The sequence below is a fragment of the Umezawaea sp. genome, assembly GCF_057122925.1.
In genome coordinates, this window is sequence record NZ_DBNGPQ010000107.1 from 1 (window position 1) to 44,045 (window position 44,045).

Below are 44,045 nucleotides of genomic sequence, written 5' to 3' on the forward strand. Positions count from 1 at the left end.
TCGGTTGAGCACGGTGGTGCGGATGGATCGGTTGGTGGTGCTGGATCGGGGTCGGGTGGTGGAGCAGGGGACCCATGCGGAGTTGTTGGCGGTGGGTGGGGTGTACGCGAAGCTGTGGCGCCACCAGTCCGGCGGGTTCCTCGACGAGGAGGAGGCCGACGAGCCCCTGCCCGACGACGACAGGGGAGCGGTGGGCGCGAAGTGAACCCGCCCCCGTCGAGGGCGCCCGCGCCGCGCGCGCACCTCGCGGAGGCGCCCGCGCCCTGACGGGTCACCGCGGGCGCACGGCGTCCACGACGAGGTCGAGGAGTCTGCCGGTCCGCTCGGGGTCGCCGCCGACCGTGGTGGACAGGAAGACGCCGAGGAGCATCGCGGTGACGTCCTCGGGGTCGACGTCGGCGCGGAGGGCTCCCGTCCGCGCGCCCTCGGCCAGGATGGCGGCGATGGCGGCGGTGACGCGCTCCCGCGTGGCCGGGGTCGCCGTGCGCCCCGACTGCCAGCCCGCGCGGAGCGTGGTGATCATCCCCCGCTTGGTGTCGACGAACGCCGCGTAGCGGTCCAGCCACGCCCGCAGGGCGACCTCGGGCGGGTGCGCGGCCAGCAGGGCGGGTGCGCTGGTGGCGACGGCGTCGAGTTCGGCGGCGTAGACGGCCTCGACGAGCGCCTCGCGGGTGGGGAAGTGCCGGTAGAGCGTGCCGATGCCGACACCGGCGTCACGGGCGATGGTCTCCAGCGGGACGGTGTCGTCGGCCGCCGTGAAGGCGTTCCGCGCGGCGGTGAGGAGCCTCTCGCGGTTGCGCGCCGCGTCCGAGCGGGGTCTGCGGGCGCTCGGGTCGGGTGCAGACAAAACGGAGGCACCTCCGGTAGCGTTGTGGTGAAACGGAGGAGCCTCCGTCTTGGCGATCATCGCACGAGGACAGGATTCCCATGCCTTCACCCGTCACCACCCGCCCCGGCGGCCCCGGCCCGCTCGCGGGCCGCACCGTCTCCCGCGTCGGCTACGGGGCGATGCAGCTGCACCACGGCGCCGACCGCGCGACGGGGGTCGCGGTGCTGCGGCGCGTGGTCGAGCTCGGCGTCGACCACATCGACACCGCCCACTTCTACGGCCCCGCCAACGAGCTGATCCGCGAGGCGGTCCGGCCCGAGGACGACGTGCTGATCGCGAGCAAGGTCGGCGCCGACCCCGACCCCGGCGCCCCCGTCCCGCTCCGCCTCGCGCAGCGGCCCGAGCAGCTGCGGGCGAGCGTCGAGGCCAACCTCGTCGGCCTCGGCCTCGACCGGATCCCGCTGGTGAACCTGCGCCGCACCGACGCCGGACCCGGCCTGCGCGCCGAGGGCGACCAGGTGGTCGACCTCGACGACCAGCTCGCGACCATGGTCGCCCTGCGCGACGAGGGCAAGATCGGCGCCATCGGGCTCAGCGGCGTCTCGTCGGACACCCTGCGCCGGGCGATCCCGGCGGGCGTCGCCTGCGTGCAGAACGCCTACAGCCTCGTGTCGCGCGACGACGAGGACCTCCTCGCCCTGTGCGCCGCCGAGGGCATCGCCTGGGTGCCGTTCTTCCCGCTCGGCGGCGGTCTCCCCGGCCTGCCGAAGGTGACCGAGCAGCGGGCCGTCCTGGCCGTGGCGGAGTCCCTGGGCCGCACCCCCGCCCAGGTCGGCCTCGCGTGGCTGCTCCACCACGCCCCGAACGTGCTGCTCATCCCCGGCACGTCGAACGTCCGGCACCTGGAGGCCAACGTCGACGCGGGCGCGGTCGTGCTGGACGACGAGGCGCTCGCCGCGCTCGACGCGGTCCCGACGCGGTCGGCGAACCTCGACCTCGGATGACCTGGTCGGCCGTCGCGGGCGCGACCGATCGGGCGAGGGCGAACGAGCTTTTTGACCTTAAATCTGATGAAATGTCCGATATGAGCCTTTTTGATGCTTTCAAGGAAAAAGCCGCCGAGCTCTTCGGCGGCGCCGGAGACAAGGTCACCGAGCTGACCGGGATCGAGGTGCCCGGCGCCGAGGCCGTGGACCAGTTCGGCCAGTCCGCCGACCAGGTCGCGCAGACGGCCGGTGGGTTCGTCGAGGGCGCGGGCGAGGCCGGGCAGAACCTGGCGGGCACCGCGCAGGACTTCGGCACCACCGCCACCGACGCGGCCGGCGGCTTCATCGACCCCCACACCCAGAGGTGATGTGCCTCCCCTGATCTCGCCGTAGCACAGGGGTTCCCGCCCTCGCCCGTGGTCGACACCGGTGGTCGGTGTCGACCGGGGGCGACGGAGGTCCGCGGCGGCGCGGTCCGACGGATCAGCACACCCGGACGCCGGTGGCGGGCAGCACGGTGCCCGGCGCGCGCCGGGGTTGGCCGCGACGACCCGGTCGACCACCGCCCGGACCGTCGGACCGGGTTCCGCCCGCGCGGTCGCGGACGTCAGCGGCAGCGCCGCGCGGACGGCGGCCGGCGGGGCCAGTGCTCTCGCGGTCCCTCCGCGGTCAACCCCGGACCGACCGGATCGCCACGCCCGCGGGCAGCAGGACCGACGACCCGCCGGGGACGCAGAACTGCTGCCCGGTCCCGCCGACACCCGTGGCCGCGCAGGCGTCGTCGTCCGGCACCTGGTCGTTCACGATCACCCTGACGCTCTGGAAACCGGTCAGGTCCTGCCACACCTCGTCCCGCACGACGATCACCTGGCCGGAGCCGTCCGGGTTCGCGCAGAAGCACGCCGCGCCCACCGCGCACCACGGCGCGGCGCTCGCCGGTGCGGCGCCGACCACCGCGCCGACCGCCGGTGTTCTCCCCGTGGTTCCTCCCCCGTCCGGTCGGCCGGATCGCCGACCCCCCATGCGTACCGGAGGGTTGTTGTTCACCGTCGGGTCGAGCGCGGTTGACGAACAACGCGTGGACGAACGTGTGGTTGGGTGAGCACCACTGTGCGGAACACGTCGAGGGATGGTGATGCGGTGCTATCGGGTGATGTGCTTGCGGCGGCCGAGAGCGCGCCGCCGGTGGAGTCGGTCGAGGTGGTCGCGCGCGACCTGGCGAAGCGGTTCGACGCCTTCTACGTGTCGTTCCTGCTCGTGGACCTCGTCGACGAGCACCTGGTGCGGCTGACCTCGACCACGCACCCCGCGGGGGCCGGTGCGGAAAGCGTCGACCCGCGGGACGGCTCCTACGACGAGGTGCTGCGCACCCAGCTGCCGTGGCACCAGCCGGAGGACGACGGGGTGCGGGTGGTGCTGCCGGTGACCAACCGCGGCGACTGCATCGGCGTGCTGGAGGTGACCGTTCCCTCCCTCGACGAGGACGTGCTGGGGCAGCTCGGCGAGGCCGCGCACGCACTGGCCTACGTCATCGTCACCGACCGCCGCTTCACCGACCTCTACCACTCCGGTCGCCGCACCAGGATGATGAGCCTGGCCGCGGAGATCCAGCACCAGCTGCTGCCCACGGCGTCCTGCTGCGAGGCGGCGCAGTTCACCGTCGCGGGAGCGCTGGTGCCCGCCCACGACATCGGCGGGGACACCTACGACTACGCCCTGGACCGCGACTCCCTGCACGTGTCGATGACCGACGCCGTCGGCCACGACGTGAGCTCGGCGCTGACCGCGACCCTGCTGGTGGGCGCGCTGCGCAAGGCCCGCCGGGACGGCAGCGACCTGGCCGAGCAGGCGCGGCAGGCCAACCACGCGCTGATGGACCACCGGCGGGGGTCGCTCGCGACCGGAGTGCTGCTGCGCGTGGACCTGCGTGCCGGAGCGGTGGAGCTGGTCAACGCGGGCCACCCGCCGCCGCTGCTGCTGCGCGACGGCGTGGTCGAGCCGCTGGAGCTGAAGATCGACCTGCTGTTCGGCGTCGCCCCGCACGACTACCGCGTGCAGCGGCTGGACCTGCGTCCCGGCGACCGGCTGGTGCTGCTCACCGACGGCATGTTCGAGCGCGACGCGGAAGCCGTCGACCTGCTCGCGCTGCTCCGCGACACGCAGGACCTGCACCCCAGGGAGGTGGTGCGGGTGGTGACGAGGGCCGTGCGGCGCGCCTGCCGCGACCGCCTGGAGGACGACGCCACCGTGCTCTGCCTGGACTGGCACGGAGCGGGCCACACCGAGCGCCAGGCCGACAACGGCGCCGACACGGACACCGCCTCGCCCGCCTCGCCCGTCTAGCGCCGCCACCGTCCGGCGGACGGTGGCGTGTGTGGCGGTCGGGGTCCGGTGACGCGAACGCGCCTCCCGCACCGCGGGCCGACGACCCGGTCCACGGTGGCGATCCGGTGCGCGACCGGGATCGTGGTGCGGACGCTCCCCGGTGGTGCGGGCGGGACCGTCCTTCCGGGAGCGACCAGGTGGTTTCCACCGACGCGGGTGGATCACCCGATCGATACCGTGGCGCTGCTCCCCGGTCGGCCGGACAACCGCCGACCTCGACGAGAAGGGCCCCACCACATGGCTGATCCGACCGACCTCGACCTGCCGGACAACTGGGGGCGGTGGGGGGCCGACGACGAGCTCGGCACGCTCAACCTGATCACCGACGAGGTGCGGGCGAGGGCCGCCGCGGAGGTGCGGCTCGGTCGGTGGGTGTCGCTCGCGCAGCCGATCACGCCGAACCCGATGGTGAGCGGCCCGTTCGCGCCCACGACGGTGGAGGTGTCCCCGGTTCAGCAGATGGTGTCGCACACCGGGATGGGGGTGGCGGCGGATCTGGTGCTGGTGACGAACCACCACGTGCGGTCGACGCACATCGACGCGCTGGCGCACTGGTCCCGCGACGACCTGGTCTACCCCGGCAAGCCCAGGGAGCAGGCCGTGACGCCCGGCGGTGTCGTGCACGGGTCGACGGGGGCGTTCGCCGCCGGGATCGTGACGCGGGGCGTCCTGCTCGACCTGGCCGCGGACGGGCCGCTCGCCCCCGGCCACGCGGTGACGTCGGAGGACTTCGAGCGGGCCGAGCGGCGCCAGGGCGTCGAGGTGGGCGAGGGCGACGCGCTGGTGGTGCGGCTGGGGTGGTCGAGCGTCCCGGTGCCGGGGACGCCGACACCGGGGATCAGCCTCGACGCGGTGCGCTGGATGCACCGCCGAGGGGTCTCGCTCTGCGCCGCCGACCGCGGTGACGCGCACCCGCCGCTCGACCCGGACGGGCCGTCGCCGCTGCACGGGGTCGGCCTCGGCCGGATGGCGATGCCGCTGGTGGACGCGGCCGAGCTGGACGACCTCGCCGAGCTGTGCGCGGAGCTGGGGCGCCACAGCTTCCTGCTCACCGTCGCCCCGCCGCGCGTCCACGGCCTGACCGGCGTGCCGGTCAACCCCGTCGCCCTGTTCTGACCTGGTGCGGGCGGGTCACGACCCGGCGAGGCCCGCCCGCCAGGCCCACGACGCGATCTCGACGCGGTTGCGCGCGCCGAGCTTGCCCAGCACCGAGGTCAGGTGCGTCTTCACGGTGGACAGCGACATGTGCAGGGCGACGGCGATCTCCTGGTTCGTGAGCCCGCGCGCCACCTCGCGCACCACGTCCTGCTCCCGTGCCGTGAGCCTGTTCCGGTCCGCGCTCTCACCCCGACGGGTGAACTGCCGCAGCAGCCGCAGCGTCACCTGCGGCGAGATCAGCGCATTGCCCTGCGCCGCCGCCCGCACGGCCTCCACGAGCAGTTCGGGCCCCGCGTCCTTGGTCAGGAACCCGCTGGCCCCGTGCTGCAACGCCGTGTGCACGTACTCGTCCAGGTCGAAGGTCGTCACCACGACGACCTTCGACGTCGGCGCGAGCCGCTTCGTCACCTCCAGGCCGTCGAGACCCGGCATCCGGATGTCCACCAGGCACACGTCCGGCCGCAGCTCGCGCGCGGTCGTGACGGCCGCGACCCCGTCGGCCACGTCGGCGACGACGGAGATGTCCGGCCGCCTCTCCAGGATCAGCCGGAACCCCGTGCGCACCATCTCCTGGTCGTCGGCGATCAGGACCGAGATCACGCGTGCCCTTCCCACGGAAGTTCGGCGACGACCCGCCAGCCGTTCCCGTCCGGACCGGCGGAGAACAGGCCGCCCAGGATGCCCACCCGTTCCCGCATGCCGACGAGACCGTAACCCGCCGACCGCGCCGACCCCGGCCTGCCGTCGTCGGTCACGACCACGCGCACCGCCGTGGGCGTCCGGGACAGCTCCACGTCGACGGCGGTCGGCTCGACGGCGTGCTTGTGCGCGTTGGTCAGCGACTCCTGCACCAGCCGCAGCACGGAGCGGCCCAGCTCGGGCGGCAGGTCCGGCGGGAGGTCGATGCGCAGCCTGGTGGGCAGCCCCTGGTCGCGGGCGCGCTCGACGGCGGCCAGGACGTCGGCGCCGAGGTCGGTCGTCGCCACCTCCGCCTCGCCCTCGCGCAGCGTGCCCACGAGCCTGCGCATCGCGCCCACCGCCTCAGTCCCGCTGCCGATGATGCCGGGCAGCAGCCGGTGCGCCGCCCCTGGGTCCTCCTCCGCCACGTCCAGGGCGGCCTGCGCCTGCACCAGCATCCCGGTCACGTGGTGCGCGACGACGTCGTGCAGCTCGCGGGCCAGCGCGATGCGCTCCTCCCGCTGCGCGTCGGACACCGAGGAGGACAGCAGGCGCTCCCGCTCGGCGTCCCGCGCCCGGAAGTACCGGCCCGTCCCGATCGCGACCACGCCCAGCAGCAGCGAGCCCGCGACGTTCGACTCGGTCCAGGAGAAGCCCGTGCGCACCACGGCCGCGTGCGTGCTCACCACGACGAGCACACCCACGCTCACGCCCGCCGCCCTCGGGGTCGCGCACCGCACGACGGCGGCCACGATCGCCATGCACGCCGCCGTCTCGGCCAGCGACAGCGGGCTCAGCAGCCGTTCCAGGCGCGACCCGTCCTCGTCCACGGCGAGCGAGGTCAGCACGACGGACGTGGCCGCGACCGCCGTCGACACCGCCGGGAACCGGTGGGCGGCGAGCGCGGCCGCGCACGCGGGCACGGTCAGCAACCAGACCCAGACGTCGGGGCCGCGGACGGGCAGGAGCCAGGTCAGCTCGACCACCAGCAGCGCGCCGAGCGCGAGCGCGGTAGGCCACTGCCTGCGGAGTCCGTCCATGGTGGAGACGCTACTGATCCGGTTCACCTCCCACCTCGGTCACTTGACCGATCCGAAGTGGCGACGTGACCGAGGTGGGGACCGGCGGCGGCTCGACAGCATTCACGGCATGGCTGCGGTGTCGAGGGTTCGTGGGTCGGTCGGGGTCCGTCCGGTGTGGAGGCGTGCGCGTGCGCCGCGGGACGGAGGGGTCGCGTGAGGCTCGCGATCACCCTGTTCCGCGGCGACCGCGGCGCGCGGGTCTCGGCCGTGCTCGTCGCGCTCGGCGTGGCGGTGGGGGTGCTGCTGGTCCTCTGGCTGGTCACCGCTCCGACCGCCCTGCGGGCGCGGGAGGACCGCGTCGCGTGGCGCGGCGCGAGCCCCGAGGGGCCGCTGACGGTCGCGGCCACCCGCGACGAGTTCCGCGGCAAGCTGGTCGAGCGCTTCGACGTCGCGTCGGACGACCCGGCCGGGGTCGCCGTGGCGCGGGGGATCCCGCGCCTGCCCGGCCCCGGTGAGGTGGTGCTCTCGCCCGCGCTGGCCGACCTGGTCGGCGCGGTGCCCCCGGCGAGGCTCGGCGACCGCTTCCCCGGCGCCGTCGTGGGCCTGCTGGACGAGCGGGCGCTGGGGTTCCCGGACGAGCTGGTCGCGATCGTCGGCCACCCGCCGGGCGCGGTCGACGGCGTCCGCGCGAGCGACCTGCTCGGGCCGCGCGTGCGCGTGGCCGACACCGCCGGGATGCTGCACCTGCTCACCAGGATCGGCCTGGTGGTGCTCGTGGTGCCCTGCCTGGTGCTCGTCGGGTCGGTCGGGCGGCTCACGTCCGCCAAGCGGGAACGCAGGCTCACGGCCCTGCGGCTGGTGGGCGCCACACCGCGCCAGGCCGCCGCGGTGGTCGCGGTGGAGATCGCGGCCGGGGCCGTCGCGGGCAGCCTGCTCGGCGTCGCGCTGGCCTGGCCGTCGAGCCACCTCGTCGCGCGGGTCCCGTGGGGAGGCGGCACCTGGTTCCCCGACGACTTCACCCCCGACCCGCTCGTGGCCGCGGTGGTGGCGGTGTGCGCGCCGCTGCTCGTCGTGGGCGCCGCGCTGGTCGGCCACCGGAGGGTCCTCACCCGTCCGCCGGGCGCGGTGGAGGTCCGCGGCGTCCGGTGGCGGCGAACGCCGGTCCTGGTCGGGGCGTTCGCGCTGTTCACCGTCGGCCTCGTGGTCGCCCGCGAGGTCGGCGGGCCGAACCGCTTCGAGGTGGTGCTGGCGGGCGTCGCCGGGGTCGCGCTGGCACTGGTGTTCACCGGACCGGTGCTGACGTCGCTGGTGGGCTGGCTCTTCGTCGGGCGCTGGCGCCGACCGGCGACGCTGCTCGCCGGACGGCGGCTCCTCGGCGACCCGGTCGCGGCCTTCCGCGGCACGGCGGGCGTGGTCGTCGCCGTGTTCACCGGGGCGCTGGCGCTGACCATGGTGCCGACGCTGGAGCGGCAGGTCATCGTCGACGACGGGACGTGGGCGCCGGACGCCGTCGTCGCGCACGACGTCACCGACCCCCGGCGGATCGACGCGCTGCGCACGGCGACGACCGCGCCCGTCGTGCCCCTGGTCGACGGACTGCTGGACTCCGGCGGCCGGTCGTACCCCGCGGTGGTCGCCCGGTGCGCCGACGTCGCGGCCGTCCTCACCGGGCTCACCTGCGAACCCGGACCGGCGGTGTACGCGCCGCACCCGCTGGACACCGTCCGTCCACTTCGGATCTCCAGCCGCCAGGCGCGGCCGAGGGTCGCCCTGCCGGACGGCGTCGGGGTCCGCCTCCACCACGGCGGCTCCCACGTCGTCGTCGACCCGGAACTCGTCCCGACCCTGGCCGCCCGGCCGAACGGCGTCGCGGTGCTGACCACACCGGAGAACCGCGAGGCGGTCCACACCGCGCTCGTCAGGGCCGTTCCGGGATCGCCGCTGCGGAACTCCGCCGAGTCCGACACCCTCGCCACCACGATGCTCGCCGACCTCCACCGGGCGGTGCTGATCGGCCTGGTGGTCGCCGCGCTGCTGGGCGGCTCCGGCGCGGCGGTGAGCGCCGTGGGCTCGGTGGTCGAGCGGCGCCGGACGTTCAGCGTGCTGATGGCGGCGGGCACACCCGCGCGAGTGCTGCGCACGGTGCTGCGGCGCGAGGTCGTGCTGCCGGTGGTCGTGGCCACGCTCGCGGCCTGCGCGGCGGGTGTCGCCGTGGGGCACGGGCTGCTGACGGTCGCACCGGGCGTCCCGGACGACGCGGGCACGACGGTGACGCCGTGGATCGCCGCCCCGGCCGCCGCCGGGTTCTTCGTCTCGCTGGCCGCCGCCGCGGCGTGCGGGCGGGCGCTGCGCACCATCACCCCGACGACCCACCAGGAGGACCAGGCATGACGCGCACGACATCGACCCGCCCGCGCGGGACGGGGGCCGCCTGATGGGCTCCGGGAAGCTGCGCTCGGCGCTGGTCATCGGCGGCCAGGGCATCCGCGCCCGCAAGCTGCGCACGTTCCTGTCCATGATCAGCCTGTTCCTCGGGGTGCTCGCGGTGCTGACGGTGCAGGCGGGCTCCGAGATCGCCGAACGCGCGATGCTCTCCGGCGTCGAGCTGTCGCGGGGCAGGGACGGCACGCTCTGGATGAGCGTGCCCGACGAGCCGTCCGCGCTCACCGTGGTCGAGCGGACCCTGTCGGGCAGGTCCGACGGGGTGGCCTCGATCGGCATGAACGCGGTCATCGGCGAACCCGGTGTGCGCCCGATCAACGACGGCGCGGTGCCGTTCGACCACGCGCGGGCGGGTGGTCCGTCGGACGGCTCCGGCGAGCCGGACGGCCAGGCGATCGAGGTGAAGCTCGAAGCCCTCACCGGGGACGTCCGCGGGTTCCGGCCGTTCCGCCCGGTGTCGGGGGAGTGGCTGGACTTCGCCTCGGCACCGGCGCTGGCCCCGAGGGTCGTGCTGAACGAGGAGGCCGCGGTCGGCCTGCGGCGGTACCGGGTCCCCGGCGAGATGGCGCTGCCCGGTGCCGCGTTCCACGTGACGCCGCAGGTGGTCGGGGTGGTCGCGGACGGCAACCCGCAGCCCGCGGTCTACGTGCGCCTGGACGAGGTGGGGGCGTGGCTGCCGACCGCCGGTCCGTCCCGCGAGGGCTCCCGCGTCCAGGTGCTGCTGTCACCCGCCGCACCGGAACTCGTGCGGACGCTGCGCGCCCGCCTGGTGGCCGTCGGCGTGGCCGAGGACGGGTTGACGGCGTACCCGGTCAACTCGCGGGAGGACATGGAGAACCAGCTCTCGCTGATGCGGTTGATCTTCCTGGGGATGGCGGCGCTGGTGCTGCTGATCGGCGTCGCGGGCATCCTCAACGTCGGACTGGCCACCGTCGGCGAGCGCGTCGAGGAACTGGCCCTGCGCCGCGCCCTCGGCACGTCGCGCCTGCTGCTGGCGGGCATCGTGCTGGCGGAGACCCTCCTGGTCGGCCTGCTGACCGCGGCGGCGGCGATCGGGACCGGGGCAGCCGGGGTGGAGGTGGGGTCGGCCCTGTTCGGGTCGAGCTACCCGGCCCTCCAGGACATCTCGTTCCCGTGGCAGGCGGGGGTCGCCGGGGTGGTGGCGGGGGTGGTCGCCGGGGTGCTCGGTGGACTGGTGCCCGCGATCCGTGCCGCCCGCATCCCGATCGCGGCGGTCATGCGGGCCTGAGCGGTCCCGTGCCGCGCACGGCGGTGAGGATGGGTTCGGCGTGCTCGGGCGCGCAGATCAGCAGGTCCGGCAGGTACGGATCGGCCTGGTTGTAGGTCAACGGCGTTCCGTCGACCCGCGAGGTGTGCAGCCCGGCCGCCGCGGCGACGCCCACCGGCGCGGCGGAGTCCCACTCCCACTGGCCGCCCGCGTGCAGGTAGGCGTCGGCCTCGCCGCGCAGCACGGCCAGGGTCTTGGCGCCCGCCGAGCCCATGCCGACGAGGTCCGCGTCGAGCGCGGCGGCGACGGCGGGGGCGAACCACGGCGGTCGGCTCCCGCTCACCAGGATCCGCGGTCGCGCGGCCGTCCGGCGCACCGCCACCGCGGTCCCGCTCGCGCACACCACGTCCAGCGCGGGCTGCGCGACGGCGGCGGAGGTGATGCCGCGCCCCCGCTGCCACAGCGCCACGTGCACCGCCCAGTCGGTGTGACCGAGGAGCCCGTACTCGCGCGTGCCGTCGAGCGGGTCGATGATCCAGACGCGGTCCTCGGCCAGCCGCCGCGGGTCGTCGGCGCCCTCCTCGGACAGCACGGCGTCGTGCGGACGGGCGTCGGCCAGCGCCCGCACCAGGAACCGGTGCGACAGCAGGTCTCCCCGTCTGCCCAGCTCCGCACCGCGCAGACCGCCGCGCCGCAACCCGGTCAGCAGCCGCCCCGACTCCTCGGCCAACACCGCCGAAAGCCCGCCGTCGCACAAGACCATGGTCGAAACTTCCCCCCGCCCCGCACCACCAAACCGGCTCGCGGCGCGCATTCATTCCACCCCTGTGGTAATTCGAGGCTCAAACCGCGAATTCGTCGCATCCGATTGCTCTGAAGGTGCCACCGGCATTCGTAAAAATGTCTCAAATTTTGTGCCCGTGCAATGGGGAGTTTGCTCGGAGTTGGCCGGGGTACTGCCGTTGAACGGAGACGGCGACGGGCGACCTGAGGGGGAGCGATGCTGTTGCGTCCATCCATTCGCGATTCTTTTGCGATGTGCGAGCGGGTTCTCCCGCCGCTTTCCGCGACCCGGTCACCCGATTCCGGACGCGTCCGCTGAACCAGTCCTCACACCGGGAGTGAAGGAGCATCATGGCGCCTGACCACGCCGCCCCGCCGCTGCCCCGCTCGTCGCCGGGCGCGGTGCCGCCGCGCACGGTACCCGCCGACCCGGTGGGGCTCCTCGGCTCCAAGGCCGAGACCCTGGAGAACCTCGCCCCGCTGGTGCGCACGGCGCGGGTGCTGCCCCTGCTGCACTTCCGGGTCGACGAGTGGAGCGCCGACCGGGACCGCGTCCTCGACCGGGTCGAGGACCGCCCCTGGGGACACCGCCCGCTGATCGTGCGCAGCAGCACCAGGCGGGAGGACGACCCCCGCACCCTGATGCCGGGCAGCTACCTGTCGGTGGCCGGGGTCACCGGCCGCGCCGCCCTGCGCACGGCGGTCGACGCCGTGATCGACTCCTACCGCGCCCGCGTCGACGTGCTGCCCGAGCACGAGCTGGGCGACCAGCTCGTGCTCGTCCAGCCCCTCGTCCGCGACGTGACGATGAGCGGGGTGGTCTTCACCTGCGACCCGAACACCGGTTCCCCCTACCTCGTCGTCAACTACGAGGAGGACGGCGACCCGGCGGCGGTGACCGGTGGCGGTCGCGCGCGGCTGCGGACGTTCTACTCCTGGAAGTCCGCCGACACCTCCCGCGTCGACCCGCGGCTGCGCCGTCTCGTGCTGCTGTCCCACGAGCTGGAGGAGCTGCTGGGGCGCACCGGTCTCGACGTCGAGTTCGCCTTCGACCACGACGGGGAGCTGTACCTGCTCCAGGTGCGCCCGCTCGTCGTGGAGCCGCTGACCGACGACGGCGCGCTGGAGGAGGCGCTGGCCGCCGTCGCCGCGAAGGTCCGCACGGCGAGCCAGCCGCACCCGCACCTGTGCGGACAGCGGACCGTGTTCGGCGTGATGCCGGACTGGAACCCGGCGGAGATCGTCGGCACCCGCCCCCGTCCGCTGGCCGCGTCGCTGTACCAGCGCCTGATCACCGACGGGCAGTGGGCGGCCCAGCGGGCGCGCTACGGCTACCGGGACGTCCGCGGCTTCCCGCTGATGCTCGACTTCCGCGGGCTGCCCTACGTCGACGTGCGCGCGAGCTGCAACTCGCTCGTCCCCGCGTCGCTGGACGACCGGGTCGCGGAACGGTTGGTGGACCACTACATCGACCGGCTCGTGGACAACCCCGAGCTGCACGACAAGATCGAGTTCGACGTCGTCTTCTCCTGCTACTCCTTCACCGTCCGGGAGCGGCTGGCCGACCAGGCCGGGCACCTGTTCGGCGCGGGGGAGCGCGACGACGTCGTCGTGGCGCTGCGCACCCTGACCAACGACCTCATGGACCCGGAGTTCCCGGCGCGGCAGGAGGACCTGGCGGCCATCACCTCGTTGCGCGCCAAGCTGAACGAGGTGCGGCAGTCCGACCTCGACCTGCCGAGCCAGGTCTACTGGCTGCTGGAGGACTGCCGCCGGTTCGGCACGCTCGCGTTCGCGGGCTTCGCCAGGCTCGGCTTCATCGCCACCGAGATGCTGCGGTCGCTCGTCGGGATCGGCGTGCTGACCGAGCAGGACGTCGCCCGGCTCATGGCCTCGCTGGACACGGTGACCAACAGGATGCTGAGCGACCGCACGGCGCTGTCGCGCGAGGAGTTCCTGCACCGGTACGGGTTCCTCCGCCCCGGCACCTACGACATCCGGTCCCCGCGCTACGACGAGGACCCCGACGGCTACTTCGACTGGCCCGACCGGCGGACGCGCGCCGTGGACCCGCCGCCGTTCCGGCTGCCCGCGAGCACGATGCGCCTGGTCGACGGGCTGCTCCGCCAGCACCGGCTGGAACTGGACGCCCACGGGCTGCTGGCGTTCGTGGTCACCAGCATCGAGCAGCGCGAGAACTCCAAGTTCGAGTTCACCCGGCACCTGAGCGAGGCGCTCTCGCTCCTCGCGCGGCTGGGCCGCGAGGCGGGCGTCGACGTCGACGACATGTCCTGCACGACGATCACGTGCGTCGACGAGCTGTACCGCGGCGCGGCGAGCCCGGAGGAGGTGCTGCGCCGGAGCGCCGACGCGGGGCGGCAGCAGTACGGGCTGACCCGTCGCCTCGTGCTGCCCCCGGTCATCGCCTGCCCCGAGGACGTCACGTCGTTCCACCTGCCCACCAGCGAACCCAACTACGTCACCCAGGGCACCGCAACCGGTCCCGTCGCGTTGATCTCGTCGCGGCCGGCCGACGTCAAGGGCAAGATCCTGATGCTGCCCAGCGGCGACCCCGGCTACGACTGGATCTTCGCCGAGGGCGTGGCGGGGTTCATCACCCGCTTCGGCGGCGCCAACTCCCACATGGCCATCCGCGCGCACCAGCTCGGCATCCCGGCGGTCATCGGCGCGGGCCAGGTGCTCTACGACCGGTGGTCCACCGCCCGGCGGCTCACCGTCGACTGCCTGAACCGCAGGGTGGAGGTGCTGCCATGACGTGCGTCGCCGTCACGTCCCGCGTGGTGGTCGACCCGGAGCGCGGCACCCGCCACGACGCCGTCGACCAGCGGTGGTGGTCCTTCCTGGCGGACTGCGGGCTGCTGCCCGTCCCGGTGCCCAACGACCCCGCCCGCGCGGCCGGGGTGCTCCGCGCGCTCCCGGTGGGCGGTGTCCTCCTGACCGGCGGCAACGACCTCGTCGAACTCGGCGGTGACGCCCCCGAGCGGGACCGCACCGAGACGGCGCTGCTGGACGCGGCGCTGCGCGCCGGTCTCCCCGTGGTCGGGGTGTGCCGGGGGATGCAGCTGCTCCTGCGCCGCTTCGGGGTGCCGCTGACGCGGGTGAGCGGGCACGTGGCGCCCCGGCAGACCGTGCTGGCGGACGGCCGGGAGCGGGTGGTGAACAGCTACCACCACTGGGCGGCGGTCGGGTCGAGGCCGCCGCTGCGGGTGTGGGCGACCGGTCCCGGTGGCGTCGTCAAGGGCGTGCGGCACGAGACGGAACCGGTGCTGGGCGTCATGTGGCACCCGGAACGCCTGCCGACCGCGCTCGCCGAGCCGGACCGGGAGCTGTTCCGCTCGCAGTTCGGCGGTGGGCGATGAGGGGGGTGATCCTCGCGGCGGGCCGGGGCAGCAGGCTGCGCCACCTCACCGACGACCGGCCGAAGTGCCTGGTGCCGCTGGCGGGCCGTCCCCTGCTGGCGTGGCAGCGGGCGGCGCTGACCGCGGCCGGGGTGACCGACCTGGCGATCGTGGCGGGCTACCGCGCCGACGACCTCACCGGGCTGGGGCTGCCGGTGTTCCCCGCCCACCGGTGGGCCGAGACCGCCATGGTGCGCTCGCTGCTCGCCGCGTCGGAGTGGCTGGCCGGCGGGCCGTTCGTCGTCTCCTACGGCGACATCGTCTACTCCGCGGCGACGGTGCGCGGCCTCGTCGCCGCGCCGGGGGACCTGGCCATAGCCCACGACCCCCACTGGCTCCAGCTCTGGGAACGGCGGTTCGCCGACCCGCTCGACGACGCGGAGACCTTCCGGCTGGCCCCCGACGGGGCGCTGGAGCGGATCGGTGCCCGGCCGAGCACGGTCGCCGAGGTGCAGGGGCAGTACCTGGGGCTGCTGCGGTTCACCCCGGAGGCGTGGGCGGCGACCCTGGCGCTGCTGGACGGGCTGCCCGCGCGGCGGGTCGACGAGCTGGACGTGACGAGCCTGCTGCAAGCGCTGCTCGACGCCGGGGAGCGGATCGAGACCGTCCCCTGCCACGAGGCGTGGGGCGAGGTGGACAGCCCCGGCGACCTCGACGTCTGCGAGGACCTCGTGCGGCGGGGCCGGTTGGTGTTCGGCGACGGGCAGGAGGTGCTCGGGTGATCGTCTGGTTGATCGGTCTGTCGGGTGCGGGCAAGACCACCGTGGGCACGCGCCTGGCCGCGCGGCTGCGCGAGGAGTCGGCCAACCTCGTCTACCTCGACGGCGACCTGCTGCGCGAGGTGTGGGGCGGCGCGCTGTCCCACGACGTGGCGGGCCGCGAGGTCAACGCCGAGCGGATCAGCCGCCTGTGCCGGATGCTCGACCGGCAGGGCGTGCACGTGGTGGCCGCCGTGCTGTCGATCTTCCCGCGGTGGCGCGCGTGGAACCGCGAGAACCTCTCGGACTACTTCGAGGTGTTCCTCGACGTGCCGATGGACGTGGTGGTCGAGCGCGACACCAGGGGCCTGTACCGGGCGGCCCTCGACGGCGAGCAGTCCGACGTGGTGGGCGTGGACATCCCGTTCCCCCGCCCCGAGGACCCGGACCTCGTGCTGGACAGCTCCGGCCGCGACGGCACCCCGGACGAGCTGGTCGAGCGGATCGTGGCCGCCCTGACCGCGCGGGTGACGACGTGACGGCCGCCGGGCGGCTGGCCGCCGCGGCGGCCGGGTACCTCGCGGCGGAGCTGGCCGTCCACGCGCTGGTGCGGGCGCTGCGGCCGGACTTCCCCTGGCTCGTGTCGCGGCGCGACCTGGCACCGGAGATCCCCGCGGCACTGGTCGAGCGGCACGCCGCGAGGTCGTTCGACCCCGAGCTGGGGTGGTGCAGGCGCGCAGGGGAGCACGGCACCGAGACCACCGACCGGGGCACGACGAGCTGGGCCGTGGACGAGCGCGGACGCAGGCGCGACCCCCGCCTCGACGGCGGTGCCGCCGTGGCCTGCTTCGGCGACTCCTACACGTTCTGCCGCCTCGTGGACGACGACGAGACGTGGCCGCACCTGCTGTCGCGGGCGCTCGGCGTCGGCGTGGCGAACTACGGGGTCGGCAACTACGGCCTCGACCAGGCCCTGCTGCGCCTCGAACGCGAGCTGCCGACCCTGGAGGCCGACGTCGTGGTCATGGGCGTCGTGCCGGAGACCGTCGCACGGGTGCACTCGTACTGGAAGCACTACTTCGAGTACGGCAACGTGCTCGCGTTCAAGCCGCGGTTCACCCTGGGGCCCGACGGCCTGGTGCCGCACCCGAGCGCGGTCGACGACCCCGGCGGGTACGCCACCTACCGCGAGCGACTTCCGGAGATCACCCGGCTGGATCCCTTCCACGCCACCAAGTTCCGCCGCGACCTGCTGGACTTCCCCTACCTGCCCAGGCTGCTGCGCCGCGCGCGGCGGCACCTCCCGGTGCTGGCGCACCTGCTGACCGGGATCGGTCGCGGACCCGAACGGCGGGAGCGGGCGGTCCGCGCGGCGTTCGGCGTGGTGCTGCGGGACAACGCGCGCTGGACGGCGCGGCTCTGCGCGGACCCGGACGCCCGCCGCCTGCTGCGCGCGCTGGTGGAGCGGTTCGCCGCCCGGTGCCGCGCGGCGGGCAAGCACCCGGTCCTGCTCGTCGTGCCGCAGCCGGTGGACCTGGAGCGGCCCGACGGCGGCACAGCCCACGAGGAGGTGTTCGCGGGCCTGCGCTCGACGCTGCCCGTCGTGGACGTCACCGAGCGGTTCCGCCGGGACCCGCGGTGGCGGGAGCTGTTCACCCTGGGCCGGTTGGGGCCGCACTGCGGGCCGCGCGGCAACGCCGTGGTCGCCGACGCGCTGCGTCCCGTCGTCGCCCCGCTGCTGAGCGGCTCGACCGCCACGACCACGTCCACGAGGGGGTGACGCGCCTGGACCGTTCCGCCGAGCACGAACTCCACCAGCGTCCGCTGAGACCCCGCTGTGCGGCAGTGGCCGCGTCCGACCCAGAGGAGGACCGCATGCGCGCGAAAGTCCGGGACACCGAGTTGTACTTCGACGTGGAGGGCGCGGGACTCGTGCCGGACGGCGTCGACATGCGCGAGAAGCCGGTGCTGTTCGCGCTGCACGGCGGCCCCGGCGGCGACCACAGCGGCTTCAAGCCCGCGTTCTCCGCGCTCGCCGACAAGGCGCAGATCGTCTACGTCGACCACCGCGGGAGCGGGCGGTCCGCGCGAGGGCCGAGGGAGACCTACACGCTGGAGAACAACGTCGAGGACGTCGAGGCGCTGAGGCGGTACCTGGGCCTGGAGAAGATCGGCCTGCTCGGCGTCTCCTACGGCGGGATGGTCGCGCTGTCCTACGCGACGCGCTACGACCACAACCTGTCGCACCTGATCGCCGTGATCACCGCACCCGACCACCGGTTCATCAGCCGCGCCAAGGAGTTGCTCGCCGAGCGCGGTACGCCGGAGCAGCGCGAGGCCGCGGAGAAGCTGTGGGCGGGCGCGTTCCGGGACGAGGAGGAGCTCCGCGAGTACTTCGAGGTCCTCGGACCGGTGTACTCGCGCACGTTCGACCTCGCGAAGGAGCGCGAACGGCGGTGCGTCTACTCGCCGGAGGCGCTCAACGAGGGCTACGCGGGATTCCTCCGCACCTACGACGTCACCGGCGACCTGCACCGGATCACCGCCCCCACGCTGGTGATCGGGGGACGGCACGACTGGATCTGCGCCCCGGAGTTCTCCGAGGAGATCGCGCGGAGCATCCGGGGGGCCGAACTCCGGATCTTCGAGAACAGCGGCCACACCGTCTACACCGACGAGCACGAGGCCTTCGTGGACGTGGTGCGCGGGTGGCTGACCTACACCCCCGCCGCCACCTGAGCGACCCACCGACTTCCGCACGTCTGCCACAGGAAGGTGTGAATCGACCATGACATCCGCCAACAAGCCGCTGGAGTGGGACTACACCAAGCTCGCGGCGACCTACACGCAGCGGCCCCCGTACGCGCCGCGCGCCGTGGACCGGATCGTCGAGCTGGCCGGACGGCCCGCTCCCCGCGTCGCCGACATCGGCGCGGGCAACGCCCACCTCACCGTCGACCTGCTCGCGCGCGGCTGCGTGGTCGACGCGGTCGAGCCGAACGACGCGATGCGCGAGATCGGCGTCGAGCGGACGAGGGGCGGCGAGGTCACCTGGCACGTCGGCATCGGCGAGGACACCGGGCTCGCCTCCGCCGCCTACGACATCGTCACCTTCGGCTCGTCGTTCGCCACGACCGACCGGCCGCTCGCGCTCCGCGAGACGGCCCGCATCCTGCGGCCCGGCGGGTGGTTCGTCTGCGTCTGGAACCACCGCGACCTGGAGGACCCGCTCCAGGCGGAGATCGAGGGCCTGATCCGGGCCAGGATCCCGGACTACGGCTACGGCGCGCGGCGCGAGGACCAGGCGCCGGTGATCGAGGAGAGCGGCCTGTACGGGACGCCGACCGTGCTGCGCGAGCCGGTGCTGCACCGGGTCCCGGTCGCGGACTGGCTGGCGGCCTGGCGGTCGCACGGCATCCTGGAGCGCCAGGCGGGCGAGCAGTTCGACGCGATCCTCGCCGACATCGACCGGCACGTCGAGGCGCTCGGCGTCGACGAGATCGACGTCCCGTACGTGACGGTCGGGTGGATCGCCGCCGTGCGCGACGCGGGGGAGCGGCGATGACGGTGCTCCCCGACCACGACCTGGCCCTCGGTCGGGTGAGCGAGCTGTACCGGCGCAACGTGACCCGCCTCGGGCGGCAGGACGTCGTCGTCGCGAGCCACGGCGGGTCGGGCCAGTCCCTCATCGGGAACGTCCTGTTCGAACTCGGCCTCAACTACGTCGACGCCTACACCGAGGTGCTGCACGAGGACGGGCGGGCCGAGGTGGCGGCCGACCACGTGGCCTACCGCCGCCACCTCGCCGCGCAGCACGACAAGGACGAGACCGGCGACGGCCGTCCCGTGGCGCTGTGGCCCCGCTTCGTCAAGACCCACCACCCGCCGGTCGTGTTCGGCGAGGCCGACGTCGGCGGTGTGTGGGTGCTCGTGCGCGACCCGCGCGACGCGATCTACGCCAGCTACCAGTGGCGGCGGCGGTTCGCCGAGGAGGAGTGGGACCGCGTGCCGGACACCTTCGCCGGGTGGCTGCGCGGTCCCGGCGACTTCAGCCCCGGCCCGGTGGACGACTGGCCCGCCTTCTACGCGTCGTGGGCGGAACGGGCCGAGCGCGCCGACCACGTCCACGTCCTGCGGTTCGAGGACCTCAAGCGGCGACCGGTGGAGGTGGTGTCGACGGCGCTGCGCGAACTCGGCGTCGAGGCCTCCGAGGCCGAGGTCGTGCGTGCCGTCGGCGCCAGTTCGTTCGCGCGGATGCGGGAGCACGAGGACCGGGTGGCCGCGGCCCACCCGGAGCACGACGACCAGCGCAGGGTCGTCCGCGAGGGCAAGACCGACGGGTGGAAGGACTGGATGACACCGGAACTGGCGAGGTTCTTCTCGGGCGGGGAGCTGCGGGACGTCGCCCGGCGGTACGGCTACGACCTGACGACGTCCGCATGACGGGGGAGGTGGGGACGCGGGCACCGGGTGGCGGCCGGACCACCGGGCCGGCGGTCCGGCCGTGGCCGGTGGCCGTCCTGCTCGGCAGCGCCTCCCTGCTGGTCCTGTTCGACAGCCTGGCGGTCGCGACGGCGCTGCCCTCGATCGGCTCCGAGTTCGACCTGGCACCGGGCGCCCTCCAGTGGGTGCTCAGCCTGTACTCGCTGAGCATCGGGGCGCTGCTGGTCCTGGGCGGGCGGGTCTGCGACCTGTGGGGGCGTCGCCGGACGCTGGTGGCGAGCCTGGCGCTGTGCACCGTCGCCGGGCTCGTCGCCGGACTGGCCCCCGGCCTGCCGCTGCTGCTCGTCGGACGCGTGCTCCAGGGCGTGGCCGCGGCGTTCGCGATCCCGGCGGCGCTGGCCACGGCGGGCTCGGTGTTCACCGCGGAGCCCTGGAAGAGCCGGGTGTTCTCGGTGATCGCCTTCGCGGCGTGGGTGGCCGGGCTGGCCGGTGCGATGCTGGGCGGGCTGATCACGGTCCAGCTCGGGTGGCGGTGGATCTTCCTGGTGACCGTGCCGGTCGGGGCGGCGGCCGTCGGCGCGGCACTGGTGTTCCTGCCCCGCGACGAGCCGCGCCGCGGGGCCGCGGGCAGGCTCGACGTCCTCGGCGCCGTCGTGGTCACCGCCGGGCTGGTCACCCTGCTGCTGGGCATGGAGGAACTCGGGCGCGGCGACCACACCGGCCGCGCCGCGCTCGTCGTGTGCCTGGGCCTGGTCCTGCTCGCCTCCCTGGTGCTCGTCGAGCGCCGCGCGTCCCACCCCCTCATCACCCCGCGCCTGGTGCGCTCGCGCCGGATGGTGGGCGGCTGCCTGGCCTTCGGCGCGTACTGCGCCGGCTACACGGCCGTGATCGTCGTCGGCAGCCTGCGCCTCCAGCAGGAGCACGGGCTGTCGGCGGCGGGTGCCGGTCTCGCCCTGTCACCGGTGCTGGTCAGCGGGATCGTCAGCTCGCTGCTGACCCCGGTGGTCCTGCGCAGGCACGGCACCCGTCTCGTCCTGGTCGTGTCCATGCTGCTGTGCGCCTCGGCGCTCGCGATGATCGCGATCAGCGGCTCGGACGGGGTGACGGCGATGCTGCCGTGGCTGGTGCTGTGGGGGATCTCCTCGGGCCCGATCTACGTCGCGCTCACCCGCGAGTGCGTCGGCGACGCCGAGGAGGCCGACCGCGGCACGGCGTCGGCCCTGCTGGAGTCCATGAGCCACGTCGGCGGTGGCCTCGCCGCGTCCGGCTACCTGATCCTGCTCGGTGCCGGGGCGGGCTTCCGGGCCACCGAACTGGTCGGCGCGTTCGCGGTGGCCGCCGGAGCCGCGGTCGCGCTCGGGGTGCTGCCGCGCCGGGGCTCACCGCGGTGATGCCGCCGCGGGCGGGACCGCTTCGCCGGTCCCGCCCGCGGCGCCGTCACCCGACCTCGGCCAGGAAGGGCAGGAGCACGTCGGCCACCTCGTCGGGGACTTCCTCGGCGAGGTCGTGCCCGGCGTCGAAGACGTGGCCGACGACGTCGTGGGCGAGCAGGCGCATCTGGGATTCGTTGCGGTCGCCGATGAAGGCGGAGCCACCGAGCGCCAGGACGGGGATGTCCAGTTTCCGCTCGGCGGCCTGCCGGTTCTGCTCGGCGTCGACGAGGATCGCGCGGTAGATCGAGAGCATGGCGCGGATGCCACCGGGGGTGGAGTAGCAGCGCACGTACTCGTCGACCGCGTCCGGGCCCGCGCTGTCCGGACGGGCGCGCTCGAACTTGATCATGTACGTGATCAGCTCGCGCTCGTGCCCGGCGATCAGCGCCTCGGGCACGTCGGGCTGGAAGTAGAAGCCCAGGTGCCACAGGTGCAGTCCGCTCGCGACGTTCTCGGGGGTGAGCGCGACGTGCTCCTCGAAGCCGAACCCCGGCATCAGCGCCTCGGCGAACACGAGGGCGTCGACGTGGTCGCGGTGGCGGGCGGCGAGCTGGTAGCCGATCACCGCCCCCCAGTCCTCGCCGACCGCGGTGTAGCTCCGGTGTCCCAGGTGGGCCATCAGCTCGGCGACGTCGTCGCCCATGGTCGCGGAGTCGTAGCCGTCCGCCGGGCGGGCGGAGTCGCCGAGGCCGCGGAGGTCCGGCACGACGACGGTGTGGTGGGGCGTCAGCTTCGGCAGGAGGTGCCGCCAGTGGTAGCCGGTCTTGGGCACGCCGTGCAGCAGCACGACGGCGGGCCCGGACCCGGCCGTGCGGTAGTGCAGGCTCGTGCCGTTGACGGTCGCCCTGCCCGTGCGGACGGGTGCTCCGTCGTGGTCGAACATCATGTCTCCCAACCTTCCTGGCGACGATCGTTCTCTGGATCGACCGATGCGGTGTGAGGGCGTGGCGCACCGGTCGAGTGGGGAGCGTGGCGCATCAGTCGAGGGCCGCCAGCGCGACCTCCACGAGGGGTTCGAGCGCCGCGGTGTCCGGCGTGACCTTCGAGGAGATGAGCAGTCCGTTGAGGAAGGTGACGAGGAAGGCGGCGAGCGTGCGGGGGTCGTGCCGCGCCGCGATCTCGCCGCGCTCGGCCGCGACCCGCAGCACCTCGGCGAGCGCGTCCCGGCTGGCGTCCTGCACGTCCCGCACGGTGCGCCGGGTCGTCGGGTCCTCCGGCAGGCGCTCGCAGGCGGCGTTGACCACCAGGCAGCCCCGACCGCCGTCGGCCACGGCGATCCGGATGCGCTCGACCAGCATCGTGCGGATCGCCGACCGGGCGTCCACCCCCTTCTCCAGGTCGGCCAGCGCGGCGGCCGCGCGGGTGGTGCGGTAGTGCTCCAGCGCGGCCCGGTACAGACCGTCCTTGTCGCCGAACGCGGCGTAGAGCGACCCCTGCCCGATCCCCAGGTGCCGCGTCAGGTCCCGCACCGAGGTCGCCTCGTAGCCGCGCAGCCAGAACAGGTCCATCGCCCGGCTCACCACGGCCTCGGTGTCGAACTCGCGGGTCCTCGCCATGGCCTCACCGTACGTTATCTGGATCGTACGATCAAGAATGGGCCTCAGTCGACGACCAGGCAGTCCAGGTTCCCGCCGCTCGCACCGGTGGCGGTGGCGCGGACCGTGATCGCGCTCCCCGCCGGGAGCGCGGCGGTCAGCCGGGCGGTGGCCCACGTCGTCCAGGCTCCCGTGGGGGCGAAGGGCAGCGTGCCGACGACCGTGCCGCCGACCGAGACCCGCAACGGCCGGTCGGTGGTACCGCCGTTGGCGTACCGGAAGCCGAGCGCGCGGGTCCCGGCCGAGGGCACGGCGATCGTCCACTCCACGAAGTCGTCGGTGGCGCCGGTGAAGTCGACGTAGCCGTTGCCCGTGTACCCGGCGTGCCGCGACCCGATCACCGCACCGCCGAGGGCGGCGTCCTCGGCCCCGTGCACGGTCCTGCCCGACGGCGTCGGGAACGCGGTTCCGCTCGGTTCCACGACCGCCGCGGCACCACCGCCGGTCACCACGGCGATCGTGGGCGTCACGACCGAGAGGACCTTCCTCGCGGGGTCCCAGACCTGGCCGCTGCCGTTGAGCACGGCCGCCGCCTCGCCGGTGAACGCGGGCAGCGCGGCGCCGCCGCGCACGCGCATCCCCACGGGCGCTGCCAGGCCGTGGAAGCGGACCACGTAGCGGCGCTCGGTCGGCGCGCCCCGGTAGGTGCCCACCGGGTGGTCGACCACGACCCGCCTCGCCGAGTCGGTGTAGGTCAGCGCGGTGGTGCTCGCCGCGGAGCCGACGCGGAACTCCTCGGTCACGCCGTCGTCCTCGTGCACGGCGAACGACCCGTCCCCGCCCGCGTAGACGTCCACCTCCAGGTGGGTCCGGTCGAGGAAAGCGGTGCTCTGCGCGTACCGGTACCGGGGCAGGACGCTCCCCGCCCTGACGTACATGACGATCTCGCCGGTCCGGGTGGTGTGGGCCTTGTCCGCCGTGTCGGAGCCCGCGGTCCTGGCGTCGGACCAGAAGTCGTACCAGGTCGTGCCCGCGGGCAGCCACACGTTCTGGACCGCGCCGTCCACGTCGGTGGTGACGGGCATGACGAGGATCGACGGACCCCACATGTACTGGAGGTCGTGGGAGTAGGCGTTGCCGTTGTGCTGGTGGTCGATCACCATCGCCCTGGCCATCGGCATCCCGGTCGCGTGCGCGGCGTGGGCGATGGAGTAGACGTAGGGCAGCAGCGTGTAGCGCACCCGGCTGTACTTCAGGAAGTCGGCCTGCACCGCGGCGCCCTGGTCGATGGGCCAGCGGGACGCGGCCCGCCCCAGCACCGCGGTGTCGCCCGTCGAGTGCGGCCGCCAGATCGGGGACGTGCTGGCCCAGGCCGCCACCCAGTTGCGGTACAGCGCGTCGGACAGCACGCCGCCGAAGAAGCCGCCCGCGTCGATGTTGGAGTACGGGAAGCCGCCGAGGCCCGCGTTCTGCATGCCCCGGATCTGCTCCCGCATCTCCGAGTAGGTCGAGTCGATGTCGCCGGTCCAGAGGTGGCCGTAGCGCTGCTGGCCCGCGGTGGCGCCTCGGGTGAACGTCCAGGGGCGCTTGGCGGTGCCGACGTAGCGGTCCCAGCCCTCCTGGCCGACGCCCTTCTGGAAGTGCAGGAAGTACGCGTTGCGCAGCTCGGCCCAGCGCTGGCCGTTGGCGGCGAGCGCGTTGTGCGGGATGGGTCCCATCTCGTCCGGCTCGTCCAGCCACAGCGCGTCGCCGGGGAAGCCCAGCGCCGGGTCGAGCGCCTTGGTCCAGAAGACGCGCCACACCCACGCGCGGGTCGCCGGGTTGCTCCAGTCCGGGACCGCGTCGTTGTCGCTCACGCCGGTCAGGTCGGCCGGGGCGAAGCTGTAGCCCGGTGGGGGACCGGGGATCCAGCCCGCCATCTCGTTGGAGTTGTTGCGGTTGTAGTCCAGCGTGGTGAGCACGCCGTTCTCGGTGGCCCAGCGCTTGAAGCCCGCGGGATCGGGCCACCGCACCGGGCTGAACTCGAACCAGGACCCGCTCCAGTTCCCGGAGCCCGCGCGCCAGCGGTTGTCGTGCACCTGCACGTCCAGGGGGAAGCCCGCGTCGCGCAGCGCGGTGATCCTGGTGGTCCACCAGTTCTGGTCGCTGACGCTCGGGAAGTTCTTGTCCGACAGCTGCAACCCGAAGACGCCGATCCGCGGGAAGCGCGGCCTGCCGGTCAGGCGGGTGTAGCGGTCGAGGAGGGCGGCGAACCCAGGGCCCTCGATGACGAAGAAGTCGATCTGCGGTCGGACGCCGGACGTGTCGTGGCCGTCGGCGGAGAACTCGTACCTGCCGCTCGCGCCGAAGCTGAACGTCGTGTCGAAGGTGGTGTTGACGAAGACCGCGTACCCCCTGGACGACAGGTAGAGCGGCACGATCGCGGGCGCCTGGTCCGAGTGGTCGCCGCGCGCGCCGTAGTTGTGCGACACGACCTCCCCGGTCCGGTCGACCCCAGGGGCCCGTCCGTAGAGGCCGTGGCCGCCCTTGACGAAGCGCTCGCCGCTCGCCGCGGGCGTGAAGGCCTGGGTGACCACGCTGCCGTTCCAGCTCATGCTCCGCGTGGCGTCCTCGCCCGCCAGCAGGCTGTTGTCGCTCGTGCGGCGGTACTCCAGGCGCAGGGGGTTCTTCCGCAGGACGATCGTGATGCCGTCGGCCGCGCCGGTCGTGATCGTGAGGCCGGCGCCCTCGTCGACGACCCGCAGGCTGCCGGTCATGCCCGCGTGGTTCGCGGGGTCGACCATCTCGTAGCGGTCGTCGGCGAAGAAGGTCTCACCGCCGCGCACGGCCCGCACCCGGACGACGTGGTCGCCGTAGGCGGTGATGGCGAGGTGCTGCCCGGTCGTGCTGGTCGTCGTCACCGTGCGGCCGTCGGTGCTGTGGCCGCCGTAGTCCGCCAGCGTCTCGACGGCCCGCGCCGACGCGGTCGGGGCGGGCACCCGCGCACCCGCGGCCGCACCGACCGCGATGCCCGCCGCCCTGAGGAAGTCGCGCCGCGTGGGCTTCCTGGAGGACATCCGCTTCTCCTTGTCGTCCGGACTGGATGTCGGGAGGCGGGGCGGGGACGGCCGACTCCTCCAACGCTTACGGCAGCACCCGGACGTTGTCAACAGAAAGCAACAGGATCAGACATTTTTCGACAGGGTCCGTCGGGGTGGCGTCCACCCGGCCTGCGGCACGATCACCCGAACGGCGATCACCGACGAGCGGTTGGGCCGGCGGCACGGGGTTCCCGCGGACGTCGCGGAGGAGTTGGCGGGGCCGCTGAGGCCCTGCGTCCTGCTGGTGAGGCACGGGGACCTGCCGGAGGGTTCCCTCGTCCTCCACGTCCCCGCGGGCGTGCCGACCGGGGAGCGTCGGCCGTCGGAGGGCGCGGTGGTGCGCGAGCCGCACGCGCTGTACCCGTTGCCGGGGCTGACCATCGACCACGGCCGGCGCGGCGCCCCCGCGGTGCGGGCGTTCCTGGACGGCGGCGAGCCGCTGGACGGCTTCGCGGCCGCGGTCCTGGGCAAAGTCCACAACGGACGGTCGCCCTCCGTCGTCGCGCGGGTGGGCGGGTTCTCCGACCAGCGGCGGGACCCGCCGGACCAGGACGGGCCGGTGCTCCTCGCCCAGGTGTCCGGCAACGGCGTCGACCACGGCCTGTTCACCCCGAACCTCGTCGTCGGCACCCGCGAGGACATCGCCGCCGGGCGCTGGGAGGACCTCCGGTGGGAGCGGCAGTGCCGAACCGGTCCACTGTGGACCGTTTGGGGCCTACTTCTTCGGCGTGATGGTGACGGGCACCTCGACGACCAGCGGGACGTCGGAGTCCGTGGTGGCGGTGATCGTGCCGTTCTGGGCCTTCGGGCCCGCGAGCAGCCGGAAGACGAACGTCACCGAGTCGCCCGGCGCGAGGTCCTGCTCCGCCGTGCAGACCACCGTGACCTTGCCCGCCGGGCAGCCGACGGTCTGCGTGGCGCCGTCGAGGCCGACGAGCCTCCTGCCCCGGAGGTTGTTGCCCGGCCCCACGACCTTGAGGTCGTCGGGCAGCGACAGCGTCATCGTCGTGGGCGGCGCCGGTGCGGAACCGGTGTTGCGGATGGTGATGGGGAAGTCGGTGGGCGGTCCGCCGGTGGACGTGGTGAACCCGGCGGGCGCGCTCGGCGCGAGGGTGGGCGCCGCGGGTGGGGCCGTGCCCGGTGGCGCGACAGCCGTGCCCGCCGGTCCGACGGCGCTCGACTCGCCCGTCGACGTACCCGGCGATGACGACGAGGTGGTGCCGGTGGGCGCGGACGAGGTGGTCTGCTGCCCGGCGGCCTCCGTCGTCCGGGCGGTGGTGGCCGACACGGGGGCCTGGGCGACGGTCGTGGCCTCGGCCGGGCCCTCCGGGCTCTCCAGCCCCGAGCCGATGGTGATCGCGAGCAGCGCCGTCGAGGCGACCGCGCCGATCCAGTGCGGCGTCGAGGCTCCGGTGCTCGCGACGAGCGACGTGACCGCGTTCGCCTTGCCCGCTCCGGCGGCCAGGTAGCCGGTGGTGCCGACGCCGAGCACCAGCGGCGCGACGACGGCGCGCAGCGCGCCGTTGACGTCGGCCAGTTCGGCCGTCAGCGCCCGGCAGGCGGCGCAGTCGTCCAGGTGCGCCTCGACCTGGGCGGTCTCGCGCTTGGACAGGCCGCCGCGGGTCCAGGCGCCCAGCTTGGCCGCCGTCGCCCGGCAGCGTTCGGAGGGGTTCACCGCCACGTGCGCCTGGAGGTAGGCCTTCCGCAGGGCCTCGCGGGCCCGGTAGGCCATCGCGGAGACGCCGTTGGGGGTCAGGCCGAGCAGAGGCGCGACCTGCGCCGGGGTCTGGCCCTCGATCTCGGTGTGCCACAGCACGGTCTGCCAGTTCTCGGGCAGGCTCGCGAACGCCCTGGCGGCCAGCGACCGGTCCAGCCGCGCCACCGCCGTGTCGTGGAACGGCAGGCTGGTGGTGGCGGCGACGCCCGAGACGGCTTCCACGTCGTCGGCCAGTTCGAGCCTGCGGTCCCGCCTCGCCTTGTCGTAGGCCGTGTGGCGCAACGAGGTCAGCAGGTACGCCCGGAAGGACGAATCGGGGCCGCCGCCCCCGCACAGCACGGAGAGGACCTTGGCGAACGCGTCCGCCACCAGGTCGTCGGCCTCGATCGGCGACCTGGCCAGCTGGCGGGCCAGGTTGTGGGCGGCGTGGACGTGGCGTGCGTAGAGCTGGCCGTAGGCCTGGATCTTCCCGCCCCGCACCGAGTCGATCAGCTCCGCGTCCGAGGTCAGGCTCACGGGGCGCGAGGGCCGTTCCACCGGTTCGCCCGGCCTGCCGTCCGCCTCGCGGCCCCTGGGGCGGGTGTTCGGCGCGGGGCGTTCCCGTGGCGGGCGCTGGGGAGCGCGGACCGTGTCGTCGAGGTCGGGAGGTGGGCCGCCGGCGAGAGCCCGGTCGAGTTCGGCGCGCATGACCGCCGCGTCGCCGTCCTGCCACCGCTGTAGGTCGTCCTCGTCCAGGCGCCCGATCACCGGCCGCCCCCTTCCGATGCCGTGTGGGAGGGGCGACCTTATCCACAACGGTGTTCGTGCTCTCAAGGAGGTACGGTGGCCGGACGATCGTGCTGCTGGGGAGGGCTTCGCGGCGATGCGGACAGCGGATGCCTCGCGTGCGGTGGCCGCGGCCACCTCGATCGCGCGGTCGCTCGGCCTCGCGGTCGACGAAACGATCGTTCTGCACGACTCCAACAAGCTCACCGTGCGCCTGCTGCCGTGCGACGTCCTGGCCAGGGTGGCGCCCGCGGACCAGCAGGTCGCCCGGTTCGAGGTCGACCTCGCCCTGCGGTTGCGCGAATCCGGGAGCCCGGTGGCAGCGCTGGAGCGGCCGCACGTCCACGAGCACGGCGGTTTCGCGGTCACGCTGTGGACCTACTACGAACCCGTGCCGCACCGGGGGGTCTCGCCCGCCGACTACGCCGCCGCGCTCGAACGGCTGCACGCGGGGATGCGCGGGCTCGACCTCCCCGCGCCGCACTTCTCGGAACGGGTCGGGCAGGCGCGGCGGATCGTGGCCGACCGCGACCGGTCCCCGGCGCTCACCGACGAGGAGCGGGGACTGCTCGGCGGCGCGCTGCGCGACCTGGGCCGGGTGGTCGTCGAGCACGGCGGTGCCGACCAGGTGCTGCACGGCGAACCGCACCCCGGCAACGTGATCAGCACGGCGGGCGGGCCGCTGTTCGTGGACCTGGAGACGTGCTGCCGGGGCCCGGTCGAGTTCGACCTCGCCCACGCTCCCGAGGAGGTCGGCGAGCACTACCCCGGCGTCGACCGGGAGCTGCTGCGCGCGTGCCGGACCCTCGTGCTGGCGATCGCCACGGCGTGGCGCTGGGACCGCGACGACCGGTTCCCCGACGGGCCCGAGCTGGGCGTGCGGTGGCTCGGGCAGGTCAGGGAAGCGCTTGCCCGTGGTTGATCCGTCGCATGTGGACGGTGGGGCTAGGCGAGCAGGTCGCGGAAGCGCTCGACGCTGATGTTGCCGCCGGACAGGACCACGCCGACGCGACCGGACAGGGTGCCCCCGAGCAGCGCGGCGAGCGACGTCGCGCCGCTCGGTTCGAGCACGACCTTGAGCCGTTCGAACGCGAACCGCATCGCCGCGCGGATCTCGTCGTCGCCGACCAGCACGACGTCGTCGACCAGGCGCTGGTTCACCGCGAACGTCAGCTCGCCGGGGATCTCGGTGGCCTGCCCGTCGGCGATGGTGCGCGGGACGGGGATGCGCACGCGCTCGCCGCTCCGCAGCGAGAGCTGGGTGTCGTTGGCCCGCTCGGGTTCGACGCCGACGATCCGGGTCTTCGGGTGGAGGTGGCTGGTGGCGGTCGCGCAGCCCGCCATCAGCCCGCCGCCGCCGATCGGGACGAGCAGGACGTCCAGCGGGCCGGTCTCCTCCAGCAGTTCGAGCGCGACGGTGCCCTGCCCCGCCATGACGTGGGGGTGGTCGTAGGGCGGGATGAGGGTCAGGCCGCGGTCCTCCGCGAGCTGGTCGCCCAGCGCCACCCGGTCGCCGGTGTAGCGGTCGTAGGTGATGACCTCGGCGCCGTAGCCGCGGGTGGCGTCCACCTTGGAGGCCGGGGTGTCCTCGGGCATCAGGATGACGGCCTTCGTGCCCCTGAGCCGCGCCGCCAGGGCGACCGCCTGGGCGTGGTTGCCGGAGGAGTACGCGGCGACGCCGGTGGCGAGCTGCGCGGGCGTCAGCCGGGAGAGCGCGTTGTAGGCGCCGCGGAACTTGAAGGCGCCGACGCGCTGGAAGTTCTCCGCCTTGAGGAACGCGGTCGTGCCGGTGTCCCGGTCGAGGGTGGAGGAGGTCAGGACGGGGGTCCGGAGCGCGACACCGTCGATCCGTTCGGCGGCGCCCCTGATGGCTTCGAGGTCGAGCATGGTCTCGACCTTATACATTTGGTCCAGGATTGGATAGTTTGTCTCGCCGGTCAGCCGGGCACGTCCACGCGCTGGGTGCCGATGACCGGCGGCGGCCGCAGGGCCGCGACACCGAGACCGAGATGATGGACACCCTGGTGGCGCACCCGCCCGGACTGCCCGAGCCGCTGGTCGCGGGGACGCCGCTGGGCCGGGGCGCCGACCCGGCCGGGGCGCCGAGGCGGCGGCGTGGCTGCTCGGCGACCGCGCGTCGTTCGTGTCCGGGACCGTGCTGCGCGTCGACGGGGCGCCCGCGCCTGACGGGCGGCCCGCCCGTCTCGGTGGCACTAGGGGGTCGGTTCCACGGCCCCCATGGCGTCGGCGATCCACGTGTAGGGGATGTCGTGGCCGTCGGCGCTCGGGGTCCCGTTGATCCGCGCCACCAGCGCCAGGTAGCGGCCGTGGGTGTCGTCGTAGACGGGGCCGCCGGACGCGGCGTCCTCCTCGGCCATCCGGCGCACGATCTCGGGGATCTGCCGGTACCCGTCGGCCATCCGGTCGCGGGCCTCGGCCGTGAGCGGCCTGCCGGACAGCGCGGTCACCGCCTCCAGGAAGCGCGTGGCGGCGTGCTGGGCCCACGGCGACCGGGGTGGCTCCCCGGCGCGGTGGGCCGCGAGGAGTTCCTCCATGAGCGAGGCCCCGGTCACGTGCACGAAGTCCTGGAACGGCTCGCTCGTCACGGTCCTGGCCTCCGGCGTGGAGTAGGTGTCCCGCAGGTAGGTGCGCACGGCGTCGCGGAACGCCTGGTCGGACACCAGGTCGGCCAGCTCGATCCACGCCTCCAGCTGTGCGGCGGTGGGGTCCGACGGCAGGACGGGGCGGTTCGCCCGCAACCGGTCCACGAAGCCCTCGGCCACGTCCAGGCCCTCGCTGACGTCGTTCCAGAAGTCGTCGACCGCCTGCTCGCGCTCCTCGTCGGTCATCGAGACCAGCTTGTGCATCAGGTCGGCCTGCGCGGTCGTGCCGCCCTGCTTGATCAGGGTCCTGAGCACGGCCCGCTTGGCGCGCAGGGTGCGCTCCTGGCGCTCGACGACCTCCAGGTGCGTGGTGAGCAGGTCGTGCAGGGTGACGCCGCCCTCGATCAGGCGGCGGACGTCGTCGAGGGCGGTGTCGAGGTCGCGCAGCGTCCGGACGAGTTCCAGCCGGGCGATGGCGTGGATGTCGTACATCCGGTGACCGGACCCGTTGAGGTGCGTGGGCTCGATGAGCCCGGCGTCGGCGTAGAACCGGACCGCGCTCACGCTCAGGCCGCTGCGGCGCGCGGCGTCTCCGATGGAGTACAGCTCGTGGTCGTTCACGGGGACCACCCTGGTACCTCAACCGGCTTGAGGCGCAAGCCGGTTCCGCCGCTAGTGAGCGCTGCTATGCACTGGTAGTCAGCGGTGCCGTGTACTGCCACCAAGTACCGCAGAGTAGTGGGGTGTCCGACGGGTGAGCAGGGGGGAGGCACGACGACGGCAGGCGCGTCCTCGACCGCGGTGGCGTGGACCGGCGTGGTGCCGGTCGACGGTGCCCGGCCCCACGACCGGATCGACGAGGTCGACGTCGAGCGCATGCGGGCGCTGTGGCGGCGGCTGGGCTGGCTGGTGACGCTGCTGCGCCCGGTCGGCCTGGCCCCGCGGATGTCCGCCGAGCAGGTGGCCGACAGCGGTATCGAGGTGGGCGAGATCGCCCGCGAGCGCGCGCTGGGGCCGGTGCTGGACGGGATCGTCGTGCCGACGCGGTGCGTGAACGCCTCGGGCTCGTCGCTCGGGAGCAAGGGCGACGAGCAGGAGCGCATCCGCGCGAGCCCTGGCGGGGTGGTCGGGCGCAACCCGAACATCAGGATCAGCGCGAAGGTCCCGAGCAACCGCGGTGCGGTTCCGCGCAAGGATTTCCGGGCTGTGGCGGCGGCGGTGCGCGAGGTGGCGGCGCTGGACCGGGTGGCTCGTTGGCGGTGGGGTTCGGCCGGTGGCCCGCTGGGGGCGGGTCACCGGCCTCGGTGGGTGCCGTCGACGGGGACGCGGATGACGATGACGCCGTCGTCGAGCCAGGCGTCGATGCGGTGCGCCCCGACGTTCACCGGCAGGGTCGCGCAGCAGTGGAAGTCGTGCGGGGGAAGGGTTCGGCGGATCGTGATGCCGACGCGTTCGCGTTCGACGAGTCCGCCGTCGGGGCGCACGTCGTGGTTGCGGACGTCCACGAGCAGGTCCTCCCGGCGCACGCCGGTCATCGACGTGGTGATCAGGTAGGCGTTCCTGGTCACCACGACGTCCACGGTCGACGGGAACCCGTCGGCCACGCTGATGTCCCACTCGGTTCCCGAGGTGCGGCCGAACCACTTCCACCACGTGTCCATCTGGGTCACCGGGTCCAGCCGCCGTCCGGGACGCGGTGGGACAGGAGGAACGCACTGCCTGACAGCCAGCCGGTCGCCCACGACCTCACCCGCATTCGTCTGTTTTCGCGCCGCTCTAGGGGGAATAGCCAGACTGGGCGGATCCAAGCTGGTCCGAACGGGTGGACATCCACCTCGGAGGGTTTCGATCGCGTGACCGCGGCTCGTCGGGCGCCGACCCGGTGCCGGTGTCGGACCGGCTACCAGGTGACCGGCAGCGAGTAGAGGCCGTAGATCGCCGCCTCGTCCTTGAACGGCAACCGCTCCAGCGGCTCGGCGACGGCGAGGTCGGGGATGCGGCGGAACAGGGTGTCGATGACGATCTGGAGCTCCATGCGGGCCAGGTTCTGGCCGAGGCACTGGTGCGCGCCGAAACCGAACGCGACGTGGTGCCGGGCGCCGCGCTCGACGTCCAGGCTGTCGGGGTTCTCGAAGGCCTCCGGGTCGCGGTTGGCGGCGAAGCTGAGGCCGAGCACGCCCTCGTTCGCCCGGATGGTGACCCCGCCCAGTTCCAGGTCCTCGGTCGCCACCCGCGCGGTGACGGCGTCGACGATGGTGAAGTACCGCAGCAGTTCCTCCACCGCGGGCAGCGTCTTCGTCGGGTCGGCCTTGACGAGCGCGAGCTGGTCGGGGTTCTCCAGCAGCGCCACCGTGCCGAGCGAGATCATGTTCGCGGTGGTCTCGTGCCCGGCGACCAGGAGGAGGAAGGCCATGGCCACCAACGCCTCGTGCCGGTAGGTGCCCTCCGCGCGGCCCTTGGTGATCTGCCTGCCGAGGAGGTCGTCCTCGCTGGGATCCTTCTCCTTCACCGCGATCAGGTCGCTGAGGTAGCCCTCGATGGCCTGGAGCGCGGCGTGCCGGTCCTCGGCGGCGCTCAGCCGGTTGACCATCGTCGCGGTGTGCTCCTGGAAGAACTCGTGGTCGCTGTAGGGCACCCCGAGCAGTTCGCAGATCACCAGCGAGGGCACGGGGAGGGAGAGTTCCTCCACCAGGTTCGCGGGCTTGGGCCCGGCCAGGATCGCGTCGATCCGCTCGTCGACGATCTCCTGGATGCGCGGGCGCAGCGCCTCCATGCGGCGGACGGTGAACTCGCCGAGCACCGCGCGCCTGGCGGGTCCGTGCTCGGGCGTGTCCATGGAGATGAGGGACTTCTCGGCCTTGTCGTCGTCCGGCCGGATCCGCCCGCCGGTGGTCATCACCGGGAAGTTCGGGTTCGTCCGGTCCGAGCTGAACCGCGGGTCGGACAGCATCGCCCGGACGTCCTCGTGGCGCGTGACCGCCCAGGCCCACTTCCCGTCGGGCAGGTGGACCCTCGCGATCGGCTCCTGCTCGCGGATCTCGCGGTACTCCTTGGGCGGGGAGAACGGGCACTCCCTCGACAGGGGGAACTGTTCGGGCCGGATCTGGAGCGCTTCCGTCATGGCGATCTCCTCCTGTGGAACCGTCAGTAAGCGGAGGATTACCTTCCGCTTGATTTCCACGCTAGCGAAGCGGACGAAAACCGTCCACCTGCTTCGGGGTGAAGCTCCCCCGATTTCCGGTACGCCCGGTTGTGATCACCCCGTGCGAGAATCGGGCCCCGATTCGAGCGGAGAGGCGCGGTGACATGGCAGTCGACCCCGGTGCACCGCTGCGCGCCGACGCCAGGCGCAACCGCGACCAGATCATCGCCGCCGCCCGGACGATCTTCGTCGCCCAGGGGCCGCAGGCGCCGATGGAGGAGATCGCGCGCTCGGCGGGCGTCGGCGTCGGCACGCTCTACCGGAGGTTCCCCGACCGCGAGACGCTGATCCGCGAGGTCGCCCTGGACAGCTTCACCCGTGCGCTGACCGAGGCGCGGGCCTGCATCGACGAGGAGCCGACGTCCTGGGACGCGCTCGTCCGGTTCGTGCGGTACTCGCGGGAGCTCCGGCTCAGCGTCCACCTCGCCATGATCTCCGAGCAGGCGGGCGCGATCATCCGGGGCGACCCGACGACCGAGCGGTTCCGCCGCGTCCTGCTCTCCGACCTCGACCGGATGGTCACGGGTGCCCAGGAGGAGGGGCAGGTGCGGCCCGACGTCGGCACCGGGGACGTGGCGATGCTGATCGTGCTCCTCACGCGGCAGCTCCCGAAGAGGGTCGACGGGGTCGAGGGCGCGGCCGAGCGCTGCATGGCGCTGATGCTCGACGGGCTGCGCCCCCGCCCCGACCCCTCCCTGCCCGGCCACAAGCTCACCTGCGACGACCTCTTCGGCTGAGGGGATTGCCGCGGCCCGGCGCTGGGTAGGCTGGGGGCCGGGTCGGACGAGTCGAGGGAGTACGACGTGGTGATCTTCGGCTTTCGGACCAAGGTCTTCGTCCTGGCGGTGCTGACGCTGCTCTGCCCGAGGTGCGGCAACCCGGTGGCGCACCCGCTGCACAAGGCGGTCACGAAGTTCACGCTGTTCTTCGTCCCGCTGTTCCCGGTCAAGACCAGGTACAGCACGCAGTGCACGTTCTGCGGTCTGGCGAACCGCGTGGCCGGGGAGGACGCGACCCGGCTGCTCCAGCAGGCGAACGGGTCGTTCGGGGGGCGGCCCCAGGACGTGCGGCAGTCCCAGCAGTACCCGCCCCGGACCTGATCGCGGGCCCCGCGCCGGGCGGGCTCAGGGCGCGTCGACGATCCGCGCGATCCGCCGCGTGATCTCGTGGACGGACTGGCGCAGCGCGGGCCACGGGAACCCGGTCATGGTCGTCCTGGTCATGACGAGGCCGTTGAGCGCGGCCAGCAGGTAGGCGCCGTCCTCCGCCGGGTCCGTGCTGGCCGACCGGCCCGCGGCGACGCAGGACTGGACCACCGCGACGAGCCTGTCGAACGTCCGGTGGCCCGCGTCGTTGGACGCGTCGTCGATCCGGGTGAACATGAGCAGGTGGCGGCCGGGGAACTCGATGCCCCTGGCCACGATCGTCTCCGCGCGCAGGTGGAGGGCGTCGACGGGATCGGTGATCCCCTCCGCCGCCGCGTCGCAGGCGTCGAGCAGTTGTTCGAACGCGCGGGTCCGCAATTCGCTGTGCAGGTGCGTGACGTCGCGGAAGTGACCGTACAGCGCGGGTGCCGTGATACCCGCCCGCGCGGCGACCGCGCGCAGCGTCACGGCCTCGACCGCGCCCTCCTCGTGCAGGACCTCGAACGCCGCCACCAGCGTTTCCTCTCGCAGCCGCCCTCCCTCGCCCGGCTTGTTCCGGCGGCGCCGCGGCGTGTCCTGGCTCGTCACCGGAGGAACTATACGGCCGTTTACCAGCGGTGACAACTGAGCGTTCTTCCGCTGAAGAACTGGTTCTATACAGGTGTTTAGTTCGACGGTACGTTCGGTCCGGTCAATCCCGACGTGAGAAGGAGTTGGACGATGACGGCCGATCTGCGACCCGCCTACCTCAGCGGTGGTTTCGCCCCCGTTCCGGACGAGGCGGACGCCGTCGACCTCGACGTGTCGGGCCACCTGCCCGCCGAACTGGCCGGGCGCTACCTCCGCAACGGCCCCAACCCGCTGCCCGGAACCGACCCCGGCCACAACTTCGCCGGGCAGGGGATGCTGCACGGCGTCCGGATCGTCGACGGGCGGGCGACGTGGTACCGCAACCGGTGGGTGCGCACGCCGCTGGCGGACGGCGCGCGTCCCGACCGGACCGATCCGCTGAGCGCGCTGACGTGCACCACGGCCAACACGAGCGTGATCCACCACGCGGGCAGGATCCTCACGCTGGTGGAGAACGGCGTGCCGTGGGAGGTCACCGAGGACCTCGACACCGTCGGCCCCTGGGACTTCCACGGGAAGCTGCGCACCGCCATGACCGCGCACCCGAAGGTCGACCCGGCGACCGGTGACCTGTACCTGTTCGGCGTGGGCCTCCAGCCGCCCCACCTGACGTTCCACCACGTCACGGCCGCGGGTGACCTCGTGCGCAGCACCCCGATCACCGTGCCGCGGCCGACGATGATGCACGACTTCGCGATCACCGAGAACCACGTCGTGTGGCTGGACCTCCCCGTCGTGTTCGACCAGGGGCTGCGCTCCCGGCCGGGGATCCCGTTCCGCTGGTCGGACGCCCACGGCGCGCGGATCGGGGTGATGCCCCGCGACGGCGGCGACGCCGACGTGCGGTGGATCGACGTCGAGCCGGGCTACGCCTTCCACGTGGCGAACGCGAAGGAGGCCGCGCCGGGACGGATCGTGGTCGAGGCCGTCCGCTACACCCCGGCCACGTTCGACCGGATCTGGACCGGTCTCGGCGGGGTCTCCTCGCCGTCGGCGGTGGTGGCGGGATCCGGGGCCAACCTCTACCGCTGGACGCTCGACGTCGCCGCGGGGACGGCGGGCGAGGAGGCGGTGGACGACCTGGACGTGGAGTTCCCCACGATCAACGACGACCGCACCGGGCTCGCGAGCGACACCGTGTACGCCGTCACCGCCCCGCTGATGATCGACGACAGGAACAAGCCCGCGATCATCAAGTACGACACCGTCCGCGGCACGCGTGACACGTGGGTCTTCGACCCGTCGTGGATCCCCGGCGAGGCCGAGTTCGTCCCGGCGCGGGGGGCCACCCGCGAGGACGACGGGTGGTTGCTCTCGATCGTGGCCCACCGGACGGCCGACGCGGCGAGCCTCGTCGTGCTCGACGCGAGCGACGTGGCCGCCGGTCCGGTCGCGACCGTCCACCTGCCCCGCCGGGTGCCGCTCGGGTTCCACGGCGGCTGGATCCCCGACGCCGGACGCTAGGGGGCGCAGACCCGGTCGGCCGCGGTTCTCGGCGTGGCCGCCAGGTAGTCGAGCAGGGTGCGCACGAACCACTCCGGGGCCTCCTCCGCCGCGAAGTGGCCGGTGGGGGCGACGAGCCCGGTGAGGTCGTCGGCGTGGGGCCGCAGGGCCTCGGTGGTGCCGTCCGCCACGGAGTCCCTGTCCCCGATCGACGGGACCGGTGCGGTGGGGCGGCGCGTGGCGAGCGCCGCCCGGTTCTCCCGGCCGTCGTCGAGCAGGGTGCGGTAGTGCTCGAAGCCGCCGCGGAGCCGGTCCCGGCCCTCGTAGGCCTTGGCGTGGTAGGCGATGTCCTCGTCGCCGAACGTCGACGGCGTGCTCCTGGCGTCGAACGCCGACCGGAAGAACTCCTCCTGGTGGCCGTCGAGCAGCATCTCGGGGATGGCCGGGGTCATGGAGAACCCGAAGTGCCACGAGCCCCCCGCGGTGACGTCCATGTGGAGGACCCCTGGGTCCGATTGAACGGCGGGGCCCGCCGTTTGGCGTCCGCTACGATGTGGCGGGGCCCGCCAGTTGTCCAGGTTCGGAGAGGACGCCATGCCGGATCGTCAGCGCGCCGACGCGGTGCGCAACTACGCGCGCATCCTCTCCGTGGCCGAGCAGGAGGTCGCCGCCCACGGCGCGAACGCCTCGCTGGAGCAGATCGCCCGCACGGCCGGGGTCGGCTCGGCCACCGTGCGCAGGCACTTCCCCACCCGCCGCGCGCTGCTGGAAGCCGTGTCCCACACCCGCATCGACGCACTGGCCGCCCGCGCCCGCGAGCTGGCGGACGCCGGAGACAGCCGCACCGCCCTGCTGGACTGGATGGGCGAGGTCGTCGCCTACTGCGTCGACGCGAGGGGGTTGGCCGCCGCGCTGGCCTACGACGGTTCCGCGGTCGACTCCGTGCACGAGAACTCCTGCGCGGCGGCGCTGTCCGCGGCGGCGGAGCCCATGCTCGACCGAGCCGCGCGGGACGGCGCCGTGGCGCCGGACGTCACCGTGGCCGACCTGATCGCGCTGGCGGTAGGCATCACCATGGCCACCGAGCACCACCCCGACCCGACCGCCCAGGCGAACCGGCTGTTCCGGCTCGCGGTGGCGGGGCTGAGTCCGGGGCTCCCGCGCCGGACGGCCCCGGCCGACGAGGTCCGGTGAACGGGCGGATGACGTGATCGACGCGCCGGGTCGGCGCACCCGCGAGATCGTCGGGCGTACCCGCCGTCAGCTACCCCGTTCCCAGAGCGGCAGCCGGAAGGTCGCGTAGGTGAACTTGCCGGTGATGCGTCCCGCCGCGTCGAAGTGGAAGACGTCCAAGCCGTGCCACTGGATCCGGCCGCCGTGGCGCAGGCGGGCGAACCAGCGCAGCGGTGCCGTCGCGCGCTTGCCGTGCGCCCCCCTCAGGTCCAGCTTGCACGCCCACCTGATCGTCGCCCGGCCGCGGGTCTCGTCGATCACGGTGTCGTACACGTCGAACGTCATCGCGCCGTAGCGACCGGCGAACTGCGGCGCGAACTCCGCCCTGATCGCCGCGAGACCGCGCAGTTCGGGGCCGTGGCCCGGCAGGTAGCGCGCGTCCTCGGCGAAGAAGGACATGACCCGGTCGAGGTCGGGGGCCGGGTCGTTGAAGGCCGCGACGAAGTCGTCGACGGTCCGGCCGAGGTCGGTGCTGCTGGTCATGTGCCTGCCGTTCGGAGCGGGGGAGGGGATGGGCGAATGTTATTAGAACACCATCTCCTTAACAAGAGAACGTTGTTCCGTTAAGCTGGGGCTAGGGTGATGGCTGTCATGGGAGCGTCGTTCCAGCGGGCCAGGCGCCCGGAGCAGAAGAACCAGCGGCGCGAGACCATCCTCGCCATCGCGGGCGAGCTCGCACAGGACTCGGGCGTCGCCCAGGTCACCCTGGGCGACATCGCCGCCGCGGTCGGGCTGGCCAAGTCCAACGTGCTGCGCTACTTCGGCACCCGCGAGGAGATCTACCTCCAGCTGACGATGCGGGAGGGCTCGGAGTGGGCCGCCGCCGTCGGAGCCGCGCTGCACGGGGCGAGCGGCTTCGCCGCGACGGCGGACGCGCTGGCCGACGCCTACGCCGACCGGCCCCTGTACTGCGACCTCACCACCCACGCCGAGACGATGCTGGAGCACAACGTCTCGGTCGACGCCCTGCGCGTCTACAAGCTGTGGGCCATCGAGACCTACTTCGCGGTGGGCGGGCGGATCACCGCCGCCTGCCCGGAGCTGACCGCCACCGACGGCGCGTCGCTGGTCATGGCCTCCAGCGCGTTCGTCGCGAAGCTGTTCCCGCTGACCCGGCCCCCGGAGGCGCTGCGGCAGCTCTACGACCGCGAACCGGAGATCGCGCGGGTGTTCCCGCCGTTCCGGCCGACGCTGCGGCGGATGATCGCCGCCACCGCGGCCGGGCTGCCCGCCACGCACTGACGTGGCGGGCGCCGGTCGGTCACGGCTCGGCGAGGACCTCCACGTACCCGTCGGCCCCGTTCACCCGGATCCGCTGCCCGTCCCGGATCAGGCGCGTGGCGCCCTCCACCCCGACGACGGCGGGCAGGCCGTACTCCCGCGCGATCACCGCGCCGTGGGTCATCAGGCCCCCGACCTCGGTCACCAGGCCCGTGATCGCGACGAACAGCGGCGACCAGCTCGGGTCCGTGTGAGCGGTGACGAGGATGTCACCCGGTTCGACGTCGGCCTCCGCCATGTCCAGGACGACCCGTGCCCGCCCCTCGACGGTCCCGGCCGACACCGGCAGGCCGACCAGCGCGCCCGCGGGCAGGTCGTCCCGCCGGTACGCCCCGGTGACGGCCTCGCCGTCCGACGTGAGCACGCGGGGTGGCGTGAGCGCCCGGTAGGACCGGAACTCCTCCTCACGCAGGCGGATGAGCGCGTCGTCGACCCGGTTCGCGCGCACGGCGTCGTGGAACTCCTGCAACGTCAGGAAGAACACGTCCTCCGCCGCACCGAGCACACCCGCCCGCACCAGCCGCTCGGCCTCGCCGAGCAGCGCCCGCTTGTAGAGCGCGTAGCGGCTGACCATCACGTACTTGGGGTACTCGCGGTACCCGCTGAAGGTCCGGACGCGGTCGATCATCCGCTTGGTCTCCTCGGCCCTGCGCTCACCGCCGGGCAGGACCCGCAGGCGCTCCAGCACCTCCTGCTCCTTCTTCCACGCCTCCTGCCGCCCCTGCTCGAAGCGCCGCCCACCGGCGCCCTGCTCGAAGTTCCTGACGTTGGTGAGGAGCACGGGCAGCAGGGTGGTGGGCCGCTCGCCCCACCGCGGCCTGGTGATGTCGATCTCGCCGACGCACCGCATCCCGTACCGGCGCAGGTAGGCCGCGATGGCGTCCCGCGCCTGCGGCCCGCCGGGGAGCGCGGCCAGCCCGTCGAGGAAGTCGTCGTCGGTGGTGTCGTCCAGGAAGGCGACGACCTCCGGGTGCGGGCGGACCACGTCCGCGACGTCGAGGAGCGCCAGCCCCATCTCCGACGTGACGTTGTGCGGGACGGACTGGGTGAGCGTGTCGGCCGCGGTCTTCTCGCCCAGCCAGTCGCCCAGGTGCTCGGTGAGCCACGCCGTCGCCTGCATCGCCGCCACGATCACCTGGAGGCTCCGCGGTTCGAACACGGCCCCGCGCAGCTCCTGGAAGTCCTCCAGGATGAAGTCGAACAGCGCGGGCCCCGACCTCGTCCGGATCTCGCGCTCCGCCGCGGCGGTGGACGCCTCGCCGCGCTCGACGAGCTCGGTGACGAGGGCCGGATCGGTCTCGATCGTCGACGGCGTGGCGCCGGGGATCCGGGCGACGGCCTCGGAGTCCGGGAGCGACGGCACGAAGCCGTCGCGGTCGAGGACGGTCCGCAGCGCGTCCCCCATCAGCGGGTCGGACGTCCCCAGCGCGTCCAGGAGGTCGGCGCGGCTGGTGGGTGAGGCGAGGTCGCGGGTGACGTCGACGAACAGCCGACCACCCGCCACGGCCATCGGCCTCCGGGTCGTCAGCTGCCACACCGAGAGCCCGAGGGGCTTCATGGGGTCGGTCATCATCTGCTGGTGACCGACGGATACGTAGACGTGGTTCTGGTCGTCGTCGGTCTCGGGAACGGGGAACAGCGTCGTGATCGGTCGGCTCTGGACGATCTGGAAGTCGTCGTCGACCAGGCACCACTCGACGTCCTGGGGGCTGCCGAGGTGCGCCTCGATCCGCCTGCCGAGCCGCACCAGCCGCACGACCTGCTCGTCGGTCAGCGCGGGCCGTTCCCGCTGGTCGGGCTCGACCGCCCGCTCCCGCGTCCCGCCCGAGGGGACGCCGTGCAGGGCGACCGCCTTGGTGGCGATCGACCTGGAGACCACCTCGCCGTCCCGCACCCGGTAGGAGTCCGCGTTCACCAGACCGGAGACCAGCGCCTCGCCGAGGCCGAACACGGCCTCGACCGAGGCGACCTTCCGGTTGGACGTCACGGGGTCGGCCGTGAAGAGCACGCCCGACGCCAGCGGGACGACCATCCGCTGCACGACGACGGCCATGCGGACCTTCCGGTGGTCGAAACCGTTGCGCAGCCGGTAGGTCACGGCCCGCTCGGTGAACAGCGACGCCCAGCACCGGCTGACGTGCCGGAGGACCGCCTCCGGGCCCACGACGTTCAGGTACGTGTCCTGCTGGCCCGCGAAGGACGCCCCCGGCAGGTCCTCCGCCGTCGCGCTCGACCGGACCGCGCAGGCGGTGCCCTCGCCGAGCCCGGCCAGCGCGTCGGTGATCCCCGCCGCCAGGTCCTCCGGGACGACGACGCCCTCGACGATCCGCCGGACCTCCTCGCTGAGCGCCCGGATCCCGTCCCGGTCGTCCGGGGCCAGGTCTGCCAGCCGGTCCAGCCGCTCGCCGATCGAGGGCTCGCTCTCCACGACCCGCCGGAAGGCGTCCGTCGTCACGCAGAAGCCGGGCGGTACGCGCACCCCCTCGATCCGCGACAGCTCACCAAGGTGCGCCCCCTTGCCACCGCCGACCGCGACCCCCGTCCGGTCCAACTCCTCCAGACCGAGCACGTGCCCGCCCGTCCGATCGCCTTCGTCCGCCCCGTCGGGCATGTCCCGCTCCTCGTTCGCACCGCTGGTCCGCGGACTGTGGTTCAGTCCACCAGCCGGGACCTGTTTCCGCGGGTTCCGGCCGCGGGCGGAGAGTGTGCGGCACGAAGGGGGTCTTGCCGCAAGACCCCCTGTGCGCTATACGTTGGAGGTGGCGGGGAGCGGGTCGCTCCTCGCCGTCGTCGTTCCCGGCCCACGCCTACCCGGCGTGCGGGACGTCGAGGTGCACCGTCCGGACCAGCACGGCGTCGCCCAGCGCGCACGCGCGGCCTGCCCACCCACGAGGACGCGTGCGGGCGGCCCGGCCGGTCGCGCGTCAGCGGCGGACGGACGCGACGAAGCCGACGGCGGGCAGCGTGCCCGCGGCGATCCGGCGTTCCTCGGCGCGGCGCACGGCGTCGAGGACGCCGGGGACGGCGGTGACCTGCTCCGTCCACGCGCCGCCGCGGCCGTTGAGCAAGCGCCACAGCACGGGCGTGGCCGCGGTGGTCGGGTCCGATCCCACGCGGTCGAGCGCGGCCAGCACGGCCGACCCGGTGTGGAGGGAGTCGTGGCCGGTGACCCAGTCGTCGAGCAGGTCACCGGAGGGGGCGTCGGCGTCGAGCAGGCCCGCGGCGACCAGCAGGGCGCGGTTGTCGTAGAGGAAGTCGGCCGCCGCGCGGTCCACGCGCTCCCAGGCGAACTCCTCGACCACGACCCGCCCGTCCGGGGCGAGCAGCGAGGCGGCGTGGGCGAGGACGCCGTCCAGGTCCTCGGCGTGGTGCAGTGATCGGGTGAACAGCACGACGTCGTGCTCGCCGGAGACGTCGAGCACGTCGGCGTGGATCACCGGCACACCGCGCGCACCCGCCGCGGCGGCCACCTCGGCGTCGCGGTCGACACCGGTGACCCGGTAGCCCAGCTCCGCCAGCGCGGCGGCCAGCGCGCCCCGCCCGCAGCCCGCCTCCAGGATCCGCGCCGGGGGAGCGGGCAGCAGCGGCGTCAGGTGGGCGAGGGAGTGGGGAACGGCGGCGGTGGTCATGTCCATCCGGCCAACCCTAGGGCGGCGGCGCGGGCCGGGCGACGGGATTGCGGAGTGCCGGGCCGCCCGTCACGACCTGCCGAGCAGCACGTCCGCCACCTGGTCGAAGTAGGGCGACACCTCGGCCGCGGTGGTGGTCGACAGCGCCTCGCCGCGCACGACCGAGCGGACCACGCTGATCCCCAGCAGCCACGCGCTGAACAGCTCCGCGCGGAGGTCGGCGTCGGGTCCGTCCACCAGTTTCCGCAGGTTGGCCACGTAGGTGTCGCACACGTGCT

Annotated in this window: 40 protein-coding genes and 1 pseudogene; 22 read left to right on the top strand and 19 right to left on the bottom strand. The window is 73.6% G+C overall.

Features of this window, described 5'->3' with window-relative positions:
* Window positions 1-205, top strand: a pseudogene (locus tag AC156L_RS24600) (ABC transporter ATP-binding protein); the annotation flags it as partial.
* A 66-nt stretch (window positions 206-271) separates the two neighbouring features.
* On the opposite strand, the gene AC156L_RS24605 reads toward AC156L_RS24600, so the two are convergent.
* The gene (locus AC156L_RS24605; RefSeq protein WP_330879095.1) at window positions 272-847 is read right to left on the bottom strand and encodes a TetR/AcrR family transcriptional regulator; all 576 of its coding nucleotides are present in this window, start codon (window positions 845-847) and stop codon (window positions 272-274) included.
* An 80-nt stretch (window positions 848-927) separates the two neighbouring features.
* On the opposite strand from AC156L_RS24605, the gene AC156L_RS24610 reads away from it, so the two are divergent.
* Complete coding sequence (locus AC156L_RS24610; protein ID WP_330879096.1) at window positions 928-1,833, top strand: aldo/keto reductase; 906 nt, start codon at window positions 928-930, stop codon at window positions 1,831-1,833.
* Entirely contained in the window at window positions 1,830-2,183 is a 354-nt protein-coding gene (locus tag AC156L_RS24615) for a hypothetical protein (protein WP_330879097.1), read from the top strand. Before AC156L_RS24610 ends, AC156L_RS24615 begins: the two co-directional genes overlap by 4 nt.
* A gap of 301 nt (window positions 2,184-2,484) precedes the next feature.
* Here the strand turns inward: AC156L_RS24615 and AC156L_RS24620 are convergent, their stop codons facing one another.
* Entirely contained in the window at window positions 2,485-2,769 is a 285-nt protein-coding gene (locus AC156L_RS24620; RefSeq protein WP_330879098.1) for a hypothetical protein, read from the bottom strand.
* 186 nt (window positions 2,770-2,955) lie between these two features.
* Between AC156L_RS24620 and AC156L_RS24625 the strand changes: the two genes are divergently transcribed.
* Both AC156L_RS24625 and AC156L_RS24630 read left to right on the top strand, forming a co-directional pair.
* The gene (locus AC156L_RS24625; protein ID WP_330879099.1) at window positions 2,956-4,158 is read left to right on the top strand and encodes a PP2C family protein-serine/threonine phosphatase; all 1,203 of its coding nucleotides are present in this window, start codon (window positions 2,956-2,958) and stop codon (window positions 4,156-4,158) included.
* Window positions 4,159-4,437: 279 nt separating this feature from the next.
* Window positions 4,438-5,316 carry a cyclase family protein gene (locus tag AC156L_RS24630; RefSeq protein WP_330879100.1) on the top strand — a complete coding sequence of 293 codons (879 nt, stop codon included), beginning with the start codon at window positions 4,438-4,440 and terminating at the stop codon, window positions 5,314-5,316.
* Between the two features lie 15 nt (window positions 5,317-5,331).
* Here the strand turns inward: AC156L_RS24630 and AC156L_RS24635 are convergent, their stop codons facing one another.
* Window positions 5,332-5,958: a response regulator transcription factor gene (locus AC156L_RS24635; RefSeq protein WP_330879101.1), complete on the bottom strand. Its 627-nt coding sequence runs from the start codon at window positions 5,956-5,958 to the stop codon at window positions 5,332-5,334.
* Complete coding sequence (locus AC156L_RS24640) at window positions 5,955-7,076, bottom strand: sensor histidine kinase (RefSeq protein WP_330879102.1); 1,122 nt, start codon at window positions 7,074-7,076, stop codon at window positions 5,955-5,957. Before AC156L_RS24640 ends, AC156L_RS24635 begins: the two co-directional genes overlap by 4 nt.
* 195 nt (window positions 7,077-7,271) lie before the next feature.
* On the opposite strand from AC156L_RS24640, the gene AC156L_RS24645 reads away from it, so the two are divergent.
* Window positions 7,272-9,449: an FtsX-like permease family protein gene (locus tag AC156L_RS24645; RefSeq protein ID WP_330879103.1), complete on the top strand. Its 2,178-nt coding sequence runs from the start codon at window positions 7,272-7,274 to the stop codon at window positions 9,447-9,449.
* 43 nt (window positions 9,450-9,492) lie between these two features.
* Complete coding sequence (locus tag AC156L_RS24650) at window positions 9,493-10,749, top strand: ABC transporter permease (RefSeq protein WP_330879105.1); 1,257 nt, start codon at window positions 9,493-9,495, stop codon at window positions 10,747-10,749.
* Here AC156L_RS24650 and AC156L_RS24655 read toward each other — a convergent pair.
* The gene (locus tag AC156L_RS24655) at window positions 10,736-11,491 is read right to left on the bottom strand and encodes a 3'(2'),5'-bisphosphate nucleotidase CysQ (protein ID WP_330879106.1); all 756 of its coding nucleotides are present in this window, start codon (window positions 11,489-11,491) and stop codon (window positions 10,736-10,738) included. The two genes, AC156L_RS24650 and AC156L_RS24655, sit on opposite strands and share 14 nt — an antisense overlap.
* A gap of 371 nt (window positions 11,492-11,862) precedes the next feature.
* Here AC156L_RS24655 and AC156L_RS24660 point away from each other — a divergent pair, with 371 nt between their 5' ends.
* The 9 genes from AC156L_RS24660 (at window position 11,863) to AC156L_RS24700 (ending at window position 21,462) form a co-directional block, all read left to right on the top strand.
* Window positions 11,863-14,286, top strand: coding sequence for a PEP/pyruvate-binding domain-containing protein (locus AC156L_RS24660; RefSeq protein WP_330879107.1), 2,424 nt, complete (start codon window positions 11,863-11,865; stop codon window positions 14,284-14,286).
* Window positions 14,283-14,891 (top strand): gamma-glutamyl-gamma-aminobutyrate hydrolase family protein, encoded by a 609-nt coding sequence (locus AC156L_RS24665; RefSeq protein WP_330879108.1) that lies wholly within the window; start codon window positions 14,283-14,285, stop codon window positions 14,889-14,891. The genes AC156L_RS24660 and AC156L_RS24665 overlap by 4 nt, the downstream gene beginning before the upstream one ends.
* Window positions 14,888-15,652, top strand: a complete 765-nt coding sequence (locus AC156L_RS24670; RefSeq protein WP_330879109.1) for a phosphocholine cytidylyltransferase family protein — start codon at window positions 14,888-14,890, stop codon at window positions 15,650-15,652. The genes AC156L_RS24665 and AC156L_RS24670 overlap by 4 nt, the downstream gene beginning before the upstream one ends.
* A complete protein-coding gene (locus AC156L_RS24675; protein WP_330879110.1) occupies window positions 15,649-16,167 on the top strand; it encodes an adenylyl-sulfate kinase in 519 nt (172 codons plus the stop codon). The genes AC156L_RS24670 and AC156L_RS24675 overlap by 4 nt, the downstream gene beginning before the upstream one ends.
* On the top strand, window positions 16,164-17,408 hold the full coding sequence (locus AC156L_RS24680; RefSeq protein WP_330879111.1) for an SGNH/GDSL hydrolase family protein: 1,245 nt from the start codon (window positions 16,164-16,166) through the stop codon (window positions 17,406-17,408). The genes AC156L_RS24675 and AC156L_RS24680 overlap by 4 nt, the downstream gene beginning before the upstream one ends.
* Before the next feature lie 95 nt (window positions 17,409-17,503).
* On the top strand, window positions 17,504-18,367 hold the full coding sequence (locus AC156L_RS24685) for an alpha/beta fold hydrolase (RefSeq protein ID WP_330879112.1): 864 nt from the start codon (window positions 17,504-17,506) through the stop codon (window positions 18,365-18,367).
* 49 nt (window positions 18,368-18,416) lie between these two features.
* Complete coding sequence (locus AC156L_RS24690) at window positions 18,417-19,193, top strand: class I SAM-dependent methyltransferase (RefSeq protein ID WP_330879113.1); 777 nt, start codon at window positions 18,417-18,419, stop codon at window positions 19,191-19,193.
* Entirely contained in the window at window positions 19,190-20,071 is an 882-nt protein-coding gene (locus AC156L_RS24695; protein WP_330879114.1) for a sulfotransferase domain-containing protein, read from the top strand. Before AC156L_RS24690 ends, AC156L_RS24695 begins: the two co-directional genes overlap by 4 nt.
* Entirely contained in the window at window positions 20,068-21,462 is a 1,395-nt protein-coding gene (locus AC156L_RS24700) for an MFS transporter (RefSeq protein ID WP_330879115.1), read from the top strand. Before AC156L_RS24695 ends, AC156L_RS24700 begins: the two co-directional genes overlap by 4 nt.
* Window positions 21,463-21,508: 46 nt before the next feature.
* On the opposite strand, the gene AC156L_RS24705 is transcribed toward AC156L_RS24700, so the two are convergent.
* The 4 genes from AC156L_RS24705 to AC156L_RS24720 all read right to left on the bottom strand — a co-directional run bounded on the left by AC156L_RS24705 (window position 21,509) and on the right by AC156L_RS24720 (window position 28,583).
* Window positions 21,509-22,390: an alpha/beta fold hydrolase gene (locus tag AC156L_RS24705; protein ID WP_330879116.1), complete on the bottom strand. Its 882-nt coding sequence runs from the start codon at window positions 22,388-22,390 to the stop codon at window positions 21,509-21,511.
* A 91-nt stretch (window positions 22,391-22,481) separates the two neighbouring features.
* A complete protein-coding gene (locus tag AC156L_RS24710; protein ID WP_330879117.1) occupies window positions 22,482-23,060 on the bottom strand; it encodes a TetR/AcrR family transcriptional regulator in 579 nt (192 codons plus the stop codon).
* 44 nt (window positions 23,061-23,104) lie between these two features.
* A complete protein-coding gene (locus AC156L_RS24715) occupies window positions 23,105-26,095 on the bottom strand; it encodes a TIM-barrel domain-containing protein (RefSeq protein WP_330879118.1) in 2,991 nt (996 codons plus the stop codon).
* A 739-nt stretch (window positions 26,096-26,834) separates the two neighbouring features.
* The gene (locus tag AC156L_RS24720) at window positions 26,835-28,583 is read right to left on the bottom strand and encodes a sigma-70 family RNA polymerase sigma factor (RefSeq protein ID WP_484407301.1); all 1,749 of its coding nucleotides are present in this window, start codon (window positions 28,581-28,583) and stop codon (window positions 26,835-26,837) included.
* A 115-nt stretch (window positions 28,584-28,698) separates the two neighbouring features.
* On the opposite strand from AC156L_RS24720, the gene AC156L_RS24725 reads away from it, so the two are divergent.
* Window positions 28,699-29,523: an aminoglycoside phosphotransferase family protein gene (locus tag AC156L_RS24725; protein ID WP_330879120.1), complete on the top strand. Its 825-nt coding sequence runs from the start codon at window positions 28,699-28,701 to the stop codon at window positions 29,521-29,523.
* 23 nt (window positions 29,524-29,546) lie between these two features.
* Here the strand turns inward: AC156L_RS24725 and AC156L_RS24730 are convergent, their stop codons facing one another.
* From AC156L_RS24730 to AC156L_RS24745, 4 genes are all read right to left on the bottom strand, one after another.
* Window positions 29,547-30,488: a pyridoxal-phosphate dependent enzyme gene (locus AC156L_RS24730; protein ID WP_330879121.1), complete on the bottom strand. Its 942-nt coding sequence runs from the start codon at window positions 30,486-30,488 to the stop codon at window positions 29,547-29,549.
* Window positions 30,489-30,814: 326 nt separating this feature from the next.
* Window positions 30,815-31,825 (bottom strand): MerR family transcriptional regulator, encoded by a 1,011-nt coding sequence (locus AC156L_RS24735; protein ID WP_330879122.1) that lies wholly within the window; start codon window positions 31,823-31,825, stop codon window positions 30,815-30,817.
* A 671-nt stretch (window positions 31,826-32,496) separates the two neighbouring features.
* Window positions 32,497-32,865 (bottom strand): Hsp20/alpha crystallin family protein, encoded by a 369-nt coding sequence (locus AC156L_RS24740; protein ID WP_414720038.1) that lies wholly within the window; start codon window positions 32,863-32,865, stop codon window positions 32,497-32,499.
* A 239-nt stretch (window positions 32,866-33,104) separates the two neighbouring features.
* Window positions 33,105-34,325, bottom strand: coding sequence for a cytochrome P450 (locus AC156L_RS24745; protein ID WP_330879124.1), 1,221 nt, complete (start codon window positions 34,323-34,325; stop codon window positions 33,105-33,107).
* A gap of 185 nt (window positions 34,326-34,510) precedes the next feature.
* On the opposite strand from AC156L_RS24745, the gene AC156L_RS24750 reads away from it, so the two are divergent.
* Together AC156L_RS24750 and AC156L_RS24755 are read left to right on the top strand one after the other, a co-directional pair.
* Entirely contained in the window at window positions 34,511-35,143 is a 633-nt protein-coding gene (locus tag AC156L_RS24750) for a TetR/AcrR family transcriptional regulator (protein ID WP_330879125.1), read from the top strand.
* 66 nt (window positions 35,144-35,209) lie between these two features.
* Entirely contained in the window at window positions 35,210-35,506 is a 297-nt protein-coding gene (locus AC156L_RS24755; RefSeq protein ID WP_330879126.1) for a zinc-ribbon domain-containing protein, read from the top strand.
* Window positions 35,507-35,530: 24 nt separating this feature from the next.
* On the opposite strand, the gene AC156L_RS24760 is transcribed toward AC156L_RS24755, so the two are convergent.
* Complete coding sequence (locus tag AC156L_RS24760) at window positions 35,531-36,139, bottom strand: TetR/AcrR family transcriptional regulator (RefSeq protein WP_330879127.1); 609 nt, start codon at window positions 36,137-36,139, stop codon at window positions 35,531-35,533.
* Between the two features lie 132 nt (window positions 36,140-36,271).
* Between AC156L_RS24760 and AC156L_RS24765 the strand changes: the two genes are divergently transcribed.
* Window positions 36,272-37,645 (top strand): carotenoid oxygenase family protein, encoded by a 1,374-nt coding sequence (locus tag AC156L_RS24765; protein WP_330879128.1) that lies wholly within the window; start codon window positions 36,272-36,274, stop codon window positions 37,643-37,645.
* Here the strand turns inward: AC156L_RS24765 and AC156L_RS24770 are convergent.
* Window positions 37,642-38,118 (bottom strand): hypothetical protein, encoded by a 477-nt coding sequence (locus AC156L_RS24770; protein WP_330879129.1) that lies wholly within the window; start codon window positions 38,116-38,118, stop codon window positions 37,642-37,644. The two genes, AC156L_RS24765 and AC156L_RS24770, sit on opposite strands and share 4 nt — an antisense overlap.
* 100 nt (window positions 38,119-38,218) lie before the next feature.
* On the opposite strand from AC156L_RS24770, the gene AC156L_RS24775 reads away from it, so the two are divergent.
* Window positions 38,219-38,818 (top strand): TetR/AcrR family transcriptional regulator, encoded by a 600-nt coding sequence (locus tag AC156L_RS24775; RefSeq protein WP_330879130.1) that lies wholly within the window; start codon window positions 38,219-38,221, stop codon window positions 38,816-38,818.
* A gap of 66 nt (window positions 38,819-38,884) precedes the next feature.
* Here AC156L_RS24775 and AC156L_RS24780 read toward each other — a convergent pair whose 3' ends face one another.
* Window positions 38,885-39,340, bottom strand: coding sequence for a YybH family protein (locus tag AC156L_RS24780; RefSeq protein ID WP_330879131.1), 456 nt, complete (start codon window positions 39,338-39,340; stop codon window positions 38,885-38,887).
* A 99-nt stretch (window positions 39,341-39,439) separates the two neighbouring features.
* On the opposite strand from AC156L_RS24780, the gene AC156L_RS24785 reads away from it, so the two are divergent.
* Window positions 39,440-40,099 carry a TetR/AcrR family transcriptional regulator gene (locus AC156L_RS24785; protein ID WP_330879132.1) on the top strand — a complete coding sequence of 220 codons (660 nt, stop codon included), beginning with the start codon at window positions 39,440-39,442 and terminating at the stop codon, window positions 40,097-40,099.
* Window positions 40,100-40,118: 19 nt separating this feature from the next.
* On the opposite strand, the gene rph is transcribed toward AC156L_RS24785, so the two are convergent.
* The 3 genes from rph to AC156L_RS24800 all read right to left on the bottom strand — a co-directional run.
* Window positions 40,119-42,749, bottom strand: coding sequence for a rifamycin-inactivating phosphotransferase (gene rph, locus AC156L_RS24790; protein ID WP_330879133.1), 2,631 nt, complete (start codon window positions 42,747-42,749; stop codon window positions 40,119-40,121).
* Window positions 42,750-43,062: 313 nt separating this feature from the next.
* Window positions 43,063-43,773, bottom strand: a complete 711-nt coding sequence (locus AC156L_RS24795) for a class I SAM-dependent methyltransferase (protein ID WP_330879134.1) — start codon at window positions 43,771-43,773, stop codon at window positions 43,063-43,065.
* A gap of 63 nt (window positions 43,774-43,836) precedes the next feature.
* Window positions 43,837-44,045: TetR/AcrR family transcriptional regulator (locus AC156L_RS24800; RefSeq protein WP_484407303.1), on the bottom strand; the 209-nt coding region annotated here is incomplete at its 5' end.

Bases quoted from the DNA above. Each gene is read 5' to 3' on its own strand.
- AC156L_RS24610 (WP_330879096.1), top strand. From the start codon at position 928: ATGCCTTCACCCGTCACCACCCGCCCCGGCGGCCCCGGCCCGCTCGCG.
- AC156L_RS24615 (WP_330879097.1), top strand. From the start codon at position 1,830: ATGACCTGGTCGGCCGTCGCGGGCGCGACCGATCGGGCGAGGGCGAAC.
- AC156L_RS24630 (WP_330879100.1), top strand. From the start codon at position 4,438: ATGGCTGATCCGACCGACCTCGACCTGCCGGACAACTGGGGGCGGTGG.
- AC156L_RS24640 (WP_330879102.1), bottom strand. From the start codon at position 7,076: ATGGACGGACTCCGCAGGCAGTGGCCTACCGCGCTCGCGCTCGGCGCG.
- AC156L_RS24650 (WP_330879105.1), top strand. From the start codon at position 9,493: ATGGGCTCCGGGAAGCTGCGCTCGGCGCTGGTCATCGGCGGCCAGGGC.
- AC156L_RS24655 (WP_330879106.1), bottom strand. From the start codon at position 11,491: ATGGTCTTGTGCGACGGCGGGCTTTCGGCGGTGTTGGCCGAGGAGTCG.
- AC156L_RS24660 (WP_330879107.1), top strand. From the start codon at position 11,863: ATGGCGCCTGACCACGCCGCCCCGCCGCTGCCCCGCTCGTCGCCGGGC.
- AC156L_RS24665 (WP_330879108.1), top strand. From the start codon at position 14,283: ATGACGTGCGTCGCCGTCACGTCCCGCGTGGTGGTCGACCCGGAGCGC.
- AC156L_RS24670 (WP_330879109.1), top strand. From the start codon at position 14,888: ATGAGGGGGGTGATCCTCGCGGCGGGCCGGGGCAGCAGGCTGCGCCAC.
- AC156L_RS24685 (WP_330879112.1), top strand. From the start codon at position 17,504: ATGCGCGCGAAAGTCCGGGACACCGAGTTGTACTTCGACGTGGAGGGC.
- AC156L_RS24690 (WP_330879113.1), top strand. From the start codon at position 18,417: ATGACATCCGCCAACAAGCCGCTGGAGTGGGACTACACCAAGCTCGCG.
- AC156L_RS24695 (WP_330879114.1), top strand. From the start codon at position 19,190: ATGACGGTGCTCCCCGACCACGACCTGGCCCTCGGTCGGGTGAGCGAG.
- AC156L_RS24700 (WP_330879115.1), top strand. From the start codon at position 20,068: ATGACGGGGGAGGTGGGGACGCGGGCACCGGGTGGCGGCCGGACCACC.
- AC156L_RS24705 (WP_330879116.1), bottom strand. From the start codon at position 22,390: ATGATGTTCGACCACGACGGAGCACCCGTCCGCACGGGCAGGGCGACC.
- AC156L_RS24710 (WP_330879117.1), bottom strand. From the start codon at position 23,060: ATGGCGAGGACCCGCGAGTTCGACACCGAGGCCGTGGTGAGCCGGGCG.
- AC156L_RS24715 (WP_330879118.1), bottom strand. From the start codon at position 26,095: ATGTCCTCCAGGAAGCCCACGCGGCGCGACTTCCTCAGGGCGGCGGGC.
- AC156L_RS24725 (WP_330879120.1), top strand. From the start codon at position 28,699: ATGCGGACAGCGGATGCCTCGCGTGCGGTGGCCGCGGCCACCTCGATC.
- AC156L_RS24730 (WP_330879121.1), bottom strand. From the start codon at position 30,488: ATGCTCGACCTCGAAGCCATCAGGGGCGCCGCCGAACGGATCGACGGT.
- AC156L_RS24740 (WP_414720038.1), bottom strand. From the start codon at position 32,865: ATGGACACGTGGTGGAAGTGGTTCGGCCGCACCTCGGGAACCGAGTGG.
- AC156L_RS24745 (WP_330879124.1), bottom strand. From the start codon at position 34,325: ATGACGGAAGCGCTCCAGATCCGGCCCGAACAGTTCCCCCTGTCGAGG.
- AC156L_RS24750 (WP_330879125.1), top strand. From the start codon at position 34,511: ATGGCAGTCGACCCCGGTGCACCGCTGCGCGCCGACGCCAGGCGCAAC.
- AC156L_RS24765 (WP_330879128.1), top strand. From the start codon at position 36,272: ATGACGGCCGATCTGCGACCCGCCTACCTCAGCGGTGGTTTCGCCCCC.
- AC156L_RS24770 (WP_330879129.1), bottom strand. From the start codon at position 38,118: ATGGACGTCACCGCGGGGGGCTCGTGGCACTTCGGGTTCTCCATGACC.
- AC156L_RS24775 (WP_330879130.1), top strand. From the start codon at position 38,219: ATGCCGGATCGTCAGCGCGCCGACGCGGTGCGCAACTACGCGCGCATC.
- AC156L_RS24780 (WP_330879131.1), bottom strand. From the start codon at position 39,340: ATGACCAGCAGCACCGACCTCGGCCGGACCGTCGACGACTTCGTCGCG.
- AC156L_RS24785 (WP_330879132.1), top strand. From the start codon at position 39,440: ATGGCTGTCATGGGAGCGTCGTTCCAGCGGGCCAGGCGCCCGGAGCAG.
- rph (WP_330879133.1), bottom strand. From the start codon at position 42,749: ATGCCCGACGGGGCGGACGAAGGCGATCGGACGGGCGGGCACGTGCTC.
- AC156L_RS24795 (WP_330879134.1), bottom strand. From the start codon at position 43,773: ATGGACATGACCACCGCCGCCGTTCCCCACTCCCTCGCCCACCTGACG.